54 protein-coding genes and 1 tRNA gene (2 of these 55 cut by a window edge) are annotated in these 57,107 nt (G+C 68.4%); 16 read left to right on the top strand and 39 right to left on the bottom strand.

Annotated elements, in window-relative coordinates; genetic code table 11:
- On the top strand, positions 1-177 hold the final stretch of the coding sequence (locus ACZYYX_RS28360) for a nitroreductase (protein ID WP_463818157.1). Its footprint begins 477 nt before the window's first position; 177 of the gene's 654 nt are visible here — the last part of the coding sequence; the start codon falls outside the window, past its left edge; it ends in the stop codon at positions 175-177.
- Here the strand turns inward: ACZYYX_RS28360 and ACZYYX_RS28365 are convergent.
- The gene (locus tag ACZYYX_RS28365; RefSeq protein WP_463818158.1) at positions 165-740 is read right to left on the bottom strand and encodes a pyridoxamine 5'-phosphate oxidase family protein; all 576 of its coding nucleotides are present in this window, start codon (positions 738-740) and stop codon (positions 165-167) included. The two genes, ACZYYX_RS28360 and ACZYYX_RS28365, sit on opposite strands and share 13 nt — an antisense overlap.
- A 4-nt stretch (positions 741-744) precedes the next feature.
- Positions 745-4,527 (bottom strand): methionine synthase, encoded by a 3,783-nt coding sequence (metH, locus tag ACZYYX_RS28370; protein ID WP_463818159.1) that lies wholly within the window; start codon positions 4,525-4,527, stop codon positions 745-747.
- 249 nt (positions 4,528-4,776) lie between these two features.
- Here metH and ACZYYX_RS28375 point away from each other — a divergent pair, with 249 nt between their 5' ends.
- Positions 4,777-5,655, top strand: a complete 879-nt coding sequence (locus ACZYYX_RS28375) for a PAC2 family protein (protein WP_463818160.1) — start codon at positions 4,777-4,779, stop codon at positions 5,653-5,655.
- Here ACZYYX_RS28375 and ACZYYX_RS28380 read toward each other — a convergent pair.
- The 9 genes from ACZYYX_RS28380 to ACZYYX_RS28420 form a co-directional block, all read right to left on the bottom strand.
- A complete protein-coding gene (locus ACZYYX_RS28380) occupies positions 5,652-6,644 on the bottom strand; it encodes a patatin-like phospholipase family protein (protein ID WP_463818161.1) in 993 nt (330 codons plus the stop codon). The two genes, ACZYYX_RS28375 and ACZYYX_RS28380, sit on opposite strands and share 4 nt — an antisense overlap.
- Complete coding sequence (locus ACZYYX_RS28385) at positions 6,641-7,522, bottom strand: SDR family oxidoreductase (protein ID WP_463818162.1); 882 nt, start codon at positions 7,520-7,522, stop codon at positions 6,641-6,643. Before ACZYYX_RS28385 ends, ACZYYX_RS28380 begins: the two co-directional genes overlap by 4 nt.
- A gap of 23 nt (positions 7,523-7,545) precedes the next feature.
- Complete coding sequence (gene mshC, locus ACZYYX_RS28390; RefSeq protein ID WP_463818163.1) at positions 7,546-8,784, bottom strand: cysteine--1-D-myo-inosityl 2-amino-2-deoxy-alpha-D-glucopyranoside ligase; 1,239 nt, start codon at positions 8,782-8,784, stop codon at positions 7,546-7,548.
- A 78-nt stretch (positions 8,785-8,862) separates the two neighbouring features.
- A complete protein-coding gene (locus tag ACZYYX_RS28395) occupies positions 8,863-9,630 on the bottom strand; it encodes a 3'(2'),5'-bisphosphate nucleotidase CysQ (RefSeq protein WP_463818164.1) in 768 nt (255 codons plus the stop codon).
- Positions 9,631-9,647: 17 nt separating this feature from the next.
- Positions 9,648-10,487 carry an SCO1664 family protein gene (locus ACZYYX_RS28400; protein WP_463818165.1) on the bottom strand — a complete coding sequence of 280 codons (840 nt, stop codon included), beginning with the start codon at positions 10,485-10,487 and terminating at the stop codon, positions 9,648-9,650.
- Positions 10,471-11,058: a DUF3090 domain-containing protein gene (locus ACZYYX_RS28405; protein WP_463818166.1), complete on the bottom strand. Its 588-nt coding sequence runs from the start codon at positions 11,056-11,058 to the stop codon at positions 10,471-10,473. Before ACZYYX_RS28405 ends, ACZYYX_RS28400 begins: the two co-directional genes overlap by 17 nt.
- A gap of 42 nt (positions 11,059-11,100) precedes the next feature.
- The gene (locus tag ACZYYX_RS28410; protein WP_463818167.1) at positions 11,101-11,811 is read right to left on the bottom strand and encodes a histidine phosphatase family protein; all 711 of its coding nucleotides are present in this window, start codon (positions 11,809-11,811) and stop codon (positions 11,101-11,103) included.
- The gene (locus tag ACZYYX_RS28415; RefSeq protein ID WP_463818286.1) at positions 11,808-12,638 is read right to left on the bottom strand and encodes an undecaprenyl-diphosphate phosphatase; all 831 of its coding nucleotides are present in this window, start codon (positions 12,636-12,638) and stop codon (positions 11,808-11,810) included. Before ACZYYX_RS28415 ends, ACZYYX_RS28410 begins: the two co-directional genes overlap by 4 nt.
- A 44-nt stretch (positions 12,639-12,682) precedes the next feature.
- Positions 12,683-12,994 carry a hypothetical protein gene (locus tag ACZYYX_RS28420; protein WP_463818168.1) on the bottom strand — a complete coding sequence of 104 codons (312 nt, stop codon included), beginning with the start codon at positions 12,992-12,994 and terminating at the stop codon, positions 12,683-12,685.
- A gap of 177 nt (positions 12,995-13,171) precedes the next feature.
- Here ACZYYX_RS28420 and ACZYYX_RS28425 point away from each other — a divergent pair, with 177 nt between their 5' ends.
- Genes ACZYYX_RS28425 through ACZYYX_RS28435 form a run of 3 tightly spaced genes read left to right on the top strand, consistent with a single transcriptional unit; the run spans position 13,172 to position 15,523 of the window.
- Positions 13,172-14,170, top strand: coding sequence for a YncE family protein (locus tag ACZYYX_RS28425; RefSeq protein WP_463818169.1), 999 nt, complete (start codon positions 13,172-13,174; stop codon positions 14,168-14,170).
- A gap of 28 nt (positions 14,171-14,198) precedes the next feature.
- Complete coding sequence (locus ACZYYX_RS28430; protein ID WP_463818170.1) at positions 14,199-14,462, top strand: DUF5703 family protein; 264 nt, start codon at positions 14,199-14,201, stop codon at positions 14,460-14,462.
- Positions 14,462-15,523, top strand: coding sequence for a quinone-dependent dihydroorotate dehydrogenase (locus ACZYYX_RS28435; RefSeq protein WP_463818171.1), 1,062 nt, complete (start codon positions 14,462-14,464; stop codon positions 15,521-15,523). Before ACZYYX_RS28430 ends, ACZYYX_RS28435 begins: the two co-directional genes overlap by 1 nt.
- Here ACZYYX_RS28435 and ACZYYX_RS28440 read toward each other — a convergent pair.
- Both ACZYYX_RS28440 and ACZYYX_RS28445 read right to left on the bottom strand, forming a co-directional pair.
- On the bottom strand, positions 15,520-16,059 hold the full coding sequence (locus ACZYYX_RS28440; RefSeq protein WP_463818172.1) for a YbhB/YbcL family Raf kinase inhibitor-like protein: 540 nt from the start codon (positions 16,057-16,059) through the stop codon (positions 15,520-15,522). The two genes, ACZYYX_RS28435 and ACZYYX_RS28440, sit on opposite strands and share 4 nt — an antisense overlap.
- A gap of 26 nt (positions 16,060-16,085) precedes the next feature.
- Positions 16,086-17,420, bottom strand: a complete 1,335-nt coding sequence (locus ACZYYX_RS28445) for a M20/M25/M40 family metallo-hydrolase (protein WP_463818173.1) — start codon at positions 17,418-17,420, stop codon at positions 16,086-16,088.
- A gap of 75 nt (positions 17,421-17,495) precedes the next feature.
- Between ACZYYX_RS28445 and ACZYYX_RS28450 the strand changes: the two genes are divergently transcribed.
- Positions 17,496-17,581: transfer RNA gene (locus tag ACZYYX_RS28450), tRNA-Leu, on the top strand.
- Between the two features lie 457 nt (positions 17,582-18,038).
- Here the strand turns inward: ACZYYX_RS28450 and ACZYYX_RS28455 are convergent.
- The gene (locus tag ACZYYX_RS28455; RefSeq protein WP_463818174.1) at positions 18,039-18,569 is read right to left on the bottom strand and encodes a TetR/AcrR family transcriptional regulator; all 531 of its coding nucleotides are present in this window, start codon (positions 18,567-18,569) and stop codon (positions 18,039-18,041) included.
- Positions 18,570-18,792: 223 nt separating this feature from the next.
- On the opposite strand from ACZYYX_RS28455, the gene ACZYYX_RS28460 reads away from it, so the two are divergent.
- Together ACZYYX_RS28460 and ACZYYX_RS28465 are read left to right on the top strand one after the other, a co-directional pair.
- Complete coding sequence (locus tag ACZYYX_RS28460) at positions 18,793-20,121, top strand: FAD-binding oxidoreductase (protein WP_463818175.1); 1,329 nt, start codon at positions 18,793-18,795, stop codon at positions 20,119-20,121.
- A complete protein-coding gene (locus tag ACZYYX_RS28465; RefSeq protein WP_463818176.1) occupies positions 20,118-20,975 on the top strand; it encodes an NmrA/HSCARG family protein in 858 nt (285 codons plus the stop codon). The genes ACZYYX_RS28460 and ACZYYX_RS28465 overlap by 4 nt, the downstream gene beginning before the upstream one ends.
- On the opposite strand, the gene ACZYYX_RS28470 is transcribed toward ACZYYX_RS28465, so the two are convergent.
- From ACZYYX_RS28470 to ACZYYX_RS28480, 3 genes are all read right to left on the bottom strand, one after another.
- On the bottom strand, positions 20,972-21,238 hold the full coding sequence (locus ACZYYX_RS28470) for a hypothetical protein (RefSeq protein WP_463818177.1): 267 nt from the start codon (positions 21,236-21,238) through the stop codon (positions 20,972-20,974). The two genes, ACZYYX_RS28465 and ACZYYX_RS28470, sit on opposite strands and share 4 nt — an antisense overlap.
- A gap of 299 nt (positions 21,239-21,537) precedes the next feature.
- The gene (locus ACZYYX_RS28475; RefSeq protein WP_463818178.1) at positions 21,538-25,470 is read right to left on the bottom strand and encodes a molybdopterin-dependent oxidoreductase; all 3,933 of its coding nucleotides are present in this window, start codon (positions 25,468-25,470) and stop codon (positions 21,538-21,540) included.
- A gap of 2 nt (positions 25,471-25,472) precedes the next feature.
- The gene (locus ACZYYX_RS28480) at positions 25,473-26,906 is read right to left on the bottom strand and encodes a nitrate/nitrite transporter (RefSeq protein WP_463818179.1); all 1,434 of its coding nucleotides are present in this window, start codon (positions 26,904-26,906) and stop codon (positions 25,473-25,475) included.
- Between the two features lie 177 nt (positions 26,907-27,083).
- Here ACZYYX_RS28480 and ACZYYX_RS28485 point away from each other — a divergent pair, with 177 nt between their 5' ends.
- The 4 genes from ACZYYX_RS28485 (at position 27,084) to ACZYYX_RS28500 (ending at position 31,927) form a co-directional block, all read left to right on the top strand.
- On the top strand, positions 27,084-27,437 hold the full coding sequence (locus ACZYYX_RS28485; protein ID WP_463818180.1) for a molybdopterin oxidoreductase: 354 nt from the start codon (positions 27,084-27,086) through the stop codon (positions 27,435-27,437).
- A gap of 3 nt (positions 27,438-27,440) precedes the next feature.
- Positions 27,441-29,906, top strand: coding sequence for a nitrite reductase large subunit NirB (gene nirB, locus ACZYYX_RS28490; protein WP_463818181.1), 2,466 nt, complete (start codon positions 27,441-27,443; stop codon positions 29,904-29,906).
- Entirely contained in the window at positions 29,903-30,217 is a 315-nt protein-coding gene (locus tag ACZYYX_RS28495) for a Rieske (2Fe-2S) protein (protein ID WP_463818182.1), read from the top strand. The genes nirB and ACZYYX_RS28495 overlap by 4 nt, the downstream gene beginning before the upstream one ends.
- A 126-nt stretch (positions 30,218-30,343) precedes the next feature.
- Positions 30,344-31,927: an HNH endonuclease signature motif containing protein gene (locus ACZYYX_RS28500; protein ID WP_463818183.1), complete on the top strand. Its 1,584-nt coding sequence runs from the start codon at positions 30,344-30,346 to the stop codon at positions 31,925-31,927.
- A 4-nt stretch (positions 31,928-31,931) separates the two neighbouring features.
- Here ACZYYX_RS28500 and ACZYYX_RS28505 read toward each other — a convergent pair whose 3' ends face one another.
- The 4 genes from ACZYYX_RS28505 to ACZYYX_RS28520 are packed head-to-tail and all read right to left on the bottom strand — an operon-like array spanning position 31,932 to position 35,376.
- A complete protein-coding gene (locus ACZYYX_RS28505; RefSeq protein ID WP_463818184.1) occupies positions 31,932-32,324 on the bottom strand; it encodes a universal stress protein in 393 nt (130 codons plus the stop codon).
- On the bottom strand, positions 32,321-33,862 hold the full coding sequence (locus tag ACZYYX_RS28510) for a tripartite tricarboxylate transporter permease (RefSeq protein ID WP_463818185.1): 1,542 nt from the start codon (positions 33,860-33,862) through the stop codon (positions 32,321-32,323). The genes ACZYYX_RS28505 and ACZYYX_RS28510 overlap by 4 nt, the downstream gene beginning before the upstream one ends.
- Entirely contained in the window at positions 33,863-34,390 is a 528-nt protein-coding gene (locus tag ACZYYX_RS28515; protein ID WP_463818186.1) for a tripartite tricarboxylate transporter TctB family protein, read from the bottom strand.
- Positions 34,387-35,376, bottom strand: a complete 990-nt coding sequence (locus ACZYYX_RS28520) for a Bug family tripartite tricarboxylate transporter substrate binding protein (protein ID WP_463818187.1) — start codon at positions 35,374-35,376, stop codon at positions 34,387-34,389. Before ACZYYX_RS28520 ends, ACZYYX_RS28515 begins: the two co-directional genes overlap by 4 nt.
- Before the next feature lie 149 nt (positions 35,377-35,525).
- On the opposite strand from ACZYYX_RS28520, the gene ACZYYX_RS28525 reads away from it, so the two are divergent.
- Positions 35,526-37,094, top strand: coding sequence for a sensor histidine kinase (locus ACZYYX_RS28525; RefSeq protein WP_463818287.1), 1,569 nt, complete (start codon positions 35,526-35,528; stop codon positions 37,092-37,094).
- Positions 37,087-37,755, top strand: coding sequence for a response regulator (locus ACZYYX_RS28530; protein WP_463818188.1), 669 nt, complete (start codon positions 37,087-37,089; stop codon positions 37,753-37,755). The genes ACZYYX_RS28525 and ACZYYX_RS28530 overlap by 8 nt, the downstream gene beginning before the upstream one ends.
- A 1-nt stretch (position 37,756) precedes the next feature.
- Here ACZYYX_RS28530 and ACZYYX_RS28535 read toward each other — a convergent pair whose 3' ends face one another.
- Together ACZYYX_RS28535 and ACZYYX_RS28540 are read right to left on the bottom strand one after the other, a co-directional pair.
- Positions 37,757-38,419 (bottom strand): GntR family transcriptional regulator, encoded by a 663-nt coding sequence (locus ACZYYX_RS28535; protein ID WP_463818189.1) that lies wholly within the window; start codon positions 38,417-38,419, stop codon positions 37,757-37,759.
- Positions 38,420-38,434: 15 nt separating this feature from the next.
- Complete coding sequence (locus ACZYYX_RS28540) at positions 38,435-39,958, bottom strand: GMC family oxidoreductase (protein WP_463818190.1); 1,524 nt, start codon at positions 39,956-39,958, stop codon at positions 38,435-38,437.
- Between the two features lie 197 nt (positions 39,959-40,155).
- Here ACZYYX_RS28540 and ACZYYX_RS28545 point away from each other — a divergent pair, with 197 nt between their 5' ends.
- Positions 40,156-40,887, top strand: coding sequence for a type 1 glutamine amidotransferase (locus tag ACZYYX_RS28545; protein WP_463818191.1), 732 nt, complete (start codon positions 40,156-40,158; stop codon positions 40,885-40,887).
- On the opposite strand, the gene ACZYYX_RS28550 is transcribed toward ACZYYX_RS28545, so the two are convergent.
- Positions 40,857-42,218 carry a TIGR01777 family oxidoreductase gene (locus ACZYYX_RS28550; protein WP_463818192.1) on the bottom strand — a complete coding sequence of 454 codons (1,362 nt, stop codon included), beginning with the start codon at positions 42,216-42,218 and terminating at the stop codon, positions 40,857-40,859. The genes ACZYYX_RS28545 and ACZYYX_RS28550 overlap by 31 nt on opposite strands.
- Positions 42,219-42,325: 107 nt before the next feature.
- On the opposite strand from ACZYYX_RS28550, the gene ACZYYX_RS28555 reads away from it, so the two are divergent.
- Positions 42,326-42,994 carry a phosphoribosyltransferase gene (locus tag ACZYYX_RS28555; protein ID WP_463818193.1) on the top strand — a complete coding sequence of 223 codons (669 nt, stop codon included), beginning with the start codon at positions 42,326-42,328 and terminating at the stop codon, positions 42,992-42,994.
- Between the two features lie 6 nt (positions 42,995-43,000).
- On the opposite strand, the gene ACZYYX_RS28560 is transcribed toward ACZYYX_RS28555, so the two are convergent.
- From ACZYYX_RS28560 to ACZYYX_RS28630, 15 genes are all read right to left on the bottom strand, one after another.
- Entirely contained in the window at positions 43,001-43,321 is a 321-nt protein-coding gene (locus tag ACZYYX_RS28560) for a DUF308 domain-containing protein (protein WP_463818194.1), read from the bottom strand.
- 11 nt (positions 43,322-43,332) lie between these two features.
- Positions 43,333-44,151, bottom strand: a complete 819-nt coding sequence (gene wag31, locus ACZYYX_RS28565) for a DivIVA-like cell division protein Wag31 (protein WP_463818195.1) — start codon at positions 44,149-44,151, stop codon at positions 43,333-43,335.
- Positions 44,152-44,366: 215 nt separating this feature from the next.
- Positions 44,367-44,657 (bottom strand): YggT family protein, encoded by a 291-nt coding sequence (locus tag ACZYYX_RS28570; protein WP_335330485.1) that lies wholly within the window; start codon positions 44,655-44,657, stop codon positions 44,367-44,369.
- A 148-nt stretch (positions 44,658-44,805) separates the two neighbouring features.
- Positions 44,806-45,474, bottom strand: a complete 669-nt coding sequence (locus ACZYYX_RS28575) for a cell division protein SepF (RefSeq protein WP_463818196.1) — start codon at positions 45,472-45,474, stop codon at positions 44,806-44,808.
- Positions 45,471-46,286, bottom strand: coding sequence for a YggS family pyridoxal phosphate-dependent enzyme (locus ACZYYX_RS28580; protein WP_463818197.1), 816 nt, complete (start codon positions 46,284-46,286; stop codon positions 45,471-45,473). The genes ACZYYX_RS28575 and ACZYYX_RS28580 overlap by 4 nt, the downstream gene beginning before the upstream one ends.
- A complete protein-coding gene (pgeF, locus tag ACZYYX_RS28585; protein WP_463818198.1) occupies positions 46,283-46,996 on the bottom strand; it encodes a peptidoglycan editing factor PgeF in 714 nt (237 codons plus the stop codon). Before pgeF ends, ACZYYX_RS28580 begins: the two co-directional genes overlap by 4 nt.
- 19 nt (positions 46,997-47,015) lie before the next feature.
- A complete protein-coding gene (gene ftsZ, locus ACZYYX_RS28590) occupies positions 47,016-48,182 on the bottom strand; it encodes a cell division protein FtsZ (RefSeq protein WP_463818199.1) in 1,167 nt (388 codons plus the stop codon).
- A 191-nt stretch (positions 48,183-48,373) separates the two neighbouring features.
- On the bottom strand, positions 48,374-49,186 hold the full coding sequence (locus ACZYYX_RS28595; protein WP_463818200.1) for an alpha/beta fold hydrolase: 813 nt from the start codon (positions 49,184-49,186) through the stop codon (positions 48,374-48,376).
- Positions 49,187-49,189: 3 nt separating this feature from the next.
- A complete protein-coding gene (locus tag ACZYYX_RS28600) occupies positions 49,190-50,098 on the bottom strand; it encodes a cell division protein FtsQ/DivIB (RefSeq protein ID WP_463818201.1) in 909 nt (302 codons plus the stop codon).
- Positions 50,095-51,525, bottom strand: a complete 1,431-nt coding sequence (gene murC, locus ACZYYX_RS28605) for a UDP-N-acetylmuramate--L-alanine ligase (protein ID WP_463818202.1) — start codon at positions 51,523-51,525, stop codon at positions 50,095-50,097. Before murC ends, ACZYYX_RS28600 begins: the two co-directional genes overlap by 4 nt.
- A complete protein-coding gene (gene murG, locus ACZYYX_RS28610) occupies positions 51,522-52,643 on the bottom strand; it encodes an undecaprenyldiphospho-muramoylpentapeptide beta-N-acetylglucosaminyltransferase (protein ID WP_463818203.1) in 1,122 nt (373 codons plus the stop codon). Before murG ends, murC begins: the two co-directional genes overlap by 4 nt.
- Positions 52,640-54,172: a putative lipid II flippase FtsW gene (gene ftsW, locus ACZYYX_RS28615; RefSeq protein WP_463818204.1), complete on the bottom strand. Its 1,533-nt coding sequence runs from the start codon at positions 54,170-54,172 to the stop codon at positions 52,640-52,642. The genes murG and ftsW overlap by 4 nt, the downstream gene beginning before the upstream one ends.
- 9 nt (positions 54,173-54,181) lie before the next feature.
- A complete protein-coding gene (murD, locus tag ACZYYX_RS28620; protein WP_463818205.1) occupies positions 54,182-55,624 on the bottom strand; it encodes a UDP-N-acetylmuramoyl-L-alanine--D-glutamate ligase in 1,443 nt (480 codons plus the stop codon).
- Position 55,625: 1 nt separating this feature from the next.
- A complete protein-coding gene (gene mraY, locus ACZYYX_RS28625; protein ID WP_463818206.1) occupies positions 55,626-56,705 on the bottom strand; it encodes a phospho-N-acetylmuramoyl-pentapeptide-transferase in 1,080 nt (359 codons plus the stop codon).
- Positions 56,702-57,107 carry the 3' end of a UDP-N-acetylmuramoyl-tripeptide--D-alanyl-D-alanine ligase gene (locus ACZYYX_RS28630; RefSeq protein WP_463818207.1) on the bottom strand. Its footprint extends 1,091 nt past the window's final position, so 406 of the gene's 1,497 nt are visible here — the last part of the coding sequence; its start codon lies beyond the right edge, outside the window — the gene reads right to left on this strand; the stop codon is at positions 56,702-56,704. Before ACZYYX_RS28630 ends, mraY begins: the two co-directional genes overlap by 4 nt.

A 57,107-nucleotide genomic window follows, 5' to 3' on the forward strand; every position in this document is an offset into this window, starting at 1 on the left:
CTGCAGGTGTCCACCGCGCTCTACCCTGACGTGGCCCGCGAAGTTCTCGACATTCCCGACGATCTGACCGTGCTGTGTGGTCTCTGCGTCGGCTACGCCGATCCGACGTTCGCGGCGAACTTCCTCGACATCCCCCGCAACGCCGTCGCCGACAACGTCGTCGTCTACGACGGCTGACGCGGCAGCGGGTGGTCGGGTTCCAGGGCTGGGAGTCCGTCGATGCTGCGCCCGTTGTCTCCGGCGATGCGCCGGGCGAACTTCTCCTCGCTCACCGTGGCGTGGTAGTCGTCGAGCACCGGCCGCTCGTCGACGAGGTCGTAGTACGGCACCGCGAACCCACAGGCGTCGGCGATGCGCTCGACGTCGACCACGATAGCCGCCCGGACTCCCGGATGCTCCCCGTCGAAACACGATGCCACGCGCGCGAACTCGGCGTCATCCGGCCGGACGACCCGCCCTGTTCCGTACAGCCGCAGGATGCGCGACTGGCGGCTGAACGAGCAGAACATGACGGTGATCCGGCCGTTGTCGCGCAGGTGTGCGATCGTCTCCGCGCCGCTGCCGAACAGGTCGAGATAGGCGACCGTGTGCTCGTCGAGGATCGCGAAGGTGTCCCGATACCCTTTGGGCGACAGGTTGATCCGACCTCCCGACGACGGCGCCGTCGCCACGAAGAACATCGCCTGGGCGGCGATGAACTCCCGCAGCGACTCGTCGAGTCGCGCGAACTCCTTCGCCACCTGGTCAGTCCTCCGGGTTGTAGCCCAGATTCGGTGCGAGCCACCGCTCGGCCTCGGCCAGCGTCCAGCCCTTGCGCCGGGCATAGTCGGCGACCTGGTCCTGGGCCAGTCTCCCGATCACGAAGTACTGCGACTGCGGATGGGAGAAGTACCAGCCGCTGACCGCCGCGCCGGGCCACATCGCCATCGACTCGGTCAACTCGATGCCCGTGCGCTCGGTGACGTCGAGCAGATCGAACAGCGTCACCTTCTCTGTGTGCTCCGGGCAGGCGGGATAGCCTGGCGCAGGACGGATTCCGACGTACTTCTCCCCGATCAGCTCCTCGTTGGCCAGCTGTTCGTCGGGCTGGTAGCCCCAGAACTCCCGCCGCACCCGCTGATGCATGCGCTCGGCGAACGCCTCGGCCAGCCGGTCGGCCAGCGACTCCAGCAGGATCGCGCTGTAGTCGTCGTTGGCTTTCTTGAACTCCGCGATCTTGTCGCCGCTGCCCAGCCCCGCCGTCACGGCGAAGGCACCGACGTGGTCGGCCAACCCGGTGTCCTTCGGCGCGATGAAGTCGCCGAGGCTGCGGTTGGGGATCCCGTCGCGGTGCTCGCCCTGTTGGCGCAGGTTGCGCAGCGAGGTCAGCACCTCGGTGCGACTCTCGTCGGTGTAGACCTCGATGTCGTCACCGACGGCGTTGGCGGGGAAGAAGCCGATGACCCCGTTGGCGGTCAGCCACTTCTCCTTGATCGCGATGTCGAGCATCTCCTGGGCGTCCTCGTACAGCTTGCGGGCCGCCTCACCCGAGGCCGGGTTGTTCAGGATGTCGGGGAACCGACCCTTCATCTCCCAGGCGTTGAAGAACGGCTGCCAATCGATGTACTCGCGCAGCTCCGCCAGGTCGTAATCCAGGAACTCCCGCACTCCGAGACCCTGAGCCGGCACCGGCGGCGTGTAGCCGTCCCAGTCGATCGGTGTCCGGTTGGCGCGCGCCTTCTCCAGCGTCAGCATCGGCCGCTCGTTCTTCTGAGCGTGCCGCTCGCGCAGCGACGCGTAGTCCTTAGCGGTGGCCTCGAGCAGCGCCGGCCGCTGGCGGTCGTCCAGCAGGGCCGCGGCGACGGGCACCGAACGCGACGCGTCCTTGACCCACACCACCGGTCCGCTGCGCCGCGGCGCGACCTTGACGGCCGTGTGGGCGCGCGACGTCGTCGCCCCGCCGATCAGCAGCGGGATCTCGAGACCCTCGCGTTCCATCTCGACCGCGAAGTTCACCATCTCGTCGAGCGACGGCGTGATCAGACCCGAGAGCCCGATGATGTCCGCGTTGTGTTCCTTGGCCGCGTCGAGGATTTTCTGTGCGGGCACCATCACGCCGAGGTCGATGACCTCGTAGTTGTTGCACTGCAGCACGACGCCGACGATGTTCTTGCCGATGTCGTGGACGTCGCCCTTGACCGTCGCCATGATGATCGTGCCGTTGGTGTCCTTCTTGACTGCCTCACCTTCGACGGGCGCAGCCTTTTCCGCCTCGATGAACGGCAGCAGATACGCCACGGCCTTCTTCATCACGCGCGCCGACTTCACCACCTGGGGCAGGAACATCTTGCCGGACCCGAACAGGTCACCGACGACGTTCATGCCGTCCATCAGCGGACCCTCGATGACCTCGATCGGTCGCCCGCCGGCCGCCTCGATCTCGGCGCGCAGTTCCTCGGTGTCGTCGTCGACATGGGCGTCGATGCCCTTCACCAGGGCGTGGGTGATGCGTTCGCGCACCGGCAGCGAGCGCCACTCGGCAGCGCCGACTTCCTCGGTCTTGTCGGTCTTGTTGAACCGTTCGGCGATCTCCAGCAGCCGTTCGGCAGCGTCCTCACGTCGGTTCAGCACGACGTCTTCGATGCGGTCCCGCAGCTCCGGGTCGATCGAGTCGTAGGGCACCAGTGCGCCCGCGTTGACGATGCCCATGTCCAGGCCGGCCTTGATGGCGTGGAACAGGAACACCGCGTGGATCGCCTCGCGCACCGGGTTGTTGCCGCGGAACGAGAACGACACGTTCGAGATGCCGCCGGAGATGTGCACGCCCGGCAAGTTCTCCTTGATCCAGGCGCACGCCTCGATGAAGTCGATGCCGTAGGTTGCGTGCTCCTCGATGCCGGTGGCGAGTGCGAAGCAGTTCGGGTCGAAGATGATGTCCTCGGCCGGGAAGCCCACGTCTTCGGTCAGGATGCGGTAGGCCCGCCCGCAGATCTCCTTGCGGCGCTCCAGGTTGTCGGCCTGGCCCTGCTCGTCGAAGGCCATCACGACCACCGCAGCGCCGTACTTGCGGCACAGCTGCGCCTCGCGGACGAACTTCTCCTCGCCCTCTTTGAGCGAGATCGAGTTCACGATCGGCTTGCCCTGCACGTTCTTCAGGCCCGCCTCGATGACCTCCCACTTCGAGGAGTCGATCATCACCGGCACGCGACTGATGTCGGGTTCGGCCGCGATGAGCTTGGTGAACCGGTCCATCGCGGCGACGCCGTCGATCATGCCTTCGTCCATGTTGATGTCGATGACCTGCGCACCGACCTCGACCTGCTGCAACGCCACCGACAGTGCGCTGTCGTAGTCCTCGGCCTTGATCAGGTTGCGGAACCGGGCCGACCCGGTGATGTTGGTGCGCTCACCGATGTTGACGAACAGCGAATCGGAGGTGATGTTCAGCGGCTCCAGGCCCGACAGCCGGGTCGCGATGTCGACGCGGGGCACATCCCTGGGTTTCACGCCGTCGACGACCTTGGCGATCTCGGCGATGTGGGGCGGCGCGGTGCCGCAGCATCCGCCGACGAGGTTGACCAGGCCCGCTTCGGCGAACTCGGCGATGTAGGAGGCCTGCCGCTCGGGCGATTCGTCGTACTCGCCGAACGCATTGGGCAGACCGGCGTTGGGGTAGCAGGAGACGAACGTGTCGGCGATGCGCGCGACCTCGGCGATGTAGGGCCTCATCTCGGGGGCGCCCAGCGCGCAATTCAGCCCCACGGCGATCGGCCTGGCGTGCCGGATCGCGTTCCAGAAGGCCTCGGTGACCTGACCGGACAGGGTGCGGCCGGAGGCATCGGTGATGGTGCCGGAGATGATCAGCGGCCAGCGGCGGCCCCGCTGCTCGAACAGCGTCTCCACCGCGAACACCGCCGCCTTGGCGTTCAGCGAGTCGAAGATCGTCTCGATGATCAGCAGATCGCTGCCACCGTCGACCAGGCCGTTGGCGGCTTCGAGGTAGGCGGCCACCAGCTGGTCGTAGGAGACGTTGCGGGCACCGGGGTCGTTGACGTCCGGGGAGATCGACGCGGTACGTGTCGTCGGTCCGATCGCGCCGGCGACGTAGCGCGGCTTGTCGGGGGTACTGAATTCGTCAGCGGCCCTGCGGGCCAGCGCGGCGCCCTCGTAGTTCAGCTCGTAGCTGAAATCGGCCATGTCGTAGTCGGCGAGTGAGACCGCGTTCGCGTTGAACGTGTTGGTCTCGAGGATGTCGGCGCCCGCCTGGAGGTACTCCCGGTGGATGCCCTCGATGATCTGCGGCTGCGTCAACGTCAAGAGGTCGTTGTTGCCCTGCAGTGCGGTCGGCCACTCGGTGAACCGGTCGCCGCGGTACCCCGCCTCGTCGGGCCGGTCCCGCTGGATCGCCGTACCCATCGCACCATCGATCACCAAGATGCGTTCGCGCAGCGCGGCCTGCAGTTCTTCGGTGCAGTCCGGGCGGACGTTCGGCGTGAAGTCAGTTGCTGTAGTGCTCGATGTAACAGCAGTCACGTGCACTCCTTCCATGACGGAAGGCGTCCTTGACTCTGCCGAGCGTGGCGGATACCGGCGGATACCACCGGGACCCGTTGCAACGCCTCTCGACCTGCATGAGTCTACGTCGTTGCACAACCGACTTCAGGACGCCTGTCGCTGGTGGCCTGCTGGGGATCAACCCGTGTGCTGCCGAGCCTATTTCGTCGGAGGCCACCGGTGCCGCACCGGGGGGCGGGTCGATGCCCGTCATCTGACCCCCGGAGGGCTTAGGCTGGATTGGTGACCCACCCGGATTTCGGCGGTCCCAAGCGACCTGACCTGCCCGACCTGCGCGACACGATCGTCGTTGCGGCTTTTGAGGGCTGGAATGACGCGGGTGACGCGGCCAGCGATGCAGTCGAGCATCTCGACGCGATCTGGGAGGCGGACACGATCGTCGAGATCGACGACGAGTCCTACTACGACTATCAGGTCAATCGGCCGGTGATCCGGCAGGTCGACGGCGTGACCCGCGAGTTGGTGTGGCCCTCGATGCGGATTTCGCACTGCCGGCCGCCGGGGGCCGACCGCGACATCGTGCTGATGCACGGCGTGGAACCGAACATGCGGTGGCGCACGTTCTGCGCGGAACTGCTGGCGATCGCCGACAAGCTCAACGTGCAGACCGTCGTGATCCTCGGCGCGCTGCTGGCCGACACTCCGCACACCCGCCCTGTGCCGGTGTCCGGGGCGGCCTACTCCTCGGATTCGGCGAAGACGTTCGGTCTGGAGGAGACCCGCTACGAGGGGCCGACAGGTATCGCAGGGGTGTTCCAGGACGCCTGCGTCCAGGCCGGCATCCCCGCGGTGACGTTCTGGGCTGCGGTGCCGCACTACGTGTCCCAACCTCCCAATCCGAAGGCGACGGTGGCGTTGCTGCGCCGCGTCGAGGACGTCCTCGACATCGAGGTGCCGCTGGCCGACTTGCCGGCCCAGGCCGAGGAGTGGGAGCAGGCGGTCAGCGAGATGACCGCCGAGGACGACGAGATCGCCGAGTACGTGCAGTCCCTCGAGGAGCGCGGCGACGCCGAGGTCGACATGAACGACGCGCTGGGCAAGATCGACGGTGACGCGTTGGCGGCGGAGTTCGAGCGCTACCTGCGCAGGCGCGGCCGCTAGCGGAAGCGGGACAGGTACTCCTGCCAGTTCCACGTGCTCAGGAAGGCCTCCCCGGCCCGAACGCCGTCGTCGTAGAGGGCGGTCTTCTGCGGCTGCGACAGGTCGAAATCCAGGACCCCGACGTCGCTGGTGTCGATACGGATCGTTCGCGCGCTGACCCACGGCTGATCCAGGTAAGCCTGGTCGCGCCCGACCAGGATCGTGGTGACCACCTGTTCGAGCAGGGTCGGGCCGCCGAACAGGTGCAGCGGCCGAAGCGCAGGGATCACCTGTTCGTTCTCGGCGGGGAGCGTCGGCAGCAGCGTCACGCCGAACGTCGGCCTGCGCGGCCGCCCACCGTCGGTGCGGTCGAGCGAGTCGATCGGGAAGTTCGACAGCAGCCCGCCGTCGACCAGCGTCGACTCCGTCCCGTCGGCGCCGGTCAGGATTGCGGGACGGTAGAAGAACGGGATGGCTGTCGAGGCGCGCACCGCATCGGCCACCGACTGCTGATCGGGATCGAGGCCGTAGACGCGCCGGTAGTCCCACGGCAGGCGCACCAGCTGGCCGCGGGTGACATCGGCGACCGTGACCACCAGTCGGTAGCGCCGTTCTGGAGGCAGAGACGGATCGTCGATCGCCAGATCGGCGAACGTCCTGACCCCGAAGCGCGCCAGCTGCTCGTCCACCCAGCGATGCAGCGCCTGCCCACGGTAGATGCCGTCGCCGCTGACGACGCCGCGCAGCGGTCCGAGGACCGGGATGCGTTCGATCGGGCCCGGGTCCAGGAAGCGCCGGTAGTCGATGGTCATCGCGAGATCGCTGAGCATCGCCGGGTTCAGCTCGCCGTGCTGGGCGGCTGCGGCGAGGACGGCGCCCACCAGCGCTCCGGCTGAGGTGCCCGACACCCGATGGGGTGTGTATCCCGCCTCGACCAGGGCCGCCACTGCGCCGGCCAATGCGATCCCCTTGACTCCGCCGCCCGAGAGGACCAGATCTGCCGTCGTCACGACCGCTTTTCCAACTCGTGGGTGCGGGCACCCATCGACCGGCCGAGTGCCGCGACTTGGGCGTCCATCCGCGGCAACAGATCGGGCACGAATCGACGGACGGGCTGCTCCCCGAGCGGGGTGGACAGCAACGGCTTGAGCAACCGGATGGCACCCACCCAGCCGGGACAGTTCACCTGGCGTTTGCGCCCCTCGATGCCGGCGACGAACGCTTTGCCGCAGGCTTCGACCGAGGTCGTCTTGCTCAGCGGGTACGGCAGCTTGCTCAGCATCTCGCGGAACGTCGACAGGTCCTTCTTGACGTCCTGCACCAGCGGGGTGTCGATCCACGACATGTGTGCCGATCCGACGTCGACCCCGCGGTGGGCCACTTCGAGCCGAAGCGCGTTGGCGAAGTGCTCCACGGCGGCTTTGGATGCGTTGTAGGGAGCCAGCCCGGGTGCGGCCGCGTAGGCCGCGAGCGATGACACGATCAGCACGTAGCCGCGTCGGTCCAACGCCGCGGGCAGCGTCGCGCGCACCGTGTGGAACACGCCGGTCACGTTGACGTCCATCAACGTGCGGAACGCCTCGGGGTCGACCTGCAGCACCGAGCCGTACGTGGAGATGCCGGCGTTGGCCACCACGATGTCGATGCCGCCGAACGTCTCGATCGCCTGGGCGGCCGCGGCCTCCATCGCCGGCAGGCTGCGCACGTCGGCGATCACGGTGCGCACACGCGCGCTACCGAGTTCCTCGGCCAACTCCGCGAGCGGGCCGTCGTCGAGATCGGTGAGGACGAGGTTCGCGCCTCTGGCGTGCAGTCGGCGCGCGACTTCCGCGCCGATGCCCCGGGCCCCGCCTGTGATGAATGCCGTCTTGCCTGCCACCGATGCCATGGCGGCAACCTACTCCACGAGGGTCAGAGCACGATTCCCAGCAGGGCGTCGACCGCGGTGGCGACCGTCTGCGCGGCGGTGGCGTCGTGGCCGCCGTAGGACAGCGCGTCGGTGGCCCAACCATCCAGCGCGGCAATGGCTTTGGGCGTGTCCAGATCGTCGGCGAGGTACTGCCGGACCCGGGCGATGACGTCTGCGGAGTCCGGCGCGCCGGACAGTGAGGTCGCGCTGCGCCACCGGTGGAGGCGCTGCTGCGCCTCCTCGAGGACCGCGGGGCTCCAGTAACGGTCCTCCCGGTAGTGGCCGGCGAAGAGGCCGAGTCGGATCGCGGCGGGGTCGACGCCGTCGCGGCGCAGCTGGGACACCAGCACCAGGTTGCCGCGGCTCTTGCTCATTTTGTGGCCGTCCCAGCCGATCATGCCGGCGTGCACGTAGTGGCGGGCGAATCGCCGCTCCCCCGTGACACATTCGGCGTGGGCGGCGGAGAACTCGTGGTGCGGGAAGATCAGATCGCTTCCGCCGCCTTGGATGTCGAGTCCGGTACCGATCCGGGTCAGCGCGATCGCCGCACACTCGACGTGCCAGCCCGGTCGGCCCGGCCCGAACGGCGCAGGCCAGCTGGGTTCCCCGGGGCGCTCCGCCCGCCAGAGCAGAGCGTCGAGCGGATCGGCCTTGCCCGGCCGGTCGGGGTCGCCGCCACGTTCGGCGAACAGCGTGAGCATCGTGTCGCGGTCGTAGCCAGACTCGTACCCGAATTGGACGGTGGCGTCGGCCCGAAAGTAGACGTCGGGGTACTGCGCGTCGTCGACAACGTAGGCCGCGCCGGACGCCAGGAGCTTCTCGGTGACCTCGACGACCTCGTTGACGGCTTCGGTGGCGGCGACGTACTCGCGGGGAGGTACCACGCGCATCGCGGCCATGTCTTCACGAAACAGGTCGATTTCGCGGTCGGCGAGCTCGCGCCACCCGATCCCGTCGCGCTCGGCGCGCTCGAACAGTGGGTCGTCCACGTCGGTGATGTTCTGCACGTAGTGCACGTCGTGGCCGCTGTCCAGCCAGACGCGGTGCACCAGGTCGAACGTCAGATAAGTGGCCGCGTGGCCCAGATGCGTGGCGTCGTAGGGCGTGATCCCGCAGACGTACATGGTGGCGGTGGCACCCGCGCTGACCGGGCGCACCTGACGGTCGGCGCTGTCGTAGAGCCGCAGCTGCGGACCCCGACCTGCGAGCACCGGAACACTCGGCGCCGACCACGATTGCATGGCATCGACTCTAGACATCAGGGTGTGCGACAACGCCGCGGGCCGATTCATTCCCGGCGCCGCCGTGGCCTGCGGGGGTCACCGCCGACCGACCGAGTGAATGACGCCCAGGAGCGGTTCGGCGACCTCGGGGCGGCACATCAGCAGGTCGGGCAGGTACGGGTCGCGGCGGTTGTAGATCAGCGGCGAGCCGTCGATCCGGGTGGCGTGCAGTCCCGCGGCCCACAGCACGCCCGCCGGTGCGGCTGAGTCCCATTCCCACTGCCCGCCGGCGTGGATGTAGGCGTCGACGTCGCCGCGCACCACCGCCATCGCCTTGGCACCCGCCGACCCGATGCGCACCAGCTGGATGTCGAGCTCGTCGCGCATGCGCCACAGCACCGCCGGCGGCCGGCTCGAGCTGGCAGTGATGCGGATGGGGCCGTCGGCGCGGGGTGGCGGCGGTGCGACGGTGTCGGTGCGGTACACCTCGCCGCGTGCAGGGAGGGCGACCGCGGCATCGGTGATCGCTCCCCCGCCCTCGTTGGTGCGCTGCCACAGCGCGATGTGGACGGCCCAGTCCGCCCGGCCGGGCATCGAGTACTCGTGGGTGCCGTCGACGGGGTCGACGATCCACACCCGGTCGGCATGGACGCGCGAGACATCGTCGGCGGCCTCTTCGGAGAGCACTGCGTCGTGGGGGCGGGCGCGATGCAGCCGATCCAGGATCAGCGTGTTGGCGCGCATGTCACCGGCGTCGCCGAGCTCGTAGGGGTCGTAGAACCCGAACTGCGTGCGCATCGACAGCAGCAGCTCACCGGCCTCGGCGGCCACGGTCGCGGCCAGCGCTGCGTCGGTCAGGTCCACCGGATCAGTAGACCGCATCAGAACGCGGGCCACGGGATCGGACGGCGCCGGTCAGGTGTTGGCATCACCGGATTACGCAGCAGCGCAACCACTCTGGCGTGCAACGCGGCGACCTCGGCCGGCGTGATGTGACAGTACAGCTCGGCGCCGAGGTCGCCGCCCAAGGCGTCGCGGAGCCTCTCGATGTCGGCCAGCGTCTGATCGTCGACCGGCTTGCCCGCCCACCCCCACAGCACGGTGCGCAACTTGTCCTCGGTGTGCAACGTCACGCCGTGGTCGACGCCGTACACGCGGCCGTCGACACCGCTGAGCACGTGACCGCCCTTGCGGTCGGCGTTGTTGATCAGCACGTCGAACACGGCGAGCCGGCGCAGCCGGTCGTCGTCGGCGTGCACCAGCGTCACCTCGTCGCCGGCGTAGTCGTAGGCCTGCAGGATCGGCAGGAAGCCGGGCGGCACCTTGCCTGCGGGCACGAGGTCGATCAGATCGGGACCGGTCGGCTCGGCAGTCTCGTCGTCGCCCTCGTCACCATCGTCGCCGCCGGCGACCGCGTCACCGGGCTGGTCCACCCATCGCTGCACCATGCCCGGGCCGGCCGGACCGTCACGAACAATGGTGTGCGGCACCAGGTTCCAGCTCAACGCCTCGGAGATCAGGTACGAGGACGCCTCGCGGCCCGCCAGGGTGCCGTCGGGGAAATCCCACAGTGGGGCCTCGCCGCGCACCGGCTTGTAGACGCAGTGCACGACCTCGTCGGCCAGCGTCGCCTCGCACAGGAACGTCGCGTTGCTCGCGGAGCGGATGCGTCCGAGGACACTCAGTTCACCGCGCTCGAGGACCTCAGACGTCGTCGTCATCGTCGGACCCGGCCAGCGCGCCGCGCCGGTAGCCGTTGGTTCGGACGCAGATGTGGCCCTCGGGGTCCAGTGGTTCGTCGCACAGCGGGCACGGGGGCCGGCCCGCCGAGATGACCCGGTTCGACCGGGTCGCGAACTGACGCGCGGATTCGGGAGTGAGGAAGACCCGCACCGCGTCGGGCCCGTCCTCGGCGTCGTCGAGGACCACCGACGCATCGAATTCGGTGTCGGAAACCGCGAGTAGCTCCACGACGACGGTCTGCGCCTCCGAATCCCAGCCCAGTCCCATCGTCCCGACCCGGAACTCCGCGTCGACCGGCGTCACGAGCGGGCTCAGATCGTCGACCTCACCGGTGTCCGGCGGGATCGGTGTCCCGAAGCGGCGGTTGATCTCCAGCAGCAGCGCTGCGATCCGTTCGGCCAACACGGCCACCTGCTGCTTCTCCAAGATCACCGAGACCACGCGGGTGTCGTGCACGGCCTGCAAGTAGAAGGTCCGGTTCCCGGGCTCGCCGACGGTCCCGGCCACGAAACGGTCGGGTGTGCGGAAGACGTGAATTTCACGGGACATGACTCTGCCCAAAATACCGTCGTCCAAAATGCCGTGCGCAGCTCATCCGGTTGAACCGCCGACCACGGCGTCACCACTGGGCACCTCGTCGGTCTTCGCGTCGGCTTTTTCTGCCGCCGGTGGAGTCGTCAGCGCGGAGTTCAGCGCCGAACCCGTGTGGTTGACGTGGATCACGAACGGCCGCATCGCCGTGTAGCGGATGGCGCTGATCGACGCCGGGTCGGCGTTGATGCGCTGAAAGCTGTCGAGGTGCGTGCCGAGCGCGTCGGCGAGCACCGACTTGATGACGTCGCCGTGGGTACAGGCGATCCACAGGACGTCGGCCCCGTGCACCTCGGCAAGCCGCCGATCGTGTTCGCGCACGGCAGCCACTGAGCGCGCCTGCACAGCCGCCAGGCCCTCCCCGTCGGGGAACACCGCCGCACTGGGCTGCTGCTGCACGACGGCCCACAACGGTTCCTTCACCAGCTCGCCTATCGTGCGGCCGGTCCACGACCCGTAGTCGACCTCGACGATCCGCTCGTCGACGACCGGTTCGAGGCCCAGCGCGGCGGCCAGCGGCTCGACGGTGCGTTCGCACCGCAGCAGCGGCGAGCGCACGATCGCCCTGATCGGCAACGAGCCGAGCCGCTCGACCAGCGCCTGGGCCTGCTCGCGCCCGCGGTCGTCGAGGTCCACCCCTTCGGAGCGGCCGGCCAGCGTGTGGGCGGTGTTCGACGTGGAGCGCCCGTGCCTCAGCAGGAGAACGGTCATGTCGCTGCGACCACCCCGGTGCCGAGCAGGATCAGCACCACCGTGCCGAGCACGACGCGGTAGCCGACGAACCAGTACATGCTGTGGCGGACGAGGAAGCGCAGGAACCAGGCCACCGCGGCGAATCCGACGACGAACGCGATCACCGTGGAGACCAGCAGTTGAGGTCCCGTGGCACTCATGCCCTCGCCGACCGGGTCGAACGCGTCGGGCAGCGAGAACAGGCCGGAGGCGAACACCGCCGGGATGGCGAGCAGGAAGCCGAAGCGGGCCGCGAGCTCGCGGTTCATCCCGAGGAACAGCCCGGCGCTGATCGTGGCACCCGACCGTGAGACGCCCGGCACCAGCGCCAGGCACTGGGCGAAGCCGACGATGACGCTGTCGCGCCAGGTGAGCTCTTCCACCCGCCGGGCCTGCCGGCCGTAGTACTCCGCCGCGGCGATCACGGCGGAGAACACGATCAGCGCGGTGGCCACCAACCAGAGGTTGCGCGCGCCGGTGCGGATCTGGTCCTTGAACAGCAGACCGATGATGCCGATCGGCAGAGTGCCGATGATCACCCACCAGCCGAGCCAGTAGTCGGCACTGCGATGCGCGGCGACGAAGAGGCCGTTGAACCAGGCCTTGATGATGCGTCCGATGTCTCTGGCGAAGTACAGGAGCACTGCCGCCTCGGTCCCCAGCTGGCTGACCGCGGTGAACGACGCGCCGGCATCGTCGTCGAAGAAGATGCGCGACGCGATCGCGAGATGCCCCGACGACGACACCGGTAGGAACTCGGTGAGGCCCTGGAGGATCGAGAGAACAACGACCTGAAGCCACGACATGGCGGGGGCGTCAGTCACGTCGACGACCGTACCGTGGCGCGGTGTCAGCGTCCGTTCCGCGCCACCGGACGCGCTTCGGCGACGGCGTCGCGCACCGCCGCGGCCATGCTCCGCTCATCCGTCAGATCGATGTCGGTGAGCTTGCGGGTGGCCATGGCAACGATGTCCTCGTTCGACGGGACCAGGCCGCGCAGGCGGGGCCGGTACACCTCGACGACGAGCCAGAGCCGCTCGAGGTGGAACGAGAAGGTGCGTCCGTCCCCCACCTGGCCGTAGCCACTGGCATGCACACCGGTGATGATGTCCTCGAGCACGAAGCCGCGGAGGCTCGCGCTGCGGTCCATGGCCAGTGTCATGGTCTGTACCATACGCTCGCCCAGCCGTTCGCACCGTCCGGATAGGGCCGAAAGGCCTTTCCGAATGCGGAATTTCTGGCGCCTACACTGGCTGTTCGATCAAGATCTGGACGCACGACGGGGAGCTACCCATTGCAGCGCCGTTCAAACAGAGTTTGTCTGCCGTTTCGTCACGGTGTGGTGGCGCTGACAATCCTGCTGGTCGCCGGTTGTTCCTCGGACAAGGCGGATGCCCCGCCGCCGACGATCTCACCGGCCCGCGCCGCTGACTCACCGCCGGTGACCGCTTCGCCCGCAGGCAGCGTGCGGCCAGGCCCCGCCGGTGCGTTCGCTGCGCTCGTCGACCCGGCCACTCGCGCGCTGGTCGTGCTGAGCGCCGACGCACCGGATCGAGCGACGGTGACGGTCATGAGCCCGGATGGCGCGCAGAACCCGATTCGGTTTCCCGGTGGCGCCACGGCGATGTCCGCCGACGGGCCAGGGAAGGTGACGGTGGCCCTGCGCGGGGGCTATTCGGTGGTCGACGTCAGGACACGGTCTGTCTCCCAGGTGCCGATCGCCGGGCGTGAGGACGCGGAGTTCACCGCAATCGCGCGGCGCAGCGACGGCAGGATGGTGCTCGGCGACGCGGGCGGCACGGTCTACACCTTGTCACCGGACAACGAGGTCGCCGCGTCGCTGAAGATCTTCGCCCGAGTGGACGACATCGTCACCCAGGGCGACACCGCGGTGGTCCTCGACCGTGGGCAGACGTCGGTGACCAGCCTGAACACCGACGGGACCGCGGCCGATCTGGCACTGCGCGCCGGTGATGGCGCGACCACGATGGCCGCCGACCCCAACGGCCGCGTCCTGGTCGCCGACACCCGGGGCGGTGAACTGCTCGTCTACGGGGTCGATCCGCTGATGTTGCGCCAGCGCTACCCCGTACCGGATGCGCCGTACGGGCTGACCGCATCGGGCAGCGGGAAGAAAACCGGACTCGCCTGGGTTGCCCAGACGGCGACCAACACGGTCGTTGGATACGATCTGGCGACTGGGATACCCGTCGAGAAGGTGCGATATCGAACCGTGCGGCAACCGAACACACTGGCATTCGACGATGCGTCGGACACCCTGTATGTGGTGTCCGGCAGTGGCGACGGTGTCCAGGTGATCCCCGGGGCGACGCGATGAGCGCTTGCGCGAAGAGCCGAGAACAGCGATGAGTACGGGTTCGCGGGGCAGGATGCCGGCGACGTGGCGTCAGGCCGTCGCCGACGATCCGGGCGAGTACGAATGGATTCCGCTGCGTCTGCCGCCCGACGTGACCCGGGTGAGCGCGTCGGTGCGCCTGTCGATCGAGGCGGAGTACCGCGGATGGGAGCTGACCCGCGTGCGGCTCTACACCGACGGCAGCCGACGGGTGTTGTTGCGCCGCAAAAAGCGTGGCGACGCTGCGCAGGGTCCTGATCTGCCGGCGCTGTGATGTACGCAGCGCTGCGGCGCGCGATGTTCCTGGTTCCGCCCGAACGGATACATCACGCAGTCTTCGCCGCCCTGCGGGGCGCCACCACCCCCGGTTTTGCACGACATGCATTGGCGCGCAAGTACTCTGACCACGATCCAATTGTCGCCAGCACGGTGTTCGGGGTGCGGTTCCCTGCACCGCTCGGGTTGGCCGCAGGGTTCGACAAAGACGGCTTGGGCGCACAGACGTGGGGTGCGCTGGGTTTCGGACACGCCGAGGTCGGCACCGTGACACCGCGACCGCAGCCCGGCAATCCGGCCCCCCGACTGTTCCGGCTGCCGGAGGACCGCGCGCTGCTCAACCGCATGGGCTTCAACAACCATGGCGCGTCGGCACTGGTACGCACGCTGGCGCGGGCCACCCCCGAGGTGCCCATCGGGGTGAACATCGGCAAGAACAAGACCACGACGCCCGAGGACGCGGTGGACGACTACGCCGACTGCGCCCGCCTGCTCGGGCCGCTGTGCGCCTACCTGGTGGTCAACGTCAGCTCGCCGAACACTCCCGGGCTGCGTGACCTGCAGTCGGTCGAGTCTCTGCGCCCGATCCTGAACGCGGTCGTCGCAGCGACGTCGACGCCGGTGCTCGTCAAGATCGCACCCGACCTGGCCGACGACGACGTCGATGCCGTCGCCGACCTCGCCGTCGCATGCGGACTGTCCGGGATCGTCGCGACGAACACGACGATCTCGCGAGACGGCTTGCGCACCCCCGGGGTGGCGGCACTCGGCGCCGGGGGTGTCTCCGGACCGCCGGTGGCGCGCCGCTCCTTGGAGGTGCTGCGACGGCTTCACCGGCGGGTCGCAGACTCCCTGGTGCTGATCAGCGTCGGCGGGATCGAGACCGCCGACGACGCGTGGGAGCGAGTCACCGCGGGCGCCTCTCTGTTGCAGGGGTACACCGGCTTCGTCTACGGCGGCGGTTCGTGGGCTGCATCGATCAACCGCGGTATTGCAGAACGCTTGCACCGCAACGGTTTCAGCAGCCTCAGCGACGCCGTCGGCTCGGCGTCCGACTAGCCCTTGTTCTCGTAGGTCCCCGTGATGAGTGCGCGGGCGATCGCGTGGCTGAACAGGTTGAAGCCCAGGTATGCCGGCGTGGCATCGGCGGGTACGTCGAGCTTTTCCACGTCGACGGCGTGTACGGCGACGATGTAGCGGTGCGGTCCGTGGCCGGGCGGCGGGGCCGCGCCGATGAACCGCTTGAGTCCTGCGTCATTGGACAGCGTGACCGCGTCCCCCGGGAAGCCTTGGCTGCTGCCGTCGCCGACACCGGCGGGCAGGTCGGTGACCGTGGCGGGCAGGTTGAAGACCGCCCAGTGCCAGAACCCCGAACCGGTCGGTGCGTCGGGGTCGTAGACCGTGACCGCGAAGCTGCGGGTCTCTTCGGGGAAGCCGGACCAGCTCAGCTGGGGCGAGACGTCCTCGCCGCCGGCACCCATGATCCCGCTGACCTGTTCGTTTCCCCAGGTGTCGCCGTCGGCGAAGGACTGCGAGGTGAGTGTGAAGCTGGGCAGTTCGGGGAGGAAGGAGTAGGGATCGTAGTCAAAAGCCATGACAGAGGCGTCCTTTCGGTCGAGGGTCAGCTGTGCAGGAGGAAGTGTTCGAGCACCTGCGCGCCGAAGGTCAACGCGTCCACGGGTACCCGTTCGTCGACGCCGTGGAACAACGCCGCGAAGTCCAACTCGGGCGGCAGGCGCAGCGGCGCGAACCCGAAGCAGCGGATACCCAGGCGGGCGAAGTGCTTGGCGTCCGTACCGCCGGAGAGCATGTAGGGCACGGTGCGCGCGTCCGGATCGGCCGCCAGGATCGCGGCGTTCATCGCCTCCAGTAGCTCGCCGTCGAAAGGTGTTTCGTACGAGGGAAGTTCGGTCACCCACTCGCGCTTGACGTCGGGGCCGATGATCTCGTCGATCTCCTTTTCGAACGCGGCGAGCCGGCCGGGCAACACGCGACAGTCGACCATGGCCTCAGCCGTGGCGGGGATGACGTTGGCCTTGTAACCCGCCTTGAGCATCGTCGGGTTCGCGGTGTCGCGCAGTGTGGCGCCGACGATGCGGGCGATGCCGCCGAGCTTGGCGACCGCGCCCTCGATGTCGGGCGAGGTGGCGTCGAAGGTGTAGCCGGTCTCCTCGCTGACCGCGGCGAGGAACTGCTCGACCGATTCGGTCAGCACGATCGGGAACTGGTGGCGGCCGAGTTTGGCGACGGCTTCGGCGACAGCGGTGACGGCGTTGTCGTCGTGCACCATCGACCCGTGCCCGGCCCGGCCGCGGGCGGTCAGGCGCATCCACATCATCGCCTTCTCGGCGGTCTCGACGAGGTAGAGGCGCCGGTCACCTCCGTCACGGCGGGGCACCGTGAGCGAGAAGCCGCCGACTTCGCCCACGGCCTCGGTGACGCCGTCGAACAGGTCGGGGCGGTTCTCCACCAACCACTTGCAGCCGTAATTGCCGCCGGCCTCCTCGTCGGAGACGAACGCGAACACCAGGTCGCGCGGCGGTGTGATGCCGGCGCGCTTGAAGTGCCGGGCGACCGCGATGATCATGCCGACCATGTCCTTCATGTCGACCGCGCCGCGGCCCCAGACATAGCCGTCCTCGACCGCGCCGGAGAAGGGGTGCACGCTCCAGTCGGACGCCTCGGCGGGTACGACGTCGAGGTGACCATGCAGCATCAGAGCGCCGCGTGAGCGATCGGCGCCCTCGAGGCGGGCGAACACGTTCGCCCGGCCCGGCGCGCCGGCCTCCACGTACTCGCAGGTGTAACCCACCTCTTCGAGCTGGGCGGCGACCCAGCGGGCGCAGTCGGCCTCCCCCTTGGTGGTGGCAAGCTCACCGGTGTTGGAGGTGTCGAAGCGGATCAGGGAACTGACGAGGTCGACGACCTCATCGCTGGGAGTCAGGGGACCGCTCACGCTCCCTTTCCTACCACCCGCTCCCGGTTTGGGTCCGAGCCCACCGATCCGTTAACCTAAGCTGCCTTCGAACAGGTCCGAGTGGCGGAATGGCAGACGCGCTAGCTTGAGGTGCTAGTGCCCTATTAACGGGCGTGGGGGTTCAAGTCCCCCCTCGGACACAACGTAAGTACCGCGCATCAGCGCGTCCGAACGACCGATCACAGCGGGTTCACCCAGGTAATGCAGCGAGTCCGGCGTCCAGTCTGACGGCATTGACGTCGAGACGGGCGACGCAACGACTGGGACCGCAAACTGCAGTCAGCGCCGGCAATGTGGAGGCGCCGCCACGTACGCGGCACGACGCCGCTGACAGTGGGCCCTCCCTGCGATTCGGATCAAACACTCCGCTTGTGAAGTCTGATGCGCGGAAGTTCAGGGCTCGGGTCCGGATGCTCGATGTCGGTTCGGGGTCGGCGTTTCGACGGTACAGCCGCTTGATCCGTTGACGTCGCCGCGAAAGCCAGTGCCATCTGGCGGGGCCGGTGTTCTTCCTGGCCCTGATCACGCGGCTGTCATCACCGATCAAGTCTCAATGTCGTTGGTGGACAACACTTGTCACGACAGCACGCAGGGAGCTCAGCTCGGGGACGCCGCAGTACCGTCGGGGGTGACGGCACGGATACCGCGGATGAAAACAGCAATGTGACGTCGAGCCGTCAGCGGCCAGTTCAGGGACGCGTGCAGTGGTTGACCAATCATGGAGGCGCAGACGATGACGTCGAGTGCGGTGGTGTCGCGCCGGATGGTGCCCTCTGTCCGCCCAGTACTCAGGTGCTTCTCGATCGCGGCATGAATCCGGTCACGGGCCCGCAGGGCGTGCTGATCGAGCAGGGCCGGGTGGCCGCGGAGCGGGAGAATGAGGTGGTCGGCGACGGCAAGACACTCCACCAGATAGGTCTCGATGGCCGACGGGCCAGTGTGGCCGCTGGCCTGTATGCGTTCGAGTATTTCTTCCAGGATGGCCAGCGCTCGGTGTTGCAACGCCGTCATGAGTGCATCGCGGTCGGCGAAACTGCGGTACAGAGTGCCAATACCCACGCCTGCCGCATTGGCAATATCGGCCATCGGCACCGCGGCGCCATCACGGGAGATCAGTTCTGCAGCCACAGCAAGGATGCGTTCCCGGTTTGCCTGGGCATCTCGGCGTAGCGCCCGGCGTCCCGGTATCGGTACCGGCTCCTCAGTAGCCCCTCTCGACATGGGTCAAGTGTGGCCCAACGACGTGCCGCTGGGCAGCCGCCCCTACCCAGATACGCCATAAGCGGACGGATTCATCCGAATAGTGTGTAATGGCCTGTATGCCTATCCGTCGACGCACGAGGTCGCCGAGGTGACCATTTTCTTTCCGGGGAGTGAGCCCTACACGCGTGCGACGGCTCCGCATAATTCGTCGGCCCGACAGCGCCCCGCTGCGGTCGCATCGGTCCTCGATGATGCATCGGCACTGGCAGCTGTGAAGTACGCGGTGTCAGCTGGTTTGCGGATCGCCGTGCAGGCCACCGGACACGGTGTCACCGGTGACCTCGGCGGCGACACACTGTTGGTGGACACCGCGGGTCTGGATTCTGTTGTCGTCGACGCCGGGCGCAGGGTGGTCACGGCGGGGTCGGGTGCGACCTGGCACAGCGTCAACCAGGCGGCCTATCCCCACGGTCTGCTTGGCGCAGCGGGCTCGGCACCCGATGTCGGGGTTGCCGGTTACACCTTCGGTGGGGGCGTCGGCTGGTTGACGCCGTCGTTCGGATTGGCCGCCGATGCACTACGCGAAGTCATCTACCTCGATGGGTCGGGGACGCGGCGAGTGGCCTGCGATGACGCCCCCGACGCTGTCGATCGTGACGCGATCTGGGCCTACCGGGGCGGCGGCGGAGTGGGTCTGGCCCTGAGCCTCGTGTTCGACATCTTCCCCGTGTCCGATGTGCATGCGGGCTTCATGCTCTGGCCCGCCGAGCATTTACACGATGTCGTCGAGGCGTGGAACGCCGCACTGGTGGGCGCCGAGGTCGCCTCGAGCATTTCCGTCCTACACACCCCACCCGGTCCACCGTTCCCACCGACGCTGCGCGATCGTGCAGTCGTTCATCTCGCGGTTGCCGCTCCGCTCGGGGCAGAGTCAGCCACCCCGTTTCGTGAGGCACTAGCGGCGGCGGCGCCGCTGCCGACGGTCGACACCTGGGGAATGGCAGACGCCCAAACGCTTGCCGGCATCCATCTCGACCCGCCGGCGGGCACACCCGCACTCGGAATGGGGCGTTGGGTCAACGCCACAGCTCCCGCTCGTGCCGCCGACATCCTCACCGCAGCAGCCGACTTCGACCATCTGTCGATGGTGGAGTTCCGCAACGTGGGATCCAACCCGGGCACCCGCACCGGAGCCATGACAACGCCACCGAGCCCTTTTCTGCTGCATGCCGTCGGCGCAGCTCCGGAGCCCGGCGATCACCCGGCTGTGCTCGCCAGTCTCGCGCAGCTGCGCGAACTCATCTCGGAGATCGATATCGGCCGCGGCGCAGTGCCTTTCGCCGACGGGCAGCACGGAGACCTCGATGCATTCAGCGTCGCAGACCGCAGACGACTGACGAACATTCAACGAGCTGTCAATTCAACGGGCGTGTTCCATCCCAGTCGCGTCCAAACCAGGGAAGGACATTCCTCATGACCACCTCCCCGACCGACGGCCCGATCGCCGTCGTGGGCTCCACGGGTCAGCAAGGCTCGGCCACCGTCGACGCTCTCCTGCGTCGCGGGTTCGAGGTTCGGGCACTGACCCGTGACACCACCCGCGACGCGTCCCAGGCGCTCAAGGCACGCGGCGCCGAGGTCGTCGGGGCGGACCTTGACGACGAGGCCAGCCTGCGTCGAGCTTTCACCGGTGTCTCCGCGGCCTTCGCAATGACCAGCTTCGCTGGCCCGCGTGGCACTGATGGCGAGGTCAGCCACGGCAACGTCATCGCCCGCGCCGCGCGCGACGCCGAGGTGCCGTTCATGGTGTACAGCTCCGTCGGAGGTGCCGAGCGCCATACAGACATTCCCCATTTTGAAAGCAAACGCCGAGTCGAAGAAGCGCTGGAGGGGCTGACGACCGTCAACATCGTTCGACCCACGTTTTTCATGGAGAATCTCCGCCAGCTGATCACCCGGGATGGCGACGAGATCGTTGTGCGCATGCCGCTGCCCGACGGCATCCCGCTGCAGATGGTGTCAGTGGCCACCATCGGCGATGTCGCCGCAGCGCTCCTGAGCAATGGCGATCCCAAGGCGCCGCCGGTGGAGATAGCAGGTGACGAGTTGACAGGCTCGCAGATCGCCGACATCGTCGGACACCGTCTCGGGGCCGCGGCCACATACGTGGCGGCGCCCCTGGAAGTACTCGGCGACGATGACCAAGAAGCCATGTTCCAGTGGTTCGCTCGGATACCGGCCTACCAAGCCGATTTCACCCGTACCCGCGAGCTGTCGCCGGGTGTCGAGAATCTCGCGCAGTGGATGGCACGTCAGAGCGATCTCATCTAGACGTTTACCCGAGCCACCCTGCGCACCACGTCGGCTTCGAACTGCTCCCGGGTGGTCGCGTCACAGAACCCGGGCAGGTTGTCGACGGCTTCACGGACGACGACGACATGCTCGGGCGTGATCCGACCCTCAGCCCTGGGCGGCCGACGTCTCTGCAAGGCCGGGCGTTGGCACTTCAGCGTCGCTTTCTCGGCCTGTTGAAGCGGTGCCGCCGGAGGCTGCGCGGGAATTCCGACACGCCCGGCCCGCCGTCGCGCAGCCACTCCGCGATGGTCGATCCCGCCGTCTCGTCGAAGACATATCCGAGCCAGGTTGATCGCCCGCCGCGCCGATGCCCATCCGTTGACGGTGTGACCACCAGGACGTTCGACCGCTCACACGGTCCCAGGCAGTCAGTGATCCGGAGATCGGCGACGCCGACCAACTGGGCGCGCAGCGAAACGACTTGGGCGTTGTGGTCATGGTCCGGATGCTTTGCGGAGGCGCCGCAGCAGCATCCCCGGCACATGGTCACGGTGGGCTTGGTTCGATCGAGGGCCACGGTCGCGATCCTGCCAGCCGGTCAGTAGACGTCGCGCACGTACCGCTTGTCGGCGACCAGCCCCCGCTTGTAGGCCCGCGAGGCCTCGTCGTTCATGCCGCCGTGGGTTCGGATGATCGCGGTGAGGGCGTCGTCGACGTCCTTGGCCATCCGCGTCGCGTCCCCGCACACGTAGAAGTGCGCGCCGTCCTCCAGCCACCGCCACACGTCGGCGCCGTAGTCCAGCATCTTGTGCTGCACATAGATCCTCTGAGCCTGGTCGCGCGAGAAGGCCAGGTCGAGACGGTTGAGAAACCCGTCAGAGACCATGTCCTGCAGGTCTTCTCGATAGTAGAAGTTCTGCGCCCGGTGCTGATCGCCGAAGAACAGCCAGTTCGGCCCGGTGTGGCCCCGGGCGCGGCGATCCTGCAGGAACCCGCGGAACGGCGCGACGCCGGTGCCCGGGCCCACCATGATCATCGGGGTGCTCGGGTCCGTCGGCGGCCGGAAATGTGGTGACCGCTGCAAGAAGACCGGCACCGGTGTCCCGTCGGGCAGATCGGCCAGGTGCGTCGATCCGACCCCGCCGCGCAACTCTCCGCCGGGATTGCGGTAGCGCACCACCGACACGGTCAGCTGCACCTCGTGCGGACTGACCAATGGGCTGGACGAGATCGAATACTGCCGCGGGGTCAAGCGCACCAGCACTTCCTGCCACAACTCGAGGTCGGCACGCATCCCGAATTGCGCCACCAGATCGAGAGCGTTGCGATTGAGCAGCCATCGATCCCACTCCCGCCGATCGTTGCGCAGCCGCCGCAGCGATGACGCGTCCCGGGCATGCTCGGCGACGAAGGAGACCAGGTCGGCAGTCACCTTGCACACGTCGTAGTGAGCGGTCAACGCCTCCCTCAACGGCATCGTCACACCGTCGACGAGCGCGTCCTCGTGACCGGTGAATCCTGTTGCCCGCAGCCACGTCTCGACGGTGCTCTCCGAGTTCCGCACGTACACGCCCAGCGAGTCCCCCGCAGCGTAGGAGACGTCGTGGCCGCTGATGTCGAACCCGAACTGCCGCACCTCTTTCGCCGCATCGGGTGGCGTGAGCGCCACGTTGCGGCACAGAGGCGCGTCGACGGGACTCGCCCGCGTGAACAACGTCGGGGCCGAAGGCGCCTCGGTCTCGGTGGGCGCCTCACCGGTCAGCGTCTCGACGACCGCGTCCGCCCATCGGGTCATCGGTGCCTGGTCGTGAACCTCGCAGTCGGCGCGGTCGAGCACCCTGGTGGCTCCCAGCGCGGTCAGCCGGGCATCCAGAGACTTCGCGTGGCCGCAGAAGTTGCCGTAGGAGCGGTCACCGAGACCGAGCACCGAGTAGCGCAGCCCGCCGAGGGCAGGAGCGTCCTCGTCGGCCAACCGCTCCCAGAAGGCGGTTCCGTTGTCGGGCGGACCGCCGTCGCCGAATGTACTGGTGACGATGACCACCTCACCCGCGTCGGTGAGCTCCGCGACGTCGACGTCATCCATCGCCGCCAGGCGCGCCCCGCCGAGCCGCCGACTGACCTGTTCCGCGAACTCCTCGGCATTGCCGGTCTGCGACGCCCACAGCACCAAAGGTCCATCGGGCGTGGATGTCTCGGGTGCGCGAGAGTAGCGGCCGGCCAGCATGCCCTCGACGAACAGCCGGGTCTGCATACTCAGCGGGGCGTCGGCGGGTAGCACCGGGACACCCGGTCGGCCCTGCTCGATGCCGGCGAGAAACCCTTGGACATAGAACTTCTCGTGCTCGGCCATATCCGGCGCGGGCAGAGGTGCCAGCCGCACCGCACAGATTTTGAACTCCGGCTGCAGTGACGCGGGATCGACCGCGTCGTTGGTGAGCGCGTTGACAGTCAGGTCCGGACCGTGCTCGTCGTTCCAGTGGAACGGCACCCACGTGTTCCCCGGTCTGACGCGATCGGTGACGAGGGCCGGCAGGACCGCACGGCCCCGCCGGGACACCACCTCGACCGCGCTCCCGTTCGCGATCTGCGCGGCCTCGGCGTCGTCGGGATGGATCTCGATGAACGGCTTGGGATTGAGCTTGGTGAGCTTGGCGACCCTGCCGGTCTTGGTCATCGTATGCCACTGATGTTGCAGCCGACCGGTGTTCAAGACGGCGGGGTAGTCATCGTCGGGACGCTCCGCGGCGTCGACGTGCGGCCGCGGATGGAACACGGCACGGCGAGACGGAGTCGGGAATGCCAGGCGTGGGCGGTGACCGTCGGCGCCGACGAACAGGGTTTGCGAAACACCGTCGTTCAGGTAGCGGATCGGATTGCGGTCCGGCGATCCGGCGGGATCGTCCTCGGGCGGGCACGGCCACTGCACAGGAGCGCCGCGCAGCCGCTCGTAGGTGATGCCACGCAGGTCATAGCCGGTGTCCGGATTGGAGAACTGGCGGATCTCGTCGAAGATCTCTTCGCTGGATTTGTAATCGAAATCGTCGCCGAAACCGAGGTGGCGAGCGACTCCGCAGATCAGCTCCCAGTCCGGGCGGGCCTCCCCCAGCGGCGGAATCGCCTGCGCCAAAAGCGTCATGGTGCGGTCGGAGTTGACCATCACCGCGTCCGCTTCCGCCCACAACGTGGCCGGCAACACGATGTCGGCGTGGCGGGTGGTGGCGGTCTCGGCGTACGCGTCCTGCGCGATCACCAGCTCGGCTTCCTCCAAACCCGCCAGGACTGTCGCGCGATTCGCCACGCTCGCAACGGGATTGGTGCAGATGATCCAGACGGCTTTGATCTGCCCGTCGGCCATTCTGCGGAACATCTCGACGGTGCCCGGCCCGACGTCGGTGCGGATGGTGTCCGGCTCCAGCCCCCACCGCTCTTCGACGAACGCGCGATCGCGCGAGGAGAGCACGGCGCGCTGCCCCGGCAGACCCGGACCCATGTACCCCATCTCGCGCCCGCCCATGGCGTTGGGCTGCCCGGTCAGCGACATCGGCCCGCTGCCCGGCCGGCAGATCGCGCCGGTGGCCAGATGCAGGTTGCAGATCGCGGTGGTGCTGGCGGTGCCGTGGGTGCTCTGGTTCAGACCCATCGTCCAGCACGTCATCCACTCCCCCGCTTCGGCGATCATCGTCGCCGCGGTGCGGATGTCGGCTTCGGAGAGCCCGGTGATATCGGCCACGCGGTCCGTCGGGTAGTCGGCGAGGAAGGCCGGCATCGCCTCCCAGCCCTCCGTGTGCTCCGCGATGAACTGCTCGTCGATTGCGCCCTCGGCGACGAGCAGATGGAGAATGCCGTTGAGCAGGGCGAGATCCGTGCCGGGCCGGATCTGTAGGTACAGATCGGCCTTGTCGGCGGTGGTGGTCCGACGGGGATCGACGACGATGAGTTTCGCACCGGCCTTGAGACGATCGGCCATCCGCAGGAACAGAATGGGGTGGCAGTCGGCCATGTTGGACCCGATCACGAAGAACAGGTCGGTGCAATCGAAGTCGTTGTAGGACCCTGGCGGTCCGTCGGCGCCCAGCGACTGCTTGTAGCCGGCTCCGGCGCTGGCCATGCACAGGCGCGAGTTGGATTCCAGGTGGACTGTGCGCAGGAAACCCTTGGCGAGTTTCGTTGCCAGGTATTGCGATTCGATCGACATCTGTCCCGAGACGTAGATCGCCACCGCGTCGGGGCCGTGTTCGTCGACGATCGCGCGCAGCCGCCGGCCCGCCTCGGCGAGTGCGTCGTCGACGTCGAGTGCCACCGGGTCGGCTCCGCGCGAGGGCCGCATCAGCGCCGTCGTCAGGCGGCCGTCGGTGGCGGCCATCATCTCCGCGTGTGTCGCCCCCTTGGTGCACAACCGACCGGCGTTCGTCGGGTGCAGGGTGTCACCGGACACCGTCGCGATGACGGGTGCGCCGGTGGCGGCGTCGGGGCGGGTCTGCACCGAGATCCCGCACCCGACACCGCAGTACGAACAGGCGGTGCGTGGCATGCTTATCCGGCGGCGACCGGCGTGGCCGACCGTCCGAGGTGTTCACCGCTGCGGGCACGGTTCTCCCCGAGGCGCAGGAACACGACCCAGGTCACGATGGCGCAGACCACGTAGAAGATGCCGAACACCCAGAACGCGTTGGTCGCCGACTTCGCGTCGCCGACGTAGGACGCCCGCAGCACGATGTTGATGAACACGCCTCCCAGCGCGCCGACGGCGCCGGCGAATCCGATCAGCGCACCCGACATCGCCCGCGACCACGCGGCCTTCTGCTCACGGTCCAGATCGTCGCGACCCTGGGCCTTGGCTTCGAAGATCGACGGGATCATCTTGTAGGTCGAGCCGTTGCCGATGCCCGACAGCACGAACAGCAGGATGAAGCCGGCGAGATAGCCCGCCATCTGACCGCCGGTGGCCGCGCCAGCCTGCGCGTCATCCAGTGTCCCCGCGACGATCAGGATGCCGGCGGCGAACATCATCGCCACGAAGGTGTAGAGCGTGATCTTGCCGCCGCCGATGCGGTCGGCGAGCTTGCCGCCGAACGGACGCGAGATCGAACCGAGAAGCGGCCCGAGGAAGGCGATCTGGGCGGCGTGCAGCGAGGCCTGGGCGGGGCTGTCGCCGCCGGCGAGATAGTTGATCTGCAGCACCTGGCCGAAGGCGAACGAGAAGCCGATGAACGAACCGAAGGTGCCGATGTAGAGGAAGCTCATCACCCAGGAATGCTTGAAGCGCAGCGCTTCGGTGAGTGCGCCGAGATTCGATTTCTGGTTCCGCAGGTTGTCCATCTTCAGCGCCGCACCCAGCGCGGCCGCGCTGATCGCCACGAGGTAGACCGCACAGACGATCTCGGGCCTTGTGTTGCCGGCGGTGGCGATCACCAGCAGGCCGATGAGCTGGATGACCGGTACGCCGATGTTGCCGCCGCCGGCGTTGAGCCCGAGCGCCCAGCCTTTGAGCCGCTGCGGGTAGAACGCGTTAATGTTGGTCATCGAGGAGGCGAAGTTCCCGCCGCCGAGGCCGGCGAAGGCGGCGACGACCAGATAGGTGGTGTAGGACGCCGGGTTCTTCATGAAGTACAGCGTCAGCAGGGTCGGGATGAGCAGCAGCAGAGCACTGACGATCGTCCAGTTCCGTCCGCCGAACCGGGCCGGGGCGATGGTATAGGGGATGCGCATGAACGCACCCACCAGCGTCGGCACCGCGACGAGGTAGAACTTGCCCGCCGCGTCGATGCCGTAGACGTTCTGCGGCATGAAGAGCACCATCACCGACCAGATCGACCAGACGGAGAAGCCGACGTGTTCGGCGATCACCGACCAGACGAGATTGCGGCGCGCGACGTCCTTGCCGCCCGCCTCCCAGGCTTGGGTGTCTTCGGGATCCCAGTGCTCGATGTCGCGCTTGCCCGCTGTTCCGGATGTCGCTGTTGCCATGGACTTCAGTGAAAGCCCAGGTCATTCCCTAGCCGTTGCACCTCGATGACGCAGAAGAAAACTCGCCCTCACATCGCCTGCCGGCTCACCGTGAGGCGCCCGCGATGTGAGCGGGGGTATCCACGGGCGCAGCATCGCCGAAACCGTACGGAAACACGGGGCTCCTAGCTTCACAGGATGTCCGATGGAAGCAGTCCGCGTTTCCTGCAAGGGGTTTTCGCCTTTGCCGGGGGCGGCTATGACGCGCCCCTGCCCGTAGATGCCTCGTTGCGGTACGTGGTGCCCGCGGGCGCCATCGCGCAACCTGTGTACTTCCGTGGCGGCAATTCGACCGACGAGATGATCAGCGTCGTGCTCTATCGGGACGGCGCTCCGATGCGGTACTTCCCGATCGCCGCCAAGGGCGCCACCCATGTTGCGCTACGGGTCGTCGAGGATCTGCTCGCCGACACCGAGCTCGAGCTCTACGTGAGCGCGCCCGACGGGGTGGCGGGAATCGTGATCGTCGATCTCGGTCTGGTCGAGGTGTAGACGGTGGCGCAACGCCTCGTCGTCGTCGGCAACGGGATGGCCGGCATCCGCGCGCTGGAGGAGATCCTCGCCCGGGGCGGTGGTGAGCAGTTCCAGATCACCGTCTTCGGCGACGAGCCGTACGGCAACTACAACCGCATCCTGTTGTCGAACGTGTTGGCCGGGGCCGACGATCCGACCGACATCTACCTCAATGCGCTGGACTGGTACGCCGACAACGACATCGAGCTGCGCGCCGGGGTGCGCGTGGTGCGGCTGGACACGTTCGCGCACCTCGTACACGCCGACGACGGCACCACACTGCACTACGACAAGCTGATCCTCGCGACCGGTAGTCGCTCGTTCTTCCCGCCGATGGCCGGATTGTGGGCCGACGACAAGACATTGGCCGACGGGGTTTTCGGATTCCGCACACTCGACGACACCGCGTCGATGATCGCCGAGGCGGCGCACCGCACCAAGGCGGTCGTGGTCGGGGGCGGTCTGCTCGGTCTCGAAGCCGCGCGCGGGCTGCAGAACCGCGGTCTCGCAGTGGATGTCGTGCATGCCGGCCCCACGCTGATGAACGCGCAACTCGACGACCCCGCTGGGGCGATCCTGCGGGCATCGGTCGAATCGCTGGGCATCGGGGTACACACCGAGAAGCGCACCAGTGAGGTCCTGGTGACCGACGGGCGACTGACCGGCATCCGGTTCTCCGACGGCTCCCGGTTGGACTGCGACATGCTGGTGATCGCCGCCGGCATCCGGCCGAATGTCGGCCTGGCACAACGGGCCGGGCTCACGGTGGAACGCGCGATCGTCACCGACGACCACATGCGCTCGATCGATGACGACGACGTCTACGTTGTCGGCGAGTGCGCCCAGCATCGCGGCCAGGTCTACGGTCTGGTGGCCCCGCTGTGGGAGCAGGCCCGCGTGCTGGCCGATCATCTCACCGGCGCGGACGTCACCGCCGCCTACCACGGCTCGCGGGTGGCGACGAAGCTCAAGGTGGCCGGGGTCGACGTCGCCTCGATGGGCGTCAAGGCACCCGAGCATCCCGATGACGAGTTCGTGCAGTACAGCGAACCCAAACACGGCGTGTACAAGACCGTGGTGATCCGCGACGGCAAGCTGGTGGGCGCCACATTGGTCGGCGACGTGTCCAAGGTGTCGTTCCTGACCCAGGCGTTCGACAGCGGGCTGCCGCTACCCGACGAGCGGGTGGCGCTGATGTTCGACATCGGCACCCCCGAGGTCGGCGTCGGTATCGCCGAGCTCGCTGACGACGCCCAGGTGTGCAACTGCAACGGTGTGTCCAAGGGCGCGCTGGTGGAATGCGTGCAGGACGGTACGACGTCGGTGACCGGAGTGATGGCGAAGACCAAGGCGGGCAAGGGGTGTGGCTCCTGTAAAGAGCTGGTCTGCCAGGTCGTGGAGTGGGCGGCCGGAGGTGCTGTCACCGAGGATCCGTCGGCGTCCTGGTACGTACCCGCGTTGCCGTACGACAAGCCGACTCTGATGAGCCACATCCGTGAACTCCAATTGCATTCGGTGTCATCGGTGTTCGCTGCGCTTGCTCCCGACGGCAAGCCCGACGCCGGCTCGAAGATGGCGCTCGCGTCGCTGCTGGAGATGATGTGGGCCGACGAGTTCGTCGACGAACGCGACGCCCGGTTCATCAACGATCGCGTGCATGCCAACATCCAGCGGGACGGCACGTTCTCGGTGGTGCCGCAGATGAAGGGCGGCGTGACCAGCGCCGCTCAGCTGCGCAAGATTGCCGACGTCGCCGACAAATACGACATCCCGATGATCAAGTGCACCGGTGGTCAGCGGATCGACCTTCTGGGCATCCGCAAAGAGGACCTTCCCGCGGTGTGGGCAGATCTGGACATGCCGTCCGGATATGCCTACGGCAAGAGTTTCCGGACGGTGAAAACCTGTGTGGGAAGCGACTTCTGCCGCTACGGGGTGGGCGACTCAACGGCGTTGGGCATCGCGATCGAAGAGCGCTATCAGGGGCTGGCCAGCCCGGCGAAGATGAAGTTGGCCGTCACGGGGTGCCCGCGCAACTGCGCGGAGGCGCTGTGCAAGGACCTCGGGGTGGTCGCTGTCGAGGGCGGCCGCTGGGAGATCTACGTCGGTGGGGCGGCCGGGGCGCACATCCGCAAAGGTGACCTGCTGGCGACGGTGGACTCCGCCGACGAGGTGATGACGCTGACGGGCCGATTCCTGCAGTACTACCGGGAGAGCGCGAAGTGGTTGGAGCGCACGTACAGCTGGGTGCCGAGGGTCGGGATCGACCACATCCGGGCAGTGGTGGTCGAGGACGCCGACGGGTTGGCCGCGGGGCTGGACGAGCGGATGCAGAAGTCGGTTGACGCGTACCGGGATCCGTGGCTCGATGGTCGAGAGCCTCAGACCAACGGGCAGTTTCGGACGTCGCTGCCGCTGCTGCCGCTCCCCCAGGTGCCGGTGCGATGACCGTTGAGGTCGGCTCGCTCGACGAGATACCGCTAGGCGAGGGACGCACGTTCGCGGTCGGCGGGCGCCAGGTGGCGGTGTTTCGCCTCCGAGACGAGACGCTGCGCGCGCTCGACGCGGTCTGCCCGCATCGGGGCGGCCCGCTCGCCGACGGGCTCACCGACGACTGCGTGGTGGTGTGCCCGCTGCACGGGCACACCTTCGACCTGTCCACGGGCACTGAGGTATCCGGCACGGTATCCGGCACCGACTTCGCGGTACGCAGCTACCCCGTGCAGGTTGTTGACGGGACGATCAGGCTGACCCTGTAGGGCGTTACCACAGAGGTCTGACACGAATCATGCTGCGAAGGCGGTTTATTCACAGCGTGGTCGTTATCCACAGCTGACCGCAGATGGCGCGGCGGAGAGCCACGGTACGCGCATAGATTCGACGGTATGTTCGAACGTTTCGTCAGCGGCGCCACCACCCCTGGTGAGCGGGTGCGGGCGTACGCGCGGGTCGAGAACGCCGCCTGCGCGGCGCGGTTGTCGGCGATGGCCGATCTGCTCGAGCGGGCCTACACCTCCTCGGGTTCGGCCGAACGCGAGCAGTGGCGTTGCGACAATTGGTCGTCGGTGTGTGCGCAGATCGGGGCGGCGCAGACACTCACCAGTGGGATGGTCAACGCGCTGCTGACCAATGCAGTCATACTGCGGGATCGACTGCCCAAGGTCGCCGCGGTCTTCGCCGAGGGGCTGATCACCTACCTGCTGGTGCGCACCATCTGCAATCGGACCTCGCTGGTGCAGGCTCCTGCCGCACTGCGGGCGATCGATGCTGAGCTGGCCGAGCAGCTGCGCACGTGGGGTGTCAAGTCGCTGAGTCAGACCGAGGCCGACATCGACACCCTCGTGCTGCGTCACGATCCGTATGCGGTGCGCCGGGCGGAGGAAGTGGTGCGGACGACGGGACTCACCGTGCACACCGATGGCTCCACCGGAGTCGCACATGTGGACGCGACCGTCACCGCCACAGACGGCGCCGCATTCGACCGGCGCGCCGACCTGCTGGCCCGCACGGTGTGCGAGCGGGATCCGCGCACGTTGGATCAGCGCCGCGCTGCAGCGTTGGGAGCGATGGGCTTCGGCTGGGACCGGTTGCCCTGCTTGTGTGAGGAACCCGATTGCGACGCCGCCGCCAGACCCCCCGTCGGCGGGGTCGTCATCCATGTCATCGCCCGTGAGGACGCCGTCGGCGACGTGGGCAACGGAACGCCGGCAGACCCCGAGCCCGCGGCCGAAATACCACAGCCACGGACAGGCGATCCCACCGCGCAGCGTCGCGCTCTGGCAGGCACATCGCCGAAGCTGGTGTCAAAACCGTTGGGCGGCTTCACCATTCCTCAGCTCATCGCCGAAGTGAACGCAGACCCCGGCGAGTTCAGTCCGGCGTCGCCCGGCATAGTCCTCGGCGGTCCGGTGCTGCCCGCGGCGGTCGTCGCACAACTCGCGATGCACGCCAGGACCACGAAGCTGATCCATCCCGGCCGGGCCACGCCGGAACCGCGCTACCGACCCTCGCAAGCATTGGCCGACTTTGTGCGAGGACGAGACCTGACCCGCCGTCACCCCGGCTGCACCCGGCCGGTCGACGACCTCGACCACACGATCCCGTATCCGTGGGGTCCGACGTGCGCGTCGAATCTGGCTGGATACTGCCGTCAGCACCATCTGCTGAAAACCTTCTGGCCGGGCTGGTCGAACGTACAGCACCCCGATGGGACGATCGTTTTCACAGACCCTGACGGCCAGATCTCGACGAGCTACCCGGGCAGCCGATTGTTGTTCCCCGAATTGTCCGAACCCACCGCACCGGTCGGCGAGTGCGGCACCCCACCCCCGAGACAAGGTGCCGGCCTCGCCATGCCGAAGCGGCGGATCACCCGCATGCAGGCGAGGCGACAACGCGTTGACGCCGAGCGAAAACGTAACGCGCCCTGGGCGGAGCAGCATCTGCGCGAGTCGATCCCAGCGTTCTAGCGGATCACCCCTCGGGGGGTTTGACCGCCAGCACCGGCTTGGGGCACTCCAGGATCAACTTCTGAGCGACGCTGCCCAGCAGGAGCTTGCCGACCGGGCTGCGGTGCCGGATGCCCACGACGAGCAGTTGCGCCTCGTCACGGTTCATCGCGGTCAGCAGCTCGTCGGCGGCGTCGACACCCACGGGCTGGGTCAGCTGGTAGGCGACCCCGCATTCCCGAAGGCGCGCCTCGACGTCGTGTAGCTCCGCTTCGCCGGCGAATCGCGAATCCACATACGATTCACCGGATGTCGCGTTGATGACGAACAGGTCGGTGTTGCGCAGCTTGGCCTCGGAGATGCCGTGCTCGAGCGCGGCCTGGCCGAACTCATCTGCGGTATACCCGATGACGATCACAGCTGACCCGCCTTTTCCTTCTGATCCTTGTCGTCCTCGACCACCAGCAACGATTCCTCACTGCGGTGCATCAACCGCAGCACCAGCGGTGCGAGCAGCAGCAAGGCCATCAGGATGTAGGTGACGATCGCGACCGGCTCGGTGAACAGGTTGCCCCAGTCGCCGCCGCCGAGCTGCAGGCTCTGCCGCAGTTGGCGTTCGATGCGTGGGCCGAGGATGACGCCGATGATGAGCGGTAGCACCGGAAGTCCGAAGCGCCGCATCATCAGACCCATGAGCCCGAAGATCAGCAGCAGAACCAAATCGAGCGGTTGCAGGTTGACCGCGAACGCGCCGAGCGTGGCGAAGAACAGGATGCCCGCGTACAGGTAGGGCCGCGGGGTGCGCAGCAGCTTGGCCCACAGCGGCGCCAGCGGCAGGTTCAGCACCAGGAGAAGGAAGTTGCCGATGAACAGGCTGGCGATCAGCGTCCAGATCAGCAGCGGCTCTTTCTCGAACAGCGTCGGACCCGGCTGGATGCCATAGGACACGAACGCCGTCAGCATCACCGCGGCGGTCGCGTTGGTCGGCAGACCGAGCGACAGCATCGGCACCAACGTGCCTGCAGCCGAGGCGTTGTTGGCGGCCTCCGGCCCGGCGACGCCTTCGATGGCGCCCTTGCCGAACTCCTCGGGATGCTTCGAGAGCTTCTTCTCGGTGATGTAGCTCAGGAACGTCGGCAGCTCGGCGCCACCGGCGGGCAGTGCACCGAACGGGAACCCGAACGCGGTGCCGCGCAGCCACGGCTTCCACGAGCGGCCCCAGTCCTGCTTGCTCATCCACGGGCGTCCCACCGGGATCACGTCGGCCGGGCGGCGGCGCAGATGCGCGGCCACCCACAGCGCCTCACCGAGGGCGAACACCGCGACCGCGATCACGACGATGTCGATCCCATCGGCGAGCAGCGGGATGCCGAACGTGGCGCGCGGCTGTCCGGTCAGCGAGTCGATGCCCACGATGCCGATCGCCAGGCCCAGCAGCAGAGAGATCAACCCGCGCATCTTCGACGATCCGAGCACGGCGGTGACGGCGACGAGCGCGAACAGCATGATCGCGAGGTACGACGGCGCGCCGAGCGTGACGGCGAAGCGCGAGATCGCCGGTGCGAACGCGGCCAACAGCGCGGTACCGATCGACCCCGCGACGAACGATCCGATCGCCGCTGTGGCAAGGGCTTGCGCGGCCCGCCCCGCTTTCGCCATCTTGTTGCCCTCGATCGCGGTGATCACCGACGACGATTCGCCCGGGGTGTTCAACAGGATCGAGGTAGTGGAGCCGCCGTACATGCCTCCGTAGAAGATGCCGGCGAACATGATGAACGCCGCACTGGGGCTGACGTTGTACGTGATCGGCAGCAGCAGAGCCACCGTCATTGCGGGCCCGATGCCCGGTAGCACGCCGACCGCGGTGCCCAGCAGCACGCCGATCACGGCGTACAGCAGGTTCATCGGGGTGGCGGCCTCGGCGAAGCCCTGAAGGAGCCAGTCGAAGTTTCCCATTTACAGAATCCCATCCAGAACGCCTGCGGGCAGCGGGATTCCGAGCCCGGAGTAGAACGCGTAGAAGCTGGCGACCGATAGCACGGCACCGATCGCGATGTTGCGCACGTAATGCTTGCTGCCGAGCACGGTGGCGCACCCGGCAAAGAACAGTCCCCCGGCGATCGCCCACCCGAGCGGCTGCACGAGCACGATCAGCAGGATGAAGAGACCGACGAGCAGGCCGACCGTGCGCCAGTCGCTGGGCATGTCCGGGTCGATGTCCTCACCCGCATCGGCTTCACCGCGGGACCCGCGGGGAATCGCGATGGCCAACACCACCGCCATCACCAGCAGGCCGATACCGATGGCGATCGGGAACAACCGGGGCCCAACGGGATCGACCTTGGCGTAACCGCCGGGCATCGTCACACCGTTGAAGACGAGGAATGCGCCGACGACCACCATCACCGCGCAGACGACATACTGCGCGTAGTCCGGCCGGGCCGGCGCTTCCGTGGTCTGCTCAGTCCGCTCGATCTCGCTCATACCAGCCCCAGATCCGTCAACGTCGTCTCCACCCGTTGGTCCTGCTCCGCGAGGAAGTCCTCGAACGGCTGCCCCGTCATGAAGGCGTCGGACCACCCGTTCTTCACCAGCGCCTCTTTCCAGGCGTCGGTCGCGTGCATCTCTTCCAGCACCTTGATCATCGCGTCCCGGTCCTCGTCGGAAATCCCCGGCGGCGCAAGCACTCCGCGCCAGTTGGTGAAGGTCAGGTCGATACCCGCCTCCTTCAGCGTGGGCGCGTCGACGCCCTCGACCCGCTCGTCACCCGACACGGCGAGCACCCGCACCTGGCCCGATTCGATCTGGTCGACGTACTCGCCGAGACCGGAGGTGCCCGCGGCGATCTTGTTGCCCAGCAACGCCGTCAGCAGATCGCCGCCGCCGTCGTACGACACGTAGTTGACCTTCGTCGGGTCGACGCCCGCCGCCTTGGCGGTCTCCATAGGGAACAGGTGATCGGGGCCGCCCGGGTTCGAGCCGCCGCCGACGGTGACCTTGGCCGGGTCGGCCTTCCATGCCGCGACGAAATCGGCCACGGTCTTGAACGGTGAGGACGCCGGGACCAGGATGCCCTCCTGCTCCTCCACCATCTTGGCCAGCGCGGTCGCATTGGAGGCTCGGGCCTTGGAGCCATTGGTGAACGTCGCGCCCACCACGCCCAGACCCATCATCATCATCAGGTCGCCGTTGCCTTTTTCGTTGATCAGCCGGGCCATCGCGACGGTTCCGCCGGCGCCGATCACGTTGAAGACCTCGACGCGGCCAGTGATCTTGTCGTCTTCCATGACCTTGACCGCGGTGCGCGCAGTCAGGTCGTACCCGCCGCCCGGGCTGTTCGGCACCATCATGCGTAGCCGATGCAGCCCGGTGTCCTCGCCGCGCGTCACACCGCATGCTGTGAACAGCAGTGCGGCGATCATGGCAAGGACGATGCCGGCGACCGGTGTGCGCCGGCCCGATGCGAACATGTCGTCCTCCGTCAGTCGATTGTGATGCTCAGCAATACTGGACCCCGACAGTGACTCAGGTCACGCATAAGAACGCAAAGGAAATTCTGGTCATTAAGAACATCCCGCTCGCCCGCAGCCTGGCCGCCCAATTCCTGGCGTTCCAGCTGATGGTGGTCGCGGTCGTGCTGATCGCGGTCGGGGCGGTGTCGGTGGCCCAGTCGACCAGTGAATTCCGTGAGGCGCGCGGTACACGGATGATCGCGGTGGCCGAGAACATGGCCTCCACACCCATCGTGCGGGAACGCATCGAACGCGCGCCCGCCGATCCCTTCGCCAGCCGCATCCTGGCCCCGGAAGTCGACCGGGCGGTCGCGCTGTCGGGGGCCACCCTGGCCGAGATCCTGGCCCCTTCTGGCACGGTGTGGGTGTCCTCGGATCCCTCCCGGGTCGGGGCGCGGGTGGATCTCGGGCCGAGTCGCGCCGATGAGGGCCGCGCCTGGTACGGCGACGCGGATGTCGACGGCACACACAGCCTGGTCGGTCAGGTGCCGATCCTGTCCCCCGACGGTGACGTGCTGGCGATCGCCTCGGTCAGCGAGGGCTATCCGTCGGTGTGGGCGCTGCTGTCCGGTGCGGGTGAGCGGCTGTTGGTCTACCTCGGCCTCGGAGCCGCCCTCGGCCTCGTCGCGTCCTACCTGCTGTCGCGCCGGATCAAGCGGCACACCCGCGGTCTGGAGGTGACGGAGATCGCCAGCCTGGCCGATCACCGAGAAGCGTTGCTGCACAGCATTCGAGAGGGCGTCATCGCGGTCAACAACGACGGAGAGATCACCGTGCTCAACGACAGCGCCCAGGAGTTGCTGGAGGTGGGCGCCGACGCGGTCGGCAAGCGGGTCGACGAGGTGGGGATCGATCCCGCCGTGGTGGCCCTGCTGATCCCGGGCGGGTCGACCCGATCGGCCTCTGATGACACAGAAGACACGGTGATCGCTACCAGGACGCGGGTGTTGGCGCTGAGCCGCCGTGCCGCCACCAGCGGCGGTGAGCGGATCGGTACCGTCACCACGATGCGCGACAGCACTGAACTCGCTGCGCTGCAAGGCCAGCTGTCCTCCCACAAGAGTGTCACCGACACCCTGCGGGCGCAGACTCACGAGTTCGCCAACCAACTGCACACGATCTCCGGGCTGGTCCAACTCGGCGAATACGACGCCGTGCGCGATCTGGTCGGCACGTTGACACGGCGCCGGGCGGAGATCAGCGATGCAGTCACACAACGCATTTCCGATCCCGCGGTGGCGGCGCTGTTGATCGCCAAGACCTCGCTGGCGGCCGAGAGCGGGGTTGCCCTCGCGCTGTCGCCCGAGTCGCATCTGGCACCACTGGACCCCGCACTGGCCACCGACGTGATCACGCTGCTGGGCAACCTGATCGACAATGCGGTCGACGTCTCGGTCGGGGCGCCGGAACCCGTCGTGACGGTGGAGATCGACGACAGCGACGGACTGGAGATCATCGTGCGCGACACCGGACCCGGGGTACCCGAGCATCTTCGGGAGACGATCTTCTCCCGCGGGGTCACGTCCAAACCGGACGTGCCCGGCGGGCGCGGGATCGGTCTGGCCTTGGTGCGGCTCGTCACTGCCGCACACGGCGGGAGCGTCGGCGTGAGTGACGTCCCCGACGGCGGCGCCGAGTTCACCGTGCGCCTACAGGGGGTGCGCACCGATGCGTGACGTGCTGGTCGTCGACGACGATTTCATGGTCGCCGAGATCCACCGGCGCTTCGTGGACCGGGTCGACGGCTTCCGCGTCGTCGGTGTGGCCCGCACCGGCGGCGAGGCGCTGCGCGCCGCGCGGGAACACCATCCCGACCTGATCCTGCTCGACGTGTACCTGCCGGACATGACCGGACTCGACGTGCTCCAGCGGTTGCGGGCCGACGGCGACAGAGTGGGCGTCATCATGATCACCGCAGCGCGCGAACTCGACACGGTCAGCGGCGCGCTGGACGGCGGGGCGGCCGACTATCTGATCAAGCCCTTCGAATTCGACCAGCTGCAGACCAAGCTGGTTGCCTACGCCGCTCGCGCCGACGCACTGGAGACCGCGGGCGGTGTGGACCAGTCGTTGATCGATTCACTGTTCGGCGGGCCGACGGTGCCCGCAGCCGCGAAGGTGCTACCGAAGGGGCTGGGCGCCGAGACCGGCGAGCTGGTTCTCGCGGCCGTACGCGACGCCGGCGAGGTCTCTGCCGCCGAATGCGCTGACCTGGTCGGCATTTCGAGGGTCAGTGCCCGCCGCTACCTCGAGCACTATCTGAGCGCCGGAACGGTGGAGCTGCGTCTGCAGTACGGGGTGGGTCGGCCCGAACGCAGATACCGGATGGCCCGCTGAGCTAGCTGTCGGCGTCGTCCACGATCTGGGTCAGCGTCAGCCAGTTGCGCTGCGCGGCCTCGGCGGCACCATCGGCATCTCCCTTGCGGCACAGCGCAAGAATCCGTTTGTGTTCGGCGATCGAGCTCCGGCCCGACAGCGACGAGAACCGGAGGTACTCCAAACGCCTCAACACCGGGGTCACCTGGTCGAGCACCTGTGCGATCACCGGATTGGCGCTGGCCCGCACCGCGACGCCGTGGAATTCGTCGTCGGCGCGGATGGCCGCCTCCGCGTCCCCGCTTGCCAGCGCTGCCGCGAATGCCTCGTTCGCGCGAGCCATCTCGGCGTAGTCGGCCCTGTCCATCAGCGGTACCGCCGTGCGGGCCGCCAATGCGTGCATGGCGGCGGCCACGTCCTGGGCGTTGAGCACGGCACGGCCCTCGATGGCCGAGACCACCGTCGACCGGCCGGGCACCGTGTGCACCAAGCCCGAGGCCTCCAGCCGAGCCAGCGCCTCGCGGATCGGGGTTCTACTGACTCCCAACCACTCCTCGAGCTCCGGATCTCGCAGCTTCTCTCCGGGTGCCAGCGTGCCGTTGACGATCGCGTCGCGCAGGGACTCGTAGGCCTGCTCGCGCAGCAGCGATCGGCGATGTCTGCCACGCTCGACCGGTACCGGCATGCAAAGTATCGTATATCAGCGTCGCGCACTCTCCCTGATCATCGCCGCTGCCTTCTCGGCGATCATCATCGTCGCGGCGTTCGTGTTGACTCCGACGATGCGCGGCATGATCGACGCGTCGGCGACGCGCACACCCTCGAGGCCCTGCACCTTCAGTTGCGGATCGACCACCGCGTCGGCACCGATACCCATCGCGCAACTGCCGACCGGGTGGTAGTAGGTCCCCGTTGCACGCCGGACGAAGTCCCGCAGTCCCCGGCGATCGACGACGTCGGCGCCGGGGAGCACCTCGCCGGCGTACCAGTCCCGAAACGGCTCCGCAGCCAGGATCTCGCGCGCGACGTCGACGCCGTGCACCATCCGCCGGACGTCCGATTCCGCGGTCAGGTAGCCGGGATCGATGATCGGCGGTGTCTGCGGGTTCGGTCCGGCCAGTCGCACGCTCCCGCGGGACTCCGGCACCATCGCCACGGCCACGGTGAAGCTGTTGACCGGCGCGGACAGGTGCGGGGGGTGGAACGGCACGTGGATGAACATCAACTGCATGTCCGGGCCGTCGAGGGACGGATCGCTGCGCCACGTCATCGATGTCTCCGCGAGGTTGGTCTTGCCCGCCGGAATCGGTTGCGCCGCTTCACACACCACACCGCACAGCGGATGGTCATGCAGGTTGCGCCCGACCCCGGGAAGATCGTGGAGGACGGGGATGCCGGCCTCGGTCAGTTCGGCGGCCGGCCCCACACCGGAGAGCAGGAGCAGACGGGGCGAATCCACCGCTCCGGCACTGACGATCACCTCAGCCTCGGCGTACGCGCGGAGAACACGGCCGCCCCTGCGATATTCGACACCTACGCAGCGGCTGTCCTGGACGAGAAGCCGATGCGCCCGCGCGCCCGTTGCCACCGTGAGGTTGGGCCGGGCTCGCGCCGGATGCAGATATGCGAGGGCAGCACTCTGGCGACGACCATCGGTGATCGAGAGATCATGCCATCCAACACCTTCGGACCGGGCGCCGTTGAAGTCATCGGTGATCGGATATCCGGCTGCGGCTGCCGCCCGAACGAACACCCCCGAGAGCGTGTTTGCCTCATCCGGCGCGACCGGTGCCGGCTGGAGCGGTCCACTCCGTCCGCGGTGTGCCGGATCACCCGCAGGAACGCTCTCCATCCGCTGGAAATAGGGAAGCACCGACGCGTGATCCCAACCCCGGCATCCCTGCGCGGCCCATCCGTCGAAATCGCTCGGATGCCCCCGCAGGTACACCATCGCGTTGATGCTGCCGCTGCCCCCGAGGGTCTGCCCGCGCGGCCAGGCATGTCGCAGGCCACCGGTCCCGGATTGCGCCACAGTGTCATATGCGTAGTCGACCTCGGTGCCCCACAGCGTGGGCCACAGCGGCGGCGTCGCTATCTGCGGGTGGCTGTCCTCGCCGCCGGATTCCAGCAGCAGGACCCGAGCCGACGGGTCCTCGGACAGGCGCGCCGCGATGACGCATCCTGCTGACCCCGCACCCACCACGACGTAGTCGTAACTGTCCACGAATTGTCCTCGTCTTCCTGTGTTGTCGAGCGATCCGGCGCCAGATCACGGTGTGCGCACCCGCTCGCCGGTCCCGAATCCCTTGGCAATATATTGCACATTGCACATCGTGGAACGACGCGCGGGTATTCCCGTCGCGACAGCAGGCACCACGGTGATGCCTCCCCCGGGGGCAAGGTCAACACGAAGACGGGATAATGACCGGCGTGGCATCCAAGGTTCTGTTCCTGCGCAACGAGCACATGGCCACCGAGGCACTGCTCGGCGAGGCGTTCGCCGAGCACGGCTTCGACGTCGACCATTTCCAGGTGGTACCGCCCGATCGGGTGGACTCCCCCGCGATCGAGGTGACGTTCCCCGATCCGACCCACTACGACGTCATCGTGCCGCTCGGCGCGCGCTGGCCGGTCTACGATCCCGCGCTGCGCGAGACCTGGGTCGGCGCCGAGATGGCGCTCCTGCGTGATGCAACCGACGCCGGGGTCGCGCTGCTGGGCGTCTGCTTCGGTGGTCAGTTGCTCGCCCAGACCTTCGGCGGCTCGGTGGCGCGCTCACCGCGGCCCGAAATCGGCTGGTACGACGTGCTCAGCGATCGGCCCGACATCGTGCCCGGCGGTCCGTGGTTCCAATGGCATTTCGACCGATGGACACTGCCTCCTGGCGCCACGGAGCTCGCCAGAACCCCCAACGCCTCGCAGGCCTTTCTGCTCGGCCGCGCTCTGGGCCTGCAATTCCACCCGGAGATCGACACCGACCTGCTGAGCACGTGGCTGGCCGACGATCGCGACGGTGACGTCGCCGCGGCCGGCCTCGATCACGACCAGTTACTCACCCGCACAGCCGATCTCGCCGGTGACGTCGCCGGGCGAATCCGGACGCTGGTGTCCGGATTCGTCACTCACGTGGTAGGCAGCTCCCGCCCCAGCTGATGGGCGAGCGCCTCAGCGACGTGGTTGTGACGGAACGGGTGCCCGGCGGCCAGCAACTTGGTCGGCAGCACCCGCTGGCTCGCCTCGGCCAGTTCACGAGCGCCCTGCGCGCCCAGCAGGACGCGGGGACCGAGGCTCGGCACGGGCAGCAGCGCGGGCCGATGCAGCACGCGCGCAAGCTCTTTGGTGTACTCGCTGTTGCGCACCGGCTCCGGGGCCACCGCGTTGACGGGACCCTGGAGTTCCGCGTCGTAGAGCGCCCGATGGTAGACGTCGACCAGGTCGTCCAACCCGATCCAGGACAGCCACTGCCTACCGTCGCCGACGCGCCCGCCCAGACCCGCGGCGAACAGCGGACGGAGCAGCTTCAGCGTGCCGCCCGCGGCTGCCTGGACGATCCCGGTGCGCACCAGCACGACGCGCAACCCGGCGTCCGCGGCAGGCACGGTCGCAGCCTCCCAGTCGGTCACCACCTCGGCGAGGAACCCGTCGCCGCGTGAACCGTCCTCGGTCAGCGTGACATCGCCGCGGTCGTAGCCGTAGTAGCCGATGGCCGACGCGCAGATGAACGTCGACGGGCCGTCCTCCGTCGCGGCGGCCGCTTCGGCGAGGCGGCGGGTCGGCTCGATTCGGCTGTCGCGGATCGCTTTTCGATGAGCATCGGTGAAGCGGCCTGCGATCGACTCGCCGGCCAGGTGGATGACGGCGTTCACGCCGCGCAGCAGATCCGCGGCAGGCGCCGCCGGATCCCAGTGACGCTCGTCGGCGTTCTCGGCGGGCCGCCGCACGAGCCGGATCACGCGGTGCCCGCCGGTGGTGAGGAACGCGCACAGCGCCGCGCCGACCAGACCCGACGCGCCGGTGACTGCGATGACGAGTGGCTGCGTCCCCGCCACCTCGGCGCGCTGGTGCGCCGCGAGGTCGCCGATCAGCTGCCGGTGCCGGTAGGCGAACGTCGGCCGCAGCAGCGCCGCAGGCACCACCGACTCGACCCGGTCGTTGATGCGGGTGCCTGACCCCCCCTCGTCGAACGTGTGGGTGTGCCGCCACGGCCCGGCCAGGTGCGGCGGCCAGGACGTCACTCCGTCGGACGAGAGTTCGTCGACGAATCGGTGCCCGGCGACGTAGGCGTCGGGCTGATGGCGGGCCACCCAGCGCAGCCCGCCCGGCAGGCCCAGCACCGCCACGCCGTCGGAAAGCGACTGCGCTTCGGAGACCACGGTCATCGGCTGCCACGGCGGAACGAGTCGCCGCATGGCGCCCGGTCGCGCGTGCCACTCCCACACGTCACGCAGCGGGTGCTCCACCACGCTGCCGTAGTCGATGCCCATGACTCTCCCGTCGTCGATCAGTCATTCGTCACCATGTGGGGTCCGGATTGCCCCGCTTCACCGCGGGACGGGGTACCCGGAAGCGATACTCCTCACGAAGGTGTGACATGACCAGTGCCGCGCGACCCTTTCACGACCGCCGCGAGGCGGGCGAGGTGCTCGCGCGGGACCTCGCCATCTACCGCGACCGACCGGACCTCACTGTGCTCGGCTTGGCGAGGGGCGGGGTGCCGGTCGGCTGGGCAGTGGCGGCCACTCTGCAGGTGCCGTTCGACGTCTGCCTCGTACGCAAGCTCGGCACACCGCAGTGGCCGGAACTCGCCATGGGTGCGGTCGCCACCGGCGGCGCCATCGTGCTGAACGAGGACGTGATCGGCAGCCTCGGGTTGAGCGACGCCGAAGTGCGCGCGGTAGCGGAACGCGAGACCGCCGAACTCCATCGACGCGAACGCGCATACCGGGGCGGGCGTGTGCCCCTCGACGTCGGCGACCGCACCGTGATCCTGGTCGACGACGGCGTCGCCACCGGAGCCAGCATGGCGGCCGCGGTCCGCTCGGTTCGCCGGCTCGGGGCCACCCACGTCATCGTCGGCGTTCCCGTGGGGCCACGGTCGGTGTGTCGCGCTCTGGCGTCGGTGGCCGACGACGTGGTGTGCTCGGTCGTGCCAGCCGACTTCAGCGCAGTGGGGCAGGCCTACGCAGACTTCCACCAGTTGACCGACGACGAGGTCCGCGAGGTGCTGTCCACCGCAACAACGAAAAGGGTTGCGGACTAGCGCTTTTCAGCTCTTGGTCGGGCCCTCGTCGGACCGCTCGGTGGCGGGCACGGGCTCCTCGTCGGGGTAGTCATCGTCGTCCAGGGCGACGGGCGCCTCGTCGGGGTAGTCCTCGACGGCCTCGTCGGCGGCGTCGTCGGCATCCGCCTCGGCCGCCTCGTCGGCAGACCCCTTCGACCGATCGCGCAGCGCATCGACGATGAGCAGGATCACGCCGATCAGGCTGGCCGCGATGCAGACCCACGCGATCAGTGCATTGCTGGTGACGACGGCCAGCACCAAGGCCGCGAGGCCGATGACCGCGAGGACGAGCGCAACGATGAGCATGGACTACGAGGCTAGTTGTTTCCCCGGTTGAACTGGTTGAATCCGCCGTCACTGTTGGCGCCGGAGTCGACCGGAGCGGCCGAGCCGCGCTGACCGAGCTCTTCGAGCTGCGACTCGAGGTAGGTCTTCAGACGGGTCCGGTACTCGCGTTCGAACGTCCGGAGCTGCTCCAACCGGCCCTCGAGCACGGTGCGCTGCTGGTTGATCGTGCCCATGATCTCGGAGTGCTTGCGCTCGGCGTCGGCTTGAAGAGCGTCGGCCTTCTCCTGTGCCTGCCGCAGCTGCGCCTCCGAACGGCTCTGCGCATCGGCGAGCATCGCGTCGGCTCGCTGGCGCGCCTCGGTGACCGTGGTCTCGGCGGTTTGCCGTGCCTCGGCGACCATCGCGTCGGCCTGCGCACGGGCGTCCGAGAGCATCTTCTCCGACTCGGACTTGGCGCCGTTGGTCAGGCGATCCGCGGTGTCCTGCGCCAGGCTGAGGATCTTCGCTGCCCGCAGGTGCTGATCCTCGGGGGCCGGTGCGGCCTGCTGCGCCGCGGGTGCTTCGTACACGGGCTGCGGTTCCGGCTCGGGCTCGGGCTCGGGCTCGTACACCGGGAGGGTCTGAGTCGGCTGGGCGGCCGCGGCTGCCCCACCGGACTGCGCCGAGGCGAGCTCGGAGTCGAGCTCGGCGACGCGCTGCCGCAGGTCGGTGTTCTCTTCGATCAGGCGGGACAGCTCGTTCTCGACGAGATCGAGGAACGCGTCGACCTCGTCCTCGTTGTAGCCGCGCTTGCCGATGGGTGGCTTGCTGAAAGCAACGTTGTGCACGTCGGCAGGAGTGAGCGGCATCGTCTGCCCCCTTGAGTCTGGATCGTCAAAACGATCTCACAGTGTAAAGCCTGGCTTGAAGGTAACTGGCGTCCATCCTGTCACACCAGACCCTGCGGTTGCAGTCGAGGGCGATAAATACATCGAAACTCCACCTGGGCGACTGGGCGCCCACCGCAGGGCTATCCTGCCCGCTGCCGGGCCGGACGCCACAAACGCCCTGTTCCAGGCCGGTGTCAGACCGCCGCGCCGAACGCCAGCTGCATACCGATGAACGCCGCGAGCAGCAGCACCATGATGGACAGGTCGAAGCGCACCGCCCCGATGGTCAGTTGCGGAATGATGCGCCGCAACAACTTCACCGGTGGGTCCGTCAACGTCATGATCACCTCGAGGACCACCACAGTCGCGCCGCGCGGATGCCAGTCCCGGCTGAACGAGCGGATGAACTCGACCACGACCCTCGCGATCAGCAGCAGCCAGAAGACGAACAGCGCGAATCCCAGGATCTCGAAGAAGAGCCCCAACGGAAGGTGACCTCACTCCCAGCAGATGTGACGGGGAAGCCGGCGCGAGACCGCACCGGCTTCGCCAGCCTACCCGTGCACGAGGGGTGCGCGACCGCTGGTGTTCGCGCTACGGATAGGCGCTACCGGTAGGCATCACTGGTAGGCATCACTGGTAGGCGTAGAACCCGGCCTCGGCGATCCGGCGACGCTGCTCCGCGGTGACGTCCACGTCGGCCGGCGACAGCAGGAAGACCTTCGTGGCCACCTTGTCGAACGAGCCACGCAGCGCAAAGGCCAGGCCGGCGGCGAAGTCGACGAGCCGCTTGGCATCGGCGTTGTCCATCGAGACCAGATCCATGATCACCGGGGTGCCGTCGCGGAAGCGCTCACCGATCGTGCGCGCCTCGCTGTAGTCCTTGGGGCGCAGCGTGGTGATCTTCGCCAGCGGGCTGCCGGCTTCGAACAGCTCGGCCATGCCGCGGGGGTCCATGGCCAGCGCGCCGCGAGTCGATCCCCGCATCGCACCGAAACGCGGTGGCGTGCGGTCGAATTCACGCGGCGAACGCATCCGGGCCTCGAATCGTCCGTCGTCGAAGCCGCCGGCCATGGCGCCGGGCATACCAACCCGGTAGGCGGCGGGCTCGTCGTACTCGCGGCGCCGACCCTCGGGCAGGTCGTCGTAGCCGCGCGTGTAGCCCTCGTCCTCGAAGCGATCCTCACGGGGGCGGCGGTAGCTGCGGGCGGGTCCGCGCTCGTCGTCCTCGTAGTAGTCGTCCTCGTAATCGTCCATGGGGGCCATACCGAAGTAGGCCTTGACCTTGTGCAGTGTGCTCATTGTGAGGACCCCTCGTGCGGTGATGACCGATGCCCGGAATGTGTTGTCTGTGATGAAGGTGTGACTCGTGTGACTTCTGGTGGAGACGTTAGCGGTCGGTCGCCCAACAGCGCGGTACCGACACGCACACACGTCGATCCGTGTCGCACCGCCGCCTCGAGGTCCCCGGACATGCCCGCCGACAGCTCGAGCGGTCGCCCGCACCACTGCTGCACGCGCTCACGTTCCTGCGCCAACCGCGCGAAAGCCGCGTCGGCGTCGGCGCCGACCGGCGGGATCGCCATCAGTCCGACCAGCGTCAGGGCGGGCGCCTCGTCGACTGCGGCGCACAGCGCGTCGAGCCGCTGCGGCGCGTCGACGTCGACGCCGCCCCGACTCTCGTCGCCATCGAGGCTGACCTGCACGAACACCCGCAGCGGCGCGCCGCGCGCCGCACTCTGCAGCGCGTCCTCTGCTGAGCGGGCCAGCGCCGCAACCACTTTGGGGCTGTCGACGGAATGCGCCGCATAGGCCCAGGTACCGATGGAACGAGCCTTGTTGCGCTGGATGCGGCCGATCATGTGCCAGCGGACCTTGCCCGCGAGCTGGGGTAGCTCGTCGACCTTGCGGGTGGCTTCCTGATCGCGCGATTCGCCGAAAGACCTGCAGCCCAGTCCATACAGCGTGGCGATGTCGGAGGCCGGGAAGAACTTGGTGACCGGGAGCAGCTCGATCTCGTCGGGTGGGCGGCCCGCCGCCTCGGCAGCTCGGACGAGCCGGTCGCGCAGCTGCGTGAGGTTGTCGTGCAACTCCTGTTCGCGGTCGGCGGTCACGGTGCCGGTTCCAGCCAGATCAGAGACGCCAGCCGGCCCGTCGGCGCGCCGCGGCGATGGCTGAACAGGTTCGGATCGGCATAGGTGCAGCGCGGGTCGACGTCGATCGCGGTGACACCGAGTGCGTGCAGCTGCCGCGCGATCCCGGCGCGCAGGTCGAGACCGGGCGTGCCACGTCGAGTGCGGGTGCGGCTGCCGGGCAGGAGACGCTCCACCTCGTCGGCCATCTCGGCGGGGACCTCGTAGTTGGGTCCACTGACGGCGGGACCCAACAAGACCGAGATGTCGTCCACGCGGGCGCCGGCCTCGACCATGACCTCGACCGCGCGCGGCACGATCCCGCCCGCGGCCCCGACGCGACCGGCATGCACCGCGCCGATCACACCGTGGCGGGCATCGGCCAGCAGCACGGGGACACAGTCGGCTGTCACCACCGCGAGCCCGAGCGACGGCGTCGTCGTCACCAGGCCGTCGGTGTCGTCGATGGTCTCGCCACCGCGATCCACCACCGCCACCCGCGTGCTGTGGGTCTGGTTCATCCACACCACACCGTCGGTCCCCAGACCGGTGGCCGTGGCGAGCCGACTCCGATTGGCCGCCACCGCAGCGGGATCGTCGCCAACGTGGTCACCGAGGTTGAAGGTCGCGAAGGGGGGTTTTGACACCCCGCCGGCGCGGGTGGTGGTGACACGGCGCACCCGGAACATCACGTGCGAGAGGTGCGGCGCGTCAGTGGCGCATGAACGGCGGCACGTCGACATCGTCGTCGGAGATGCCGTCATCGCCGCCGCCGATGCGCACCGTCGCGCCGTTGGTGTGGGCTGCGGGCACGCTCGCCGGATCGGCCGACTCGAACAGCGACGAACCGACCCGGCCCGCCTTGCCCGGAGCGATCGGCTGCGCAGCGGCCGCGGCCGTCGATTCACCGGTCACGGGCTTGCGTCCGGGACCCGCGGCGTCGAAGCCGGCGGCGATCACAGTCACGCGCACCTCATCGCCGAGCGAGTCGTCGATGACGGTGCCGAAGATGATGTTGGCGTCGGGATGGGCGGCTTCCTGCACCAGCGAGGCGGCCTCGTTGATCTCGAACAGCCCCAGGTCACTGCCGCCGGCGACCGAGAGCAGCACACCCTGAGCACCTTCCATCGAGGCCTCGAGCAGCGGCGAGTTGATCGCGATCTCGGCGGCCTTGAGCGCGCGACCGTCGCCGCGGGCCGAGCCGATACCCATCAGCGCGGTGCCCGCGGAACTCATGACGCCCTTGACGTCGGCGAAGTCGACGTTGATCAGGCCGGGGGTCGTGATCAGGTCGGTGATGCCCTGCACGCCATTGAGCAGCACTTCGTCGGCACTGCGGAAGGCGTCCATCAGCGAGACCGCGGCGTCGCCCATCTGCAGCAGGCGATCGTTCGGGATCACGATGAGCGTGTCGCAGCTCTCGCGCAGCGACTGGATGCCGTCGGAGGCCTGATTGCTGCGCCGCTTGCCCTCGAACGAGAACGGACGCGTCACCACGCCGACCGTCAGAGCGCCCAGCTTGCGGGCGATCGAGGCCACCACCGGCGCACCGCCGGTGCCGGTACCGCCACCCTCACCGGCGGTCACGAACACCATGTCGGCGCCGCGCAACAGCTCCTCGATGTCGTCCTTGGCATCCTCGGCGGCCTTGCGGCCGACCTCGGGGTCAGCCCCCGCGCCGAGGCCGCGGGTCGAATCGCGCCCCACATCGAGTTTGACGTCGGCATCGCTCATCAGCAACGCCTGCGCGTCAGTGTTGATCGCAATGAACTCGACGCCTTTGAGACCCTGCTCGATCATCCGGTTGACGGCGTTGACGCCGCCACCGCCGATGCCGACCACCTTGATCACAGCGAGGTAGTTATGCGGGGGGGTCATCGCATCGCCCTTTCCTGCCCTGGTTGCCTGTCCTATAACGGATAACCGCTGCGACAAACCCTCAATCTCAACTAGAGGCTTAGAGTTATGTCAAGTTGTTCCGTATGTGCTGAACGGTAGGGCCGGGTTGCACACATGCCGAGCAGGCGCGCCGAGGCGACACGACAAATGTTGCGCGGTTTCCGGCAGGGCTAGTGAGCAGCAGAGCTCACCGCCGCCACGAAACCCGTCGGATCCTCCACGTGGAGGAGATGCCCGGCGCCAGCGAGGACCACCGACCGCAGATCGGGCCGGCGACGTGCGAAGCGCTCATACGTCCGCTCGAGCCACATGGGGCTTTGATCGCCACGCACCCAGGTCATCGGGACGGTGGAGGAAGCCGCGGCCCTGGTGGAGACGAAATCAGCCGATACGCCGAACCACGACGGGTCGAACTCGGCGAGCACCGGGTGGACGTTGGCGCGCATCCGCTCGCGAGCACGCTCGTCGATCTCGTCATAGGCATTGCCACCCGACCGGCGCGCGTAGACGGACCGGAAAAACACCTCGCCCGCGCCCACCGGGTCGCCCCTCAGTTGTTTGACCTTGACCCGCACGGTCGTCGAGAGCACCGAACGGTCCATGAGCCTGGTGCTGTGGAAAGGCGGTTCGACGACGCACAATGACCGCATGCGCGCCCGCTGTGCTGGAGTTCCTGCGGCCAGTGCCATCGCCACGCATCCCCCGGCGCTCCAACCGACCACATGCGCAGGCTCCTGGCAGACCTGCGTGAGGATGGCCTCGAGATCATCGCGGTGATTTCGGAAGTCGCGCACCGGATGATGCCGGGAGCGGCCGTAGCCACGCCGGTCGTACACCACGACGCGATAGCGCTCGGCCAGCAGGTCGATCACCGGCTCCCATGTCGACGAGTCGGTGCCGGTTCCATGCACGAGCACCATCGGCGAACCGTGACCGACGCTGTCGTAGTGCAATCGGCAGCCCCGTACATCGATCGTCGCCATGTGTCACTTCACCGTTGGCAGGTCCGGTGACGACACGTCGTAGGTCTTGCCGGGTTGGGTGAGCAGCGCCCCGAGCTTGAGCGCTTTCTCCTCGGTGCGGTCGGTGGTCCCCCACACGACGGTGCGGCCGTCGATCAACGTCAGCGTGATCGCCGCGACCGACGGCGCCGAGACCCGGCCCACCTGCGAGGCAACCTCCGGCCGCAACGACGTCACCACCTCGAGCGCGGCCTTGGTGGCCGGATCGTCGGGTCCGGGGTTCTCGACGTCCAGATACGGGATGCCCGGCGGCGGCGGTCCGGTCGCGAAGTCGACGCCGTCCTTGTCGAACAGATGCACACCATCGGGATAGTCACGGACGACGACGGGCACCCGCTCGACCACCGTGATGCGCAGCGTAGACGGGTACTCCCGCTGCACGCGCGCGCTGGCGACCCGGCGGATCTCGGCGACCTTCTCGGCCACCGCGTCGGTGTTGACCTGCAGCAGGGGTGTGCCGGGCGGCACCCCCGCCACGGCGACCACCTCGTCCTGCGTCACCGCGCCCAACCCGACGACGACGATGGTGCGCGCCGACATGATCGGCGTGAAATACAGCAGCAGGCCGATGCCGACGACAACGACGGCGACGACCGCGGTCCACAGCAGCACCTTGAGCCCGCGCACCGTGCCCCGCCCCACCGTCGCCGTATCGGACGGGGTTGCGCCGAGCGTGCGCCGTTTGGCCTCACGGCGGGCGGCCTCGATGGCGGTCGCCCGTGCCTGCGCGGCGCGCCGCTCCTCCCGCTCGCGGCGGGCCCGGCGGCGCGGCCCCTCGACGTCGACGGGCTCGGATGTGTCCTGCCCGTCGTCCGGTTCGGGGGCCTCAGTTGGTTCGGGTGCGGCAGCGTCACTGTCGGGCGGCTCGGTCATCGCAGCGCGGCCAGGATCTCAGTCAAAATCTCACTGCCCAGCAACGTCACATCGCCCGCGCCCATGGTCACCACCACGTCCCCGGGCTGCGCGGCCGCCGCCACCGTCGCGGCGACCGTCGAGAAATCGGGCAGGTATCGCACCGGCACACTGACGTGTTCGGCGATCGTCGCGCCACTGATACCGGCCAGGGGCTGCTCCCTGGCCGCGTACACGTCGAGCACGAACACCTCGTCGGCCAGGCTCAGCGCCTCGCCGAACTCGCGGGCGAATGTGGCTGTGCGCGAATACAAGTGCGGCTGGAACACCACCACCGAACGGCCGCCGGCCTCGTCCACCAGCGCGCGCACCGCGGTGAGCGCCGCCGTGACCTTGGTCGGGTGGTGGGCGTAGTCGTCGAAGACGCGTACCCCGGCAGCGGTGCCCACCAACTCGAAACGCCTACGGACACCTTCGAATTCGGCGAGCGCGTCGAGGACGTCCTCAGCCGCGGCGCCCACCTGCGTGGCGGCCAGCAACGCGGCCAGCGCGTTGAGCGCCATGTGCCGTCCCGGCACGGCCAGCCTCATGGTGCGCGGCTGGCTCTCCCCCGCCAGCGCCACCGTGGCGACCGCGCCCGTTCCGCGCTGCCGCCACTGCAGCAGCGCACCGGCCAGGCCGTCCCCGTCGGCAGTCCCGGTGCCGTAGCGCAACACCCGAATACCCAGCGCCTCAGTCCGTTCGGCGAACGCGGCCGCGCCGGGATCATCGGTGCAGACCACCACCGCTCCGCCGGGACGCAACCGTTCGGCGAATGCGTCGAACACCGCGACGTAGGCCTCTTCGGAGCCGAAGAAGTCCAGGTGGTCGGCCTCGATGTTGGTGACCACCGCGATGTCGGGCCGGTACTGCACCAGCGAGCCGTCGCTCTCGTCGGCCTCGGCGACGAAGAACGCACCGCTGCCGTGGTGAGCATTGGTGCCGGGCTCGCCGAGGTCACCGCCCACAGCGAACGACGGGTCGAACCCGCAGTGCTGCAACGCCACGATCAGCATCGAGGTGGTCGTGGTCTTGCCGGCCGTGCCAGTCACCATCAGCGTGGTGTCCCCGACCATCAGCTCGGCCAGCACGGCGGGCCGCAGGATGATCGGAATCCCGCGCCGGCGTGCCTCGACCAGCTCCGGGTTGGTCTTCGGGATCGCGGCGTGAGTCGTCACCACCGCCGTCGGCCCGCCGGGCAGCATGTCCAGCGCCGACGCGTCGTGACCGATGCGTACCTGCGCACCACGCGCCCTCAGCGCGAGCACAGAGCGTGACTCCTTGGCGTCCGATCCGGACACCAGACCGCCGCGGTCGATCAGAATCCTTGCGATGCCAGACATCCCGGCGCCGCCGATGCCGACCATGTGCACCCGCGCCAGCTCCGCGGGCAGCGGCTCGGAGCTCATCTCCGCCGCCCGCTGCGCGCCTGGGCCACCTCGAGAGCCACCTCGGCCACCCGCCGCGCCGCATCCGGGTGACCGGCCAGCTTCGCCGCCGACGTCATCGCCGCCAACCGGGCCCGGTCGGTCAGCAGACCGGTCACCGTCGTGGCGACCAGGTCGGGGGTGAGCTCACGATCCTCGACCAGCAGCCCACCACCCGCGGTGACCACGGGCAGCGCGTTGAGCCGCTGCTCTCCGTTGCCGATCGGCAGCGGGACGTACACCGCGGGCAGACCGACCGCACTCACCTCCGCGACCGTGATCGCCCCGGACCGGCAGATCGCCAGATCGGCGGCGGCATAGGCGAGATCCATGCGGTCCAGGTACGGCACCGCGACGTAGGGCGGATCGCCGGGCGCCGGTGTCCGCAGATCCAGCGTGTTCTTCGAACCGTGGGCGTGCAGCACCGCAATGCCGTGCCGGGCAAGAGCTTCCGCGGCCCCGGCGACTGCGCGGTTCAACGACTGGGCGCCCTGCGAGCCGCCGAAGACCAGCAGCACCGTGTCGTCGTCGGAGAAGCCGAAGAACGCACGCGCATCGGCGCGCAGCGCGGCGCGGTCCAGCGACGTGATGGCCTCACGGACGGGCACGCCGACGACCTCGACGGGGCCCAGCCCCGGGTCGGGCACCGCGGCGAGGACGCGGGCCGCCGAGCGGACCCCGACCCGGTTCGCCCAGCCCGCGCTGGCGTTGGCCTCGTGGACGACGACCGGAATGCGCCGGCCCGGGCGCATGTTGCGGGCCGCTAGATAGGCGGGAACAGCGACGTATCCGCCGAAGCCGATGACGACGTCGGCCGCGACGTCGTCGAAGATCGCCCGCGTCTGGCGCACCGCCTGACGCACCCGCAGCGGCAGCCTGGCCAGATCCGCCGAGGGCTTGCGTGGCAGCGGGACCGGAGTGATCAGCTCGAGGTGGTAGCCGCGTTCGGGAACCAGCCGGGTCTCCAGGCCACGGGCTGTGCCCAATGCGGTGATCCGCACTCCAGGGTCGAGTGCGGTGAGCGCGTCGGCAACGGCCATCGCGGGCTCGACGTGACCGGCCGTGCCCCCACCTGCGAGAACGACCGAGATACCGCTCACCCGTGACGTTGACCTTCCAGTGTGCGGGCCCGTCGGCCCGGATTGCGCTGGCCAGCACCATAACCGACAGGCGGGGTGGCCGAGCGCACCGGGCGCTTCGCCGTTCGCGACCGCGCGGCTTTCGCGGGCTTCGGGCTGGGCTTGGCGGCCTGCTTGGCGGCCCGGCTCGAGCGGGACTTCAGGCGGTCACGCACTGCCTCGGCGCGGGTCGGTACGTAGGGGGCGGGCAGCGGTAGGCGCAGCAGCCGGTTGACCCGGTCGTCGCGGCCGGCCCGCAGGGCGGCGACCGCCTGCGGTTCGTGGCGGGCGGCGTTGGCCATGATGCCGATCATCAACAACGTGGTGGCCGTCGACGTGCCGCCGGCGGAGATCAGCGGCAGCTGCAGCCCGGTGACCGGAAGCAGGCCGACGACGTAGCCCACGTTGATGAACACCTGCGAGAGCACCCACAGCGTGGCCGTGGCGGTGAGCAGCCGCAGGAACGGATCGGCCGAGCGCCGGGCGATGCGCATGCCGGTGTAGGCGAACAGCCCGAACAGGCACAGCAGTCCCGCGGCCCCGATGAAGCCGAGCTCCTCGCCGATGATCGCGAAGATGAAGTCGTTGTGGGCGTTGGGCAGGTAGTTCCACTTCGCGGTGCCCTGTCCCAGACCGTCCCCGAACACGCCACCGTTGGCCAGCGCGAAGCGGGCCTGCCGGGACTGGTAGCCCATGCCCTGCGCATCAGCGCCCGGGTTCAGCCAGGCCTGCACGCGCGCCGATCGGTAGCCGGCCGTCATTGCCAGCACCGCACCCGACACGACCACCGCGCCCAGCGAGGTGACGAACACCCGCAGCGGAAGACCGGCGTACCAGAGCAGACCGAGCAGGATCACACCCATCGACATCGTCTGCCCGAGATCCGGCTGGGAAACCACCAACGCCAGCGCGATCACCGCGACCGGCACCAGGGGCACCAGCATTTCTTTCAGCGAGGCCTGCTCCATGCGGCGGGCCGCCAGCAGGTGCGCACCCCAGATGGCCAACGCGATCTTCGCGAGTTCCGAGGGCTGCATGGAGAACCCGGCGACAACGAACCAGCCACGCGAACCGTTGGCCTCTTTGCCGATGCCAGGGATGAGCACCAGCACCAGCAGCACGATCGTGAACATGAAGCCGCTGAACGCGAAACGCCGCATCACCGCCACCGGCGTGCGCATCGCGATGTAGAAGGCCAGCAGGCCGATCGCCGTCCACAGCACCTGCTTGCCGAAGACCGCCCACGGCGAGCCGTCCATGTCGTAGGAGTAGACGCCCGAGGCCGACAGCACCATCGTCAGGCCCATCGTGATGAGCAGGGCGGTGACGGCGATGATCAGGTGGAACGACGTCATCGGCCGGTCCAGCCAGGCCCCGACACGGGTGCGCGGCGCCGGCACGGCACCGCTCGAGTCGTGCGGGCCCGACGTCAGCGCCGGTAGTGAGGTCCCCGCGTCATCGGCCGCGGGATTGGCGCGCCGGTGGCGCAGCCGGGCGAGGATCGCGCTCATGGGGACCCGCTACCGGATCGCGGCGCGCACGGCCGCGGCGAATGTGTCGCCTCGGTGCCCGTAGCTGCGGAACTGGTCGAAGGAGGCGCCTGCCGGTGCCAGCAGCACCGTGTCGCCGGGCCCGGCGAGACCGCGTGCGGCGTCGACGACGGCGGCCATGACGGCGTCGGCCACCGGACCGTCACCCGCCCGAGCGTGAGTCACACCTGTCACAGCTTTCTCAACCACCCCAGAATCCTCCCCCGTCAGCACCTCGACAACGGGGACATCCGGTGCGTGTCGTGCCAGCGCCTGCGCCACGATCGCGCGGTCACGACCCAGCAGAACCACTCCGACCAGGCGATTCGCCACCGCCACCAGCAGATCGTCGACGGAAGCACCTTTGAGTAGACCGCCGGCCACCCAGACCACGCGGGGGAAGGCGCTGATCGACGCGCGGGCGGCGTGCGGGTTGGTCGCCTTCGAATCGTCGACGTAGGTCACCTCGTCGACCACGGCGACCACTTCGGCGCGGTGCCTGCCCACCGAGAACGTCGCGAGCGCCTGCGCCACCGCATCGGCGGGCACCCCGACCGCGCGCGCCAGCGCCGCGGCCGCCAGCGCGTTCAGCACACCCACGGGACCGGCCACGGGGACGCCCGCGGTCTCGGCCAGCACCAGCCCATCGGCGAACGCATTGTCGATCAGCTGACCGTGGACGACGCCCAGCTCACCCGCAGCCGGCTCGCCGAGCCGGAAACCGACCCGGGTCGGCGCGGCGCACTCGGCCAGCAGCGAGGCCGCGATCGGATCGTCCACGCCGCCGACCGCGATCGGCCCCGTCAGCGCGCGGGCCTTGTCGTGGGCGTACGCATCCAGCGAGCCGTGCCAGTCGAGATGATCCTCGGCCACGTTGAGCACCGCACCGGCGTCCGGGCGAACCGACGGTGCCCAGTGCAGCTGGAAACTGGACAGTTCCACCGCGAGCACGTCGACGGGCTGATCCAACACTGCCAGCACCGGCTCGCCGATGTTCCCGCACAGCGCCGACCGCCGGCCGGCGGCGCACAGCATCGCGTGCAACATCGACGTCGTCGTGGTCTTGCCGTTGGTACCGGTCACCACCAGCCATATCTTGGCCGGCCCGTAGTGCCCGGCTCGGTCCAGCCGCCAGGCCAGCTCCACGTCCCCCCACACCGGCACGCCGGCCGCCGCGGCAGCGGTCGGCACCGCGGCGTCGGGCGGAATGCCGGGGCTGACGACGACGAGGTCGAACCCCGCGATCGTCGCGGCGGCGCCGGCCGGATCGATCACCGCGCCGCCCTGCTGGGCGTAGGCGGTCAGCGCCGACGGACTGTCGTCGGTGAGGGTGGCTCGTGCGCCCAGCGGGGTCAGTGCGGCCAGCACCGCCCGACCGGTGATGCCGGCGCCCACGACCAGCACCGCGGCGCCTTCTGCGATGACGTCACTCACGTCAGGCCCCTACGGTCGTCAGCCACTCGCTGTAGAACAGTGCCACGCCGAGACCGCAAGCGATCGCGGTCAGCAGCCAGAACCGGATGATCACCGTGGTCTCCGCCCAGCCCACCAATTCGAAATGGTGATGGAACGGCGCCATCCGGAACACGCGGCGGCCGGTGGTGCGGAACGCCATGATCTGCACCACGACCGAGGTGACCTCGGCGACGAACAGCGCACCCAGCACCACCGCGAGCATCTCGGTACGGCTGGTCACCGACAGACCGGCGATGACGCCGCCCAGCGCGAGCGACCCCGTGTCACCCATGAAGATCTTGGCCGGCGCGGCGTTCCACCACAGGAAGCCGATGCAGGCGCCGGCGGTGGCCGCGGCGATGATCGCGAGATCCAGCGGATCACGCACGTTGTAGCAGCCCAGGCCGGGGCTGGTGGCGCACGCGTTGCGGAACTGCCAGAACGTGATCAGCACGTAGGCGGCACACACCATCGCCATCGCGCCGGCAGCCAGCCCGTCCAGGCCGTCGGTGAAGTTCACCGCGTTCGACCAGGCGCTGACGACCACCACGCAGAACAGCACGAAGATCGCCGGCGCCAGCGTGACGGTCGCGATCTCACGGACGTAGGACAGCTCAGCACTGCCGGGGGTGAGTCCGTCGGCGTTGCGGAACTGCAGGGCCAGCACTCCGAACAACACGGCGGCGACGAGGATGCCGACCGTCTTCGCGGTCTTGTTGAGGCCGAGGTTGCGGGCGCGGCGCAGCTTGATCAGGTCGTCGATGAACCCGACGACGCCGAGTGCGGTGGCCAGGCCCAGCACGAGCAGACCCGACGCCGAGGGCCCCTTGCCGTCGATCACCACGCCGACCAGATGCGTGCCGAAGTAGCTGGCCCAGATGCCGGCGACGATCGCCACGCCCCCCATCGACGGGGTGCCGCGCTTCTTGGCGTGGCTGGGCGGCCCGTCCTCGCGGATCTCGTGGCCGAAACCCTGCCGGGTGAACAGCCGGATCAGCACCGGGGTGAGCAGGATCGACACCGCGAGAGCGATCCCGACCGAGATCAGGATCTGCCTCATGCGCCGTCCTCTGCGATCAGCGCGTCGGCGACCACACCCAGGCCCGCGGCGTTGGACGCCTTGACCAACACGACGTCACCGGGTGCTAGCTCCGCGCGCAACAGATCGAGAGCGGCATCGGCATCGGCGACCGGCGTGGCCTCGGATCCCCAGGAGCCCTCCATCACGGCCCCGTTCAGCATGGCGCTCATAGGCCTCCCGGTTCCGACGACGACGAGTCGAGAGACATCTAAGCGCACGGCGAGCCGGCCGATGCGGTCGTGCTCGGTAATCGAGTCGTCGCCGAGTTCGCCCATCTCACCCAGCACCGCCCAGGTGCGCCCCTCCCCGGACCCCTCGCGGCCCATCCACGCCAGTGCCTTCAGGCCGGCGCTCATCGAGTCGGGGTTGGCGTTGTAGGCG

The organism is Mycobacterium sp. IDUB_1 (assembly GCF_055419625.1).

Coding starts and splice junctions, on each gene's coding strand:
- ACZYYX_RS28595 (WP_463818200.1), bottom strand. CDS start 49,186: ATGGCGACGATCGATGTACGGGGCTGCCGATTGCACTACGACAGCGTC.
- ACZYYX_RS28525 (WP_463818287.1), top strand. CDS start 35,526: ATGGTGGTCGCGGTCGTGCTGATCGCGGTCGGGGCGGTGTCGGTGGCC.
- ACZYYX_RS28385 (WP_463818162.1), bottom strand. CDS start 7,522: ATGGCATCGGTGGCAGGCAAGACGGCATTCATCACAGGCGGGGCCCGG.
- mshC (WP_463818163.1), bottom strand. CDS start 8,784: ATGCAATCGTGGTCGGCGCCGAGTGTTCCGGTGCTCGCAGGTCGGGGT.
- ACZYYX_RS28575 (WP_463818196.1), bottom strand. CDS start 45,474: ATGAGCACACTGCACAAGGTCAAGGCCTACTTCGGTATGGCCCCCATG.
- ACZYYX_RS28465 (WP_463818176.1), top strand. CDS start 20,118: ATGACCACCTCCCCGACCGACGGCCCGATCGCCGTCGTGGGCTCCACG.
- ACZYYX_RS28535 (WP_463818189.1), bottom strand. CDS start 38,419: ATGCCGGTACCGGTCGAGCGTGGCAGACATCGCCGATCGCTGCTGCGC.
- ACZYYX_RS28500 (WP_463818183.1), top strand. CDS start 30,344: ATGTTCGAACGTTTCGTCAGCGGCGCCACCACCCCTGGTGAGCGGGTG.
- wag31 (WP_463818195.1), bottom strand. CDS start 44,151: ATGCCGCTCACTCCTGCCGACGTGCACAACGTTGCTTTCAGCAAGCCA.
- ACZYYX_RS28405 (WP_463818166.1), bottom strand. CDS start 11,058: ATGTCCCGTGAAATTCACGTCTTCCGCACACCCGACCGTTTCGTGGCC.
- ACZYYX_RS28550 (WP_463818192.1), bottom strand. CDS start 42,218: ATGGGCATCGACTACGGCAGCGTGGTGGAGCACCCGCTGCGTGACGTG.
- ACZYYX_RS28435 (WP_463818171.1), top strand. CDS start 14,462: ATGTACGCAGCGCTGCGGCGCGCGATGTTCCTGGTTCCGCCCGAACGG.
- ACZYYX_RS28480 (WP_463818179.1), bottom strand. CDS start 26,906: ATGGCAACAGCGACATCCGGAACAGCGGGCAAGCGCGACATCGAGCAC.
- murC (WP_463818202.1), bottom strand. CDS start 51,525: ATGAGCTCCGAGCCGCTGCCCGCGGAGCTGGCGCGGGTGCACATGGTC.
- ftsW (WP_463818204.1), bottom strand. CDS start 54,172: ATGAGCGCGATCCTCGCCCGGCTGCGCCACCGGCGCGCCAATCCCGCG.
- ftsZ (WP_463818199.1), bottom strand. CDS start 48,182: ATGACCCCCCCGCATAACTACCTCGCTGTGATCAAGGTGGTCGGCATC.
- ACZYYX_RS28515 (WP_463818186.1), bottom strand. CDS start 34,390: ATGAGCGAGATCGAGCGGACTGAGCAGACCACGGAAGCGCCGGCCCGG.
- ACZYYX_RS28415 (WP_463818286.1), bottom strand. CDS start 12,638: ATGTCGTGGCTTCAGGTCGTTGTTCTCTCGATCCTCCAGGGCCTCACC.
- ACZYYX_RS28420 (WP_463818168.1), bottom strand. CDS start 12,994: ATGACACTGGCCATGGACCGCAGCGCGAGCCTCCGCGGCTTCGTGCTC.
- mraY (WP_463818206.1), bottom strand. CDS start 56,705: ATGAGGCAGATCCTGATCTCGGTCGGGATCGCTCTCGCGGTGTCGATC.
- ACZYYX_RS28600 (WP_463818201.1), bottom strand. CDS start 50,098: ATGACCGAGCCGCCCGACAGTGACGCTGCCGCACCCGAACCAACTGAG.
- ACZYYX_RS28495 (WP_463818182.1), top strand. CDS start 29,903: ATGACCGTTGAGGTCGGCTCGCTCGACGAGATACCGCTAGGCGAGGGA.
- ACZYYX_RS28430 (WP_463818170.1), top strand. CDS start 14,199: ATGAGTACGGGTTCGCGGGGCAGGATGCCGGCGACGTGGCGTCAGGCC.
- ACZYYX_RS28475 (WP_463818178.1), bottom strand. CDS start 25,470: ATGCCACGCACCGCCTGTTCGTACTGCGGTGTCGGGTGCGGGATCTCG.
- ACZYYX_RS28510 (WP_463818185.1), bottom strand. CDS start 33,862: ATGGGAAACTTCGACTGGCTCCTTCAGGGCTTCGCCGAGGCCGCCACC.
- ACZYYX_RS28410 (WP_463818167.1), bottom strand. CDS start 11,811: ATGACCGTTCTCCTGCTGAGGCACGGGCGCTCCACGTCGAACACCGCC.
- ACZYYX_RS28440 (WP_463818172.1), bottom strand. CDS start 16,059: ATGGCTTTTGACTACGATCCCTACTCCTTCCTCCCCGAACTGCCCAGC.
- ACZYYX_RS28560 (WP_463818194.1), bottom strand. CDS start 43,321: ATGCTCATCGTTGCGCTCGTCCTCGCGGTCATCGGCCTCGCGGCCTTG.
- ACZYYX_RS28520 (WP_463818187.1), bottom strand. CDS start 35,376: ATGTTCGCATCGGGCCGGCGCACACCGGTCGCCGGCATCGTCCTTGCC.
- ACZYYX_RS28400 (WP_463818165.1), bottom strand. CDS start 10,487: ATGACGACGACGTCTGAGGTCCTCGAGCGCGGTGAACTGAGTGTCCTC.
- ACZYYX_RS28555 (WP_463818193.1), top strand. CDS start 42,326: ATGACCAGTGCCGCGCGACCCTTTCACGACCGCCGCGAGGCGGGCGAG.
- ACZYYX_RS28545 (WP_463818191.1), top strand. CDS start 40,156: ATGACCGGCGTGGCATCCAAGGTTCTGTTCCTGCGCAACGAGCACATG.
- ACZYYX_RS28485 (WP_463818180.1), top strand. CDS start 27,084: ATGTCCGATGGAAGCAGTCCGCGTTTCCTGCAAGGGGTTTTCGCCTTT.
- metH (WP_463818159.1), bottom strand. CDS start 4,527: ATGGAAGGAGTGCACGTGACTGCTGTTACATCGAGCACTACAGCAACT.
- ACZYYX_RS28530 (WP_463818188.1), top strand. CDS start 37,087: ATGCGTGACGTGCTGGTCGTCGACGACGATTTCATGGTCGCCGAGATC.